Annotated in this window: 51 protein-coding genes and 1 tRNA gene (2 of these 52 running past the window's edge); 37 read left to right on the forward strand and 15 right to left on the reverse strand. The window is 64.3% G+C overall.

The genetic code is table 11. The features are described from left to right. The 5 genes from WH265_RS13460 to cobT all read left to right on the forward strand — a co-directional run. Positions 1-559, forward strand: the 3' portion of a protein-coding gene (locus WH265_RS13460) for a HipA family kinase (protein ID WP_339558741.1). It extends 227 nt beyond the left edge of the window; only the last 559 of its 786 coding nucleotides appear in the window; its start codon lies beyond the left edge, outside the window; the stop codon is at positions 557-559. Next, positions 546-950, forward strand: a complete 405-nt coding sequence (locus WH265_RS13465) for a DUF3037 domain-containing protein (RefSeq protein WP_312989815.1) — start codon at positions 546-548, stop codon at positions 948-950. Before WH265_RS13460 ends, WH265_RS13465 begins: the two co-directional genes overlap by 14 nt. Then, positions 947-2401, forward strand: a complete 1455-nt coding sequence (locus WH265_RS13470; protein WP_339558612.1) for a cobyric acid synthase — start codon at positions 947-949, stop codon at positions 2399-2401. Before WH265_RS13465 ends, WH265_RS13470 begins: the two co-directional genes overlap by 4 nt. A 132-nt stretch (positions 2402-2533) precedes the next feature. Beyond that, positions 2534-2971, forward strand: a complete 438-nt coding sequence (locus WH265_RS13475) for a hypothetical protein (RefSeq protein ID WP_339520575.1) — start codon at positions 2534-2536, stop codon at positions 2969-2971. A 149-nt stretch (positions 2972-3120) separates the two neighbouring features. Then, positions 3121-4203: a nicotinate-nucleotide--dimethylbenzimidazole phosphoribosyltransferase gene (gene cobT / locus WH265_RS13480; protein WP_339558613.1), complete on the forward strand. Its 1083-nt coding sequence runs from the start codon at positions 3121-3123 to the stop codon at positions 4201-4203. 15 nt (positions 4204-4218) lie between these two features. On the opposite strand, the gene nth is transcribed toward cobT, so the two are convergent. Continuing rightward, positions 4219-4872, reverse strand: coding sequence for an endonuclease III (gene nth, locus WH265_RS13485; RefSeq protein ID WP_021025179.1), 654 nt, complete (start codon positions 4870-4872; stop codon positions 4219-4221). Between the two features lie 60 nt (positions 4873-4932). Then, entirely contained in the window at positions 4933-5970 is a 1038-nt protein-coding gene (locus tag WH265_RS13490; protein ID WP_339558614.1) for a lipoprotein N-acyltransferase Lnb domain-containing protein, read from the reverse strand. 160 nt (positions 5971-6130) lie between these two features. On the opposite strand from WH265_RS13490, the gene WH265_RS13495 reads away from it, so the two are divergent. The 3 genes from WH265_RS13495 (at position 6131) to WH265_RS13505 (ending at position 8383) form a co-directional block, all read left to right on the forward strand. Beyond that, positions 6131-7327: an aminotransferase-like domain-containing protein gene (locus WH265_RS13495; protein ID WP_339558615.1), complete on the forward strand. Its 1197-nt coding sequence runs from the start codon at positions 6131-6133 to the stop codon at positions 7325-7327. Positions 7328-7419: 92 nt separating this feature from the next. Further along, positions 7420-7635 (forward strand): SlyX family protein, encoded by a 216-nt coding sequence (locus tag WH265_RS13500; RefSeq protein WP_312989810.1) that lies wholly within the window; start codon positions 7420-7422, stop codon positions 7633-7635. 172 nt (positions 7636-7807) lie between these two features. Next, on the forward strand, positions 7808-8383 hold the full coding sequence (locus WH265_RS13505) for a DUF2721 domain-containing protein (protein ID WP_339520586.1): 576 nt from the start codon (positions 7808-7810) through the stop codon (positions 8381-8383). A 15-nt stretch (positions 8384-8398) separates the two neighbouring features. Here WH265_RS13505 and WH265_RS13510 read toward each other — a convergent pair whose 3' ends face one another. Beyond that, positions 8399-9283 carry a LysR substrate-binding domain-containing protein gene (locus WH265_RS13510; protein WP_339558616.1) on the reverse strand — a complete coding sequence of 295 codons (885 nt, stop codon included), beginning with the start codon at positions 9281-9283 and terminating at the stop codon, positions 8399-8401. Positions 9284-9437: 154 nt separating this feature from the next. Between WH265_RS13510 and WH265_RS13515 the strand changes: the two genes are divergently transcribed. Beyond that, entirely contained in the window at positions 9438-9920 is a 483-nt protein-coding gene (locus WH265_RS13515; protein WP_339558617.1) for a CidA/LrgA family protein, read from the forward strand. Next, entirely contained in the window at positions 9920-10663 is a 744-nt protein-coding gene (locus tag WH265_RS13520; RefSeq protein WP_084635632.1) for an LrgB family protein, read from the forward strand. Before WH265_RS13515 ends, WH265_RS13520 begins: the two co-directional genes overlap by 1 nt. Here WH265_RS13520 and WH265_RS13525 read toward each other — a convergent pair. From WH265_RS13525 to WH265_RS13535, 3 genes are all read right to left on the reverse strand, one after another. After that, entirely contained in the window at positions 10660-12024 is a 1365-nt protein-coding gene (locus WH265_RS13525; RefSeq protein ID WP_339537447.1) for a hypothetical protein, read from the reverse strand. The genes WH265_RS13520 and WH265_RS13525 overlap by 4 nt on opposite strands. After that, positions 12021-13007 (reverse strand): ABC transporter ATP-binding protein, encoded by a 987-nt coding sequence (locus tag WH265_RS13530; protein ID WP_339558618.1) that lies wholly within the window; start codon positions 13005-13007, stop codon positions 12021-12023. The genes WH265_RS13525 and WH265_RS13530 overlap by 4 nt, the downstream gene beginning before the upstream one ends. 127 nt (positions 13008-13134) lie before the next feature. Continuing rightward, positions 13135-14037, reverse strand: coding sequence for an HTH-type transcriptional regulator ArgP (locus WH265_RS13535; protein ID WP_312989803.1), 903 nt, complete (start codon positions 14035-14037; stop codon positions 13135-13137). Between the two features lie 70 nt (positions 14038-14107). On the opposite strand from WH265_RS13535, the gene WH265_RS13540 reads away from it, so the two are divergent. Continuing rightward, entirely contained in the window at positions 14108-14770 is a 663-nt protein-coding gene (locus WH265_RS13540; protein WP_339558619.1) for a LysE/ArgO family amino acid transporter, read from the forward strand. A 230-nt stretch (positions 14771-15000) separates the two neighbouring features. Next, the gene (locus WH265_RS13545) at positions 15001-15456 is read left to right on the forward strand and encodes a hypothetical protein (protein ID WP_021025167.1); all 456 of its coding nucleotides are present in this window, start codon (positions 15001-15003) and stop codon (positions 15454-15456) included. Between the two features lie 55 nt (positions 15457-15511). On the opposite strand, the gene WH265_RS13550 is transcribed toward WH265_RS13545, so the two are convergent. After that, on the reverse strand, positions 15512-15778 hold the full coding sequence (locus WH265_RS13550; RefSeq protein WP_339558620.1) for a DUF3820 family protein: 267 nt from the start codon (positions 15776-15778) through the stop codon (positions 15512-15514). Between the two features lie 213 nt (positions 15779-15991). Here WH265_RS13550 and WH265_RS13555 point away from each other — a divergent pair, with 213 nt between their 5' ends. Both WH265_RS13555 and WH265_RS13560 read left to right on the forward strand, forming a co-directional pair. Continuing rightward, positions 15992-16780: a MetQ/NlpA family ABC transporter substrate-binding protein gene (locus WH265_RS13555; RefSeq protein ID WP_312989316.1), complete on the forward strand. Its 789-nt coding sequence runs from the start codon at positions 15992-15994 to the stop codon at positions 16778-16780. 180 nt (positions 16781-16960) lie between these two features. Continuing rightward, a complete protein-coding gene (locus tag WH265_RS13560; RefSeq protein WP_021025164.1) occupies positions 16961-18262 on the forward strand; it encodes a UDP-N-acetylglucosamine 1-carboxyvinyltransferase in 1302 nt (433 codons plus the stop codon). Positions 18263-18342: 80 nt separating this feature from the next. Here the strand turns inward: WH265_RS13560 and WH265_RS13565 are convergent, their stop codons facing one another. Next, positions 18343-19254: an EamA family transporter gene (locus WH265_RS13565; RefSeq protein WP_339558621.1), complete on the reverse strand. Its 912-nt coding sequence runs from the start codon at positions 19252-19254 to the stop codon at positions 18343-18345. A 101-nt stretch (positions 19255-19355) separates the two neighbouring features. Here WH265_RS13565 and WH265_RS13570 point away from each other — a divergent pair, with 101 nt between their 5' ends. Then, a complete protein-coding gene (locus WH265_RS13570) occupies positions 19356-19829 on the forward strand; it encodes an Lrp/AsnC family transcriptional regulator (RefSeq protein WP_339558622.1) in 474 nt (157 codons plus the stop codon). A 38-nt stretch (positions 19830-19867) separates the two neighbouring features. Here the strand turns inward: WH265_RS13570 and WH265_RS13575 are convergent, their stop codons facing one another. After that, on the reverse strand, positions 19868-20590 hold the full coding sequence (locus tag WH265_RS13575) for a hypothetical protein (protein ID WP_339520606.1): 723 nt from the start codon (positions 20588-20590) through the stop codon (positions 19868-19870). Between the two features lie 350 nt (positions 20591-20940). Between WH265_RS13575 and thrS the strand changes: the two genes are divergently transcribed. The 9 genes from thrS to WH265_RS13620 all read left to right on the forward strand — a co-directional run bounded on the left by thrS (position 20941) and on the right by WH265_RS13620 (position 29202). Then, positions 20941-22872 carry a threonine--tRNA ligase gene (gene thrS, locus WH265_RS13580; RefSeq protein WP_021025160.1) on the forward strand — a complete coding sequence of 644 codons (1932 nt, stop codon included), beginning with the start codon at positions 20941-20943 and terminating at the stop codon, positions 22870-22872. An 86-nt stretch (positions 22873-22958) separates the two neighbouring features. Beyond that, the gene (gene infC / locus WH265_RS13585) at positions 22959-23576 is read left to right on the forward strand and encodes a translation initiation factor IF-3 (RefSeq protein WP_021025159.1); all 618 of its coding nucleotides are present in this window, start codon (positions 22959-22961) and stop codon (positions 23574-23576) included. 245 nt (positions 23577-23821) lie between these two features. Further along, a complete protein-coding gene (gene rpmI / locus WH265_RS13590) occupies positions 23822-24025 on the forward strand; it encodes a 50S ribosomal protein L35 (protein WP_021025158.1) in 204 nt (67 codons plus the stop codon). A gap of 26 nt (positions 24026-24051) precedes the next feature. Next, positions 24052-24411 (forward strand): 50S ribosomal protein L20, encoded by a 360-nt coding sequence (rplT, locus tag WH265_RS13595; protein ID WP_021025157.1) that lies wholly within the window; start codon positions 24052-24054, stop codon positions 24409-24411. Between the two features lie 142 nt (positions 24412-24553). Next, positions 24554-25609 (forward strand): phenylalanine--tRNA ligase subunit alpha, encoded by a 1056-nt coding sequence (gene pheS / locus WH265_RS13600; protein WP_021025156.1) that lies wholly within the window; start codon positions 24554-24556, stop codon positions 25607-25609. Between the two features lie 150 nt (positions 25610-25759). After that, the gene (gene pheT, locus WH265_RS13605) at positions 25760-28213 is read left to right on the forward strand and encodes a phenylalanine--tRNA ligase subunit beta (protein WP_339558623.1); all 2454 of its coding nucleotides are present in this window, start codon (positions 25760-25762) and stop codon (positions 28211-28213) included. Positions 28214-28235: 22 nt separating this feature from the next. Then, the gene (locus tag WH265_RS13610) at positions 28236-28562 is read left to right on the forward strand and encodes an integration host factor subunit alpha (protein ID WP_021025154.1); all 327 of its coding nucleotides are present in this window, start codon (positions 28236-28238) and stop codon (positions 28560-28562) included. Between the two features lie 113 nt (positions 28563-28675). Then, positions 28676-29107: a MerR family transcriptional regulator gene (locus WH265_RS13615; protein WP_021025153.1), complete on the forward strand. Its 432-nt coding sequence runs from the start codon at positions 28676-28678 to the stop codon at positions 29105-29107. 18 nt (positions 29108-29125) lie between these two features. Then, positions 29126-29202, forward strand: a tRNA-Pro gene (locus tag WH265_RS13620). 308 nt (positions 29203-29510) lie between these two features. On the opposite strand, the gene WH265_RS13625 is transcribed toward WH265_RS13620, so the two are convergent. Both WH265_RS13625 and WH265_RS13630 read right to left on the reverse strand, forming a co-directional pair. After that, on the reverse strand, positions 29511-29945 hold the full coding sequence (locus WH265_RS13625) for a hypothetical protein (protein ID WP_339558624.1): 435 nt from the start codon (positions 29943-29945) through the stop codon (positions 29511-29513). Positions 29946-29966: 21 nt separating this feature from the next. Continuing rightward, the gene (locus tag WH265_RS13630) at positions 29967-30854 is read right to left on the reverse strand and encodes a M35 family metallo-endopeptidase (RefSeq protein ID WP_339558625.1); all 888 of its coding nucleotides are present in this window, start codon (positions 30852-30854) and stop codon (positions 29967-29969) included. Between the two features lie 93 nt (positions 30855-30947). Between WH265_RS13630 and WH265_RS13635 the strand changes: the two genes are divergently transcribed. Continuing rightward, positions 30948-33368 (forward strand): DNA polymerase II, encoded by a 2421-nt coding sequence (locus WH265_RS13635; protein WP_339558626.1) that lies wholly within the window; start codon positions 30948-30950, stop codon positions 33366-33368. An 82-nt stretch (positions 33369-33450) separates the two neighbouring features. Here WH265_RS13635 and WH265_RS13640 read toward each other — a convergent pair whose 3' ends face one another. Then, entirely contained in the window at positions 33451-35052 is a 1602-nt protein-coding gene (locus WH265_RS13640; protein ID WP_021025151.1) for a bifunctional aspartate transaminase/aspartate 4-decarboxylase, read from the reverse strand. A 104-nt stretch (positions 35053-35156) separates the two neighbouring features. Next, entirely contained in the window at positions 35157-36842 is a 1686-nt protein-coding gene (gene aspT / locus WH265_RS13645) for an aspartate-alanine antiporter (protein WP_339558627.1), read from the reverse strand. A gap of 494 nt (positions 36843-37336) precedes the next feature. On the opposite strand from aspT, the gene WH265_RS13650 reads away from it, so the two are divergent. The 6 genes from WH265_RS13650 (at position 37337) to WH265_RS13675 (ending at position 46022) form a co-directional block, all read left to right on the forward strand. Beyond that, a complete protein-coding gene (locus tag WH265_RS13650; protein ID WP_339537437.1) occupies positions 37337-37864 on the forward strand; it encodes a sigma-70 family RNA polymerase sigma factor in 528 nt (175 codons plus the stop codon). Beyond that, on the forward strand, positions 37861-38871 hold the full coding sequence (locus WH265_RS13655; RefSeq protein ID WP_339558628.1) for a FecR domain-containing protein: 1011 nt from the start codon (positions 37861-37863) through the stop codon (positions 38869-38871). The genes WH265_RS13650 and WH265_RS13655 overlap by 4 nt, the downstream gene beginning before the upstream one ends. A 112-nt stretch (positions 38872-38983) precedes the next feature. Next, positions 38984-41557: a TonB-dependent siderophore receptor gene (locus WH265_RS13660; protein WP_339558629.1), complete on the forward strand. Its 2574-nt coding sequence runs from the start codon at positions 38984-38986 to the stop codon at positions 41555-41557. 173 nt (positions 41558-41730) lie between these two features. Further along, positions 41731-42246 carry a sigma-70 family RNA polymerase sigma factor gene (locus WH265_RS13665; RefSeq protein ID WP_339537481.1) on the forward strand — a complete coding sequence of 172 codons (516 nt, stop codon included), beginning with the start codon at positions 41731-41733 and terminating at the stop codon, positions 42244-42246. Then, positions 42243-43265: a FecR family protein gene (locus WH265_RS13670; protein ID WP_339558630.1), complete on the forward strand. Its 1023-nt coding sequence runs from the start codon at positions 42243-42245 to the stop codon at positions 43263-43265. The genes WH265_RS13665 and WH265_RS13670 overlap by 4 nt, the downstream gene beginning before the upstream one ends. Before the next feature lie 117 nt (positions 43266-43382). Beyond that, positions 43383-46022, forward strand: a complete 2640-nt coding sequence (locus WH265_RS13675; protein WP_339558631.1) for a TonB-dependent siderophore receptor — start codon at positions 43383-43385, stop codon at positions 46020-46022. Between the two features lie 42 nt (positions 46023-46064). Here WH265_RS13675 and WH265_RS13680 read toward each other — a convergent pair whose 3' ends face one another. Next, positions 46065-47186: an NADH:flavin oxidoreductase/NADH oxidase gene (locus WH265_RS13680; protein WP_339558632.1), complete on the reverse strand. Its 1122-nt coding sequence runs from the start codon at positions 47184-47186 to the stop codon at positions 46065-46067. Positions 47187-47503: 317 nt separating this feature from the next. Between WH265_RS13680 and WH265_RS13685 the strand changes: the two genes are divergently transcribed. Next, positions 47504-49156, forward strand: coding sequence for a ParB-like protein (locus WH265_RS13685; protein ID WP_339558633.1), 1653 nt, complete (start codon positions 47504-47506; stop codon positions 49154-49156). 90 nt (positions 49157-49246) lie between these two features. On the opposite strand, the gene WH265_RS13690 is transcribed toward WH265_RS13685, so the two are convergent. After that, on the reverse strand, positions 49247-50143 hold the full coding sequence (locus tag WH265_RS13690; protein ID WP_339537430.1) for a LysR family transcriptional regulator: 897 nt from the start codon (positions 50141-50143) through the stop codon (positions 49247-49249). A gap of 205 nt (positions 50144-50348) precedes the next feature. On the opposite strand from WH265_RS13690, the gene WH265_RS13695 reads away from it, so the two are divergent. The 5 genes from WH265_RS13695 to WH265_RS13715 all read left to right on the forward strand — a co-directional run. Continuing rightward, positions 50349-50858 carry a sigma-70 family RNA polymerase sigma factor gene (locus WH265_RS13695; RefSeq protein ID WP_339558634.1) on the forward strand — a complete coding sequence of 170 codons (510 nt, stop codon included), beginning with the start codon at positions 50349-50351 and terminating at the stop codon, positions 50856-50858. Beyond that, positions 50855-51862: a FecR domain-containing protein gene (locus WH265_RS13700; RefSeq protein WP_339558635.1), complete on the forward strand. Its 1008-nt coding sequence runs from the start codon at positions 50855-50857 to the stop codon at positions 51860-51862. Before WH265_RS13695 ends, WH265_RS13700 begins: the two co-directional genes overlap by 4 nt. Positions 51863-51998: 136 nt before the next feature. Then, the gene (locus WH265_RS13705) at positions 51999-54422 is read left to right on the forward strand and encodes a TonB-dependent siderophore receptor (protein ID WP_445228529.1); all 2424 of its coding nucleotides are present in this window, start codon (positions 51999-52001) and stop codon (positions 54420-54422) included. A gap of 98 nt (positions 54423-54520) precedes the next feature. Further along, positions 54521-55882: a sigma-70 family RNA polymerase sigma factor gene (locus WH265_RS13710; RefSeq protein ID WP_339558636.1), complete on the forward strand. Its 1362-nt coding sequence runs from the start codon at positions 54521-54523 to the stop codon at positions 55880-55882. A gap of 136 nt (positions 55883-56018) precedes the next feature. Continuing rightward, positions 56019-56599: the 5' portion of a TonB-dependent siderophore receptor gene (locus WH265_RS13715; protein ID WP_339558637.1), read on the forward strand. The gene runs 1906 nt beyond the window's last position; only the first 581 of its 2487 coding nucleotides appear in the window; its start codon is at positions 56019-56021; its stop codon lies beyond the right edge, outside the window.

Genomic DNA, 56599 nt, shown 5'->3' on the forward strand with positions numbered 1-56599 from the left:
GACCGAGCCCGACCCCGAGATCCAGGACCTGATCCGGGCCAGTGATGGCCTCAATGTCGGCCTGGACTACCTGCCCGGCTCGGTCAATTTTGACCCGGCCGTCGATGCGGTCAGCGACGACTTCGCCTCGCGCCTGGTCTGGTTCGATGCGCTGGTCAGCAATGTGGACCGCACGGCCCGCAACACCAATATGCTGATGTGGCAGCGCAAGCCCTGGCTGATTGACCATGGCGCGACCCTGACCTTCCACCATGCCTGGGATGGCACGGTAGCCGACCCGGGCAAGCCCTTTGCGCCGATTGCCGACCATGTGCTGCTGGCCCAGGCCAGCCAGCTGGCCGAGGTGGACGAGGCCCTGGCCGCACAGCTGACCGAGCCGGTGCTGAGCGCGATTCTGGCCACGGTGCCCGATTGCTTTTTGGCCAAGGCGGCCGAGGACCGCAACAGCCCGCTGCTGGCCGATCCGCAGGCGCACCGCGCCGCCTATGTGAATTATTTTCTGGCCCGCCTGCAAGCGCGTGGCCGCTGGTTGCAAGGAGCCATCGATGCACGCGCATGATGTGTATGACTACGCTATCGTGCGCGTGGTGCCCCGGGTCGAGCGGGAGGAGTTCATCAACGCGGGCGTGATCCTGTCCTGCCAGCGCAGCGGCTATCTGCAGGCCGCGATCGCACTGGATGATGCGCGGCTGCTGGCGCTGGATCCCGAAGTCGATCTGCAAGCCGTCTACCGCCACTTGGGCAGCATCGTGGCCATTTGCGCCGGCGTGCCCGAGGCCGGGCCCATTGGCCAGCTGCCGTACCGCGCGCGCTTCCACTGGCTTACCGCCAAGCGCAGCAGCATGATCCAGACCTCGCCCGTGCACACGGGCCTGTGCACCGATGCGGGCTCGGCGCTCGAGCGCATCATGGCGCGCATGGTGCTGCCGCTGGGCAGCGTGCAGCGATGAGCGCGCGCTGCATCATGGTGCTGGGCACCAGCAGTGGTGCGGGCAAAAGCTGGGTGGCCACGGCGCTGTGCGCCTGGTACCGGGCCCAGGGCTACAAGGTGGCGCCCTTCAAGGCGCAGAACATGAGCAACAACGCCCGTGTGGTGGCTACGCCGGATGGCCAGTGGGGCGAGATCGGCACCGCCCAGTACCTGCAGGCGCTCGCCGCCGGGGCCGTGCCCGATGTGCGCATGAACCCGTTGTTGCTGAAACCCGAGGCCGATACCCGCAGCCAGGTGGTGCTGTTTGGCCAGGTGGACGAGGCGCTGTCCAACATGCCCTGGCGCGGCCGCAGCCTTAAAGTGTGGCCGCAGATCGCGCAGGCGCTCGATGCGCTGCGCGCCGAGAACGATGTGGTGGTGATCGAGGGGGCAGGGTCGCCCGCCGAGATCAACCTGCACAGCAGCGATGTGGTCAATATGCGCGTGGCGCGCCACTGCGATGCCCACTGCCTGCTGGTGGCCGATATCGACCGGGGCGGGGCCTTCGCCCACCTCTACGGCACCTGGGCACTGCTGCCGTCCGAGGAGCAAGGCCTGATCAAGGGCTTTGTGCTGAACAAGTTCCGGGGTGACGCAGCCTTGCTGGCGCCGGCGCCGCAGATGCTGCAAGACAAGACCGGTGTGCCGACGGTGGCCTGCATTCCGATGCAGTTCCAGCACGGCCTGCCCGAGGAAGACGGCGTGTTTGATGACCGGGGCAGTGGTGGTGCCGGGCAGCCGGTGCACACCTGCATCGCCATCGTCGCCTACCCGCGCATCAGCAACTTGGACGAGTTCCAGCCGCTGCTGCAGCTGCCTGGCGTGCGCGTGGTCTGGGCCCGCACGCCCGCGCAGCTGAGCGATGCGGACTGGGTGATTCTGCCCGGCAGCAAGGCCACCGCTGCCGATTTGGCCTGGATGCGCCAGCAGGGGCTGGATGCGGCCGTCGTCCGCCATGCCCAGGCCGGTAAACGGGTGCTGGGTATTTGCGGCGGCCTGCAGATGCTGGGCGAGGCGCTGGTCGATCTGCATGGCGTGGACGGCAATGCCGCCGGCTTAGGGCTGCTGCCCTTGGTGACCTTGTTTGCCCAGCAAAAGAATGTGCAACCCACGCGCCTGCTGCTGCCTGCCGTACAAGCGCCCTGGCAGGCCTTGAGCGGCCTGGTGGTGACGGGCTATGAAATCCACCACGGCCAGACCGAACTGCGCGCCGACATGCAGGCCGGCGCGGCCCAGCCCGCGCAAGAGCTGCTGCCGGGCCTGCTGTGGCAGGGCGGGGCGCCGCAGGTGCTGGGCACCTATGTGCATGGCCTGTTCGAGAATGCCGCTGTCATCCATGCGCTGTTTGGCCAAGATGCGCCCAGCCTGGACCAGGTGTTTGCGCGCATGGCCCAAGGGGTGGGCGAGTGGTTTGGAGACCGCTTACCCTGATGCCCTGGGTGGGCGGGGTCTTTGCCTGTAGGCCAAATATTGCAAGCACTGGCGGATTGGGCCGATAGGGGCGCGCTTGCAGCGCAGGCATGCTGTTTGTGTTGCTTCCCATCACCGATAAGGATGATCGCTATGAAAAACATGTTCCGCCAGTCTTTGCAAATGGCCGCGATGGCCCTCGCGCTGGGTACCGCCGGCTATGCCAGCGCCCAATCGGCACCGCCCCCTCCACCACCGCCTGCCAAGCACATGAAGCCCATGCCGCATGGCCCGCACGGTGCCCACCACAAGCGCGGTGAAGCGCGCGGCGATGCCCGCGCCAACGCCGATGTGGCCGAAGGCAGCTCCAACGCCCGTGAAGCAGCTGCTGCGCGCCAGGCCGCACGCCAGGGCCAGCTGACCGATCCAGGTTCGAGCTTCCGTGAGAACGCCACCGCACGCTGCGCCGTCTTCAAGACCGACGAAGACCGCCGTGCCTGCGTAGGCCGCGTGGCCCAGGGCCAGGACAGCGGCTCGGTGCAAGGCGGTGGCATTTTGCGCGAGTACACCTATACGGTGCCTGCCAAGTAAGCCGACTCATCTAGTCCATCAACGCTCTGCCCAGCTTTTGCTGCGCAGAGCGTTTTTGCATGGTTTGTGCGCGCCGGGCTGCAAACCGGGGCGGGCAGCGCGATACTGGCAGCTTGGCGTATCGCCGTGCCCCGTTCTCTAGCTTGACCATGTCCGAATCCTCGTTCTCCCCGCTCATCCCTTCCATTGCCTCGATCGAGGACGCCGCCTTTCGCCAGCAAGTGCAGCAGCTGCTGGACAACAAGACCAAGCCGCTGGGCTCGCTGGGCCTGTTGGAAGCGCTGGCTTTGCGCATCGCCTGCATCCTGGGCAGCACCCAGCCGCGCTTGGCCGATCCCCAGATGGTGGTGTTTGCGGCCGACCATGGCCTGGTGGCGCAGGGTGTGTCGGCCTACCCGGCCGATGTGACCTGGCAGATGGTGGGCAATTTTCTGGCCGGCGGGGCGGCGGTGAGTGTGCTCTCACGCCAGCATGGCGTGGCGCTGAATGTGGTCGATTGCGGCGTGGCCCGCGATTTTGCACCCCAGACCGATGCGCTGCCCACAGGCGCGCCCCGCCTGTGGCTGCGCAAGGTGGCTCCGGGCACGCAAGACAGCAGCCTGGGCCCGGCGATGGACATGGCGCAGTGCGACGCGGCCATTGCCAATGGCCGCGCTTTGCTACAGGCCTTGCCCGGCAATGCCTTGCTGCTGGGCGAGATGGGCATTGGCAATACCTCCAGCGCATCGCTGCTGTTGGCGCGGCTGTGCAACCTGGATGTGGAAACCGTCACTGGCGCAGGTACCGGGCTGAGCGGCGAGGGCGTGGCGCGCAAGGCCGCCGTGTTGCGCCGGGTACTGGCGCGCCATGCCGATGTGCACGAGCCCCTGGCCGTGCTGGCCGCGATGGGCGGGCTCGAAGTGGCCACCATGGTGGGCGCGGTGCTGCAGGCTGCGCTGGAGCGCCGCGTGATCGTGGTCGATGGCTTTATCACCAGCGCTGCCGTGCTGGTGGCCTCGCGCCTGCAGCCGGCGGTGCTGGAGCGCTGCGTCTATGCCCATCGCTCGGGCGAGCCCGGCCACAGCCATTTGCTGGCGGCCTTGCAGGCCCAGCCTTTGCTTGACTGGCAACTGCGCCTGGGCGAGGGCTCCGGTGCGGCGCTGGCCTGGCCGCTGCTGGAGTCGGCCTGCGCAATGCTGCGCGACATGGCCAGCTTTGCGTCGGCCGGGGTCAGCACCCAGAGCAGCTCTTGATGCCTGCCGCTGCGATCAGCGCAGCGCGCCTTGCGGTGGCGGCGTCTTGGGCGAGAAATCGCAGTAGCCGCTGACCAGGCATTCCCAGCAGCGCGGCTTGCGCGCCTGGCAGACATAGCGGCCCAGCAGGATCAGCCAGTGGTGCGAATCGACGGCGTAGTCATCGGGCACGCGCTGCATCAGCTGCTTTTCCACTTCCAGCGGGTTCTTGCCGGGTGCCAGACCGGTGCGGTTGCTGACGCGGAAGATATGGGTGTCCACCGCCATGGTGGGCTGGCCAAAGGCCACATTGAGCACCACATTGGCCGTCTTGCGGCCCACGCCGGGCAGGGCTTCGAGCGCCTCGCGCGTATCGGGCACCTGGCCGCCATGGCGTTCCACCAGAATGCGGCAGGTCTCCATCAGGTGCTTGGCCTTGCTGCGGTACAGGCCGATGGTCTTGATATAGCCCTCCAGGCCTTCCAACCCCAGCGCCAGCATGGCCTGGGGCGTGTTGGCGACCGGAAAGAGTTTGCGGGTGGCCTTGTTGACCCCCACATCGGTCGCCTGGGCCGACAGCAGCACGGCGGCGAGCAGCTCAAACACCGAGGTGTATTCCAGCTCGGTCTGGGGTGAAGGATTGGCCGCCTTCAAGGTGGCGAAGAAGGGTTGGATATCAGCGGTTTTCATCGTGTGGTTGTGCAGGCTCGGCTGCCATTATCTGGCAAGGTCCGAGCCTGGGTCCCTGCATCAGGGCTGCAGCGGCGCCTGCGGCACGCCCTGGCGGATGGCGGCCGAGAAATCCTCACCCGGGCGCACGGCCTTGGCGCGGGCGTTGATGTGGGCCGCCTCATGGATGGCCTCAAAGTCATTCGGGCGGGCGAGGGCGCCCAGGCTGTCCACATACTGGGGCAGGTAGCCGCTGGCCAGCAGGCGCCAGTCCATCGGCAGGCCCGGCACAATGCGCCGCACCATCTCGAACACGATGGTGGTGCAGTTGGCAAACAGCGTGTGGTAGAACTGCGGCTTCTCGACCAGCGCATTGGCCTTGTCCACATAGGCGATGAACAGCGAGCGCATCGCAGCGCGCGGCATGGCCACGCTGTAGAGGTAGACCTCTTCGCCGCGCATATTGCTGCGTACGCGCAGGATGTCGCGCTCATCGGCTGCGACCAGGCTTTGCTCGAACTGCTTGAAAAAGCCACCTACGGCCGAGAACTGCTCGCCGCGCTCCTTGCGGATCTCCACCGAGAAGGTCAGGTAGCGACGCGGGCCCTTGCCGTCGTCAAAGCCAAAGGACACCAGGGTGTGGGCAATGGCCGGGCCCATCCAGTACGAGGTGCTCATGTCCACCGAGACGAGCTGGCGCAGGTCGTAGTTGCGGTCTTCCCAGCGCGCCGTTGCCTTGCTCGCGGTCTGCCAGTCAAAATTGCGCACATTGTGCAGCTGCACCAGGTCACCCTGGACCGTGCCCGACAGCTGCTGGGCCACATCGGGCGCCCATTTGCGCGTGTTGGACGGCTGGATGCTGGCCCACCAGGCGAGGATGGCTGCCAACAGCAGCCCATAGATCAGCAGGCCCCGGGGCGCACGCTGCTGCCACAGCAGGTAGATGCAGTACAGGCCCACCCCCACCCAGACCCCCAGCAGCAAGCCCCGGGCCGAGCCCGACTTGACCGACTGCGCCAGCTGAAACCACAGCGCCCCGCAGGCCCAGACAACGCCCGCAAGCATGAGCAGCGAGGCCAGCAATTTGACCAAAACAATGAAGAAAGCGGCGATGCGCATGGTGACAAAATCCTTTGGACCGCAAGCATAGTCGATAGGAGGGGCCAATGGCGGGCTCAGGGATGCCAGAGCGACGCATGGGGCCGGTAAAAAGTAGCAAAATGCCAGGGCGGCCGGTCGCTCGACCTGGCTGCGCTTTTTTGATTTGAGAGAACACTCCATGACACTGCGCTTTGCCTCCCGCCTCGACAATGTCGAGACGTCCGCCATCCGTGAACTGTTCAAGCTGCTGGGCAAGCCCGGCATCATCAGTTTTGCCGGGGGCTTTCCGGATGCAGCCATGTTCGATGTGGAAGGGGTGCGCGAGGCCGCCAATGCGGCGCTGACCGAGGAGCCGGGTGCCGCGCTGCAGTACGGTGCGACCGAGGGCTACCAGCCGTTTCGCGAGCAGATCGTGGGCCTGATGGCCGCCAAGGGCGTGCAGTCGCTGGCGCCCGAGCAGCTGATCGTCACCACCGGCAGCCAGCAGGCGCTGGACCTGCTGGGCAAGACGATGATCTCGCCCGGCGACAAGGTGATCGTCGAGGGCCCGACCTTTTTGGCGACGATCCAGTGCTTCCGCCTCTATGGCGCCGAAGTCATCAGCGCCCCCACCGATGAGAACGGCGTCATCCCCGAGGCGCTGGAGCAGCTGATTGCCGAGCACCAGCCCAAGCTGGTCTACCTGATTCCCACCTTTGGCAACCCCAGCGGCGCGCTGCTGAGCCTGGAGCGCCGCCGCCAGATTCTGGAGATGGCCGTGCGCCACCAGACCCTGGTGGTCGAGGACGATCCCTATGGCGACCTGTACTTTGATGCGCCACCGCCGCCCAGCATGCTGGCGCTGTCGGACAGCGTGCCCGGCAGCCGTGACTACTTGGCCCACTGCGGCAGCATGAGCAAGGTGCTCAGCCCCGGCCTGCGCCTGGGCTGGCTGATTGCGCCGGCCGAGCTGCTGGGCAAGTGCGTCATGTGCAAGCAGTTCAGCGATGCCCATACCAGCACCTTCAGCCAGGCCACCGCCGCGCAGTACCTCAAAGCCGGCCGCATGCCCGCCACCCTGGACCGCGTGCGCACGACGTATGCAGCGCGCAGCAAGGCCATGGGCGAGGGCCTGCGCAGCCAGCTGGGCGATGCGGTGCGCTTTGTGCAGCCGCTGGGCGGCATGTTCATCTGGGTGCAGCTGACGGGCGCCCGTGGCCAGGAGAAGGACGGCAATGCGCTGGCCAAGCGCGCCATCGAGCAGGGCGTGGCCTTTGTGCCCGGCACGCCGTTCTTTGCGCAGAACCCCGATACCTCGACCCTGCGCCTGTCCTTTGCCACCGCTGATATTGCCCGCATCGAAGAGGGCATTGCCCGTCTGGCCAAGGCGCTGTAAGCGTTGTCGACATCCCCAACGCCGGCATGTGCGCTGTCACATGCCGGCGTTATTCTTTGCCTCGCCCGCCCCTTTTTTAGCCAGGAGCCGCCATGTCCACCCTCGAACCCCTGCAGCAGCGCCTTGAAGCCTTGGAGATCAAGGCGGCCTATGCCGATGACCTGCTCGAAGAGCTCAACCTGACGATCTACAAGCAACAGCAGCAGATCGACCGCCTGCTGCACCTGGTCAAGGACCTGCAGCAGCGCATGCCCGAGACTGGATCTGTTGCGCCAGGTGCACGCGACGAGCTGCCGCCGCACTACTGAGCACACAATTTGCTGCAAATCAGCCCAGAAACGGGGCAGAAAAGGTATTAGGGTTTGCACCTATTTGGTGCGAGAATGTTGGCTTGAATTTTGCAGTGTTCATCGCAGGCGCTGCAGCCCGCACAAGGCGTGTGCTGCCGCGCAGTTTGTCCACCCTCTCTGCCCTAACACCATGTCCATCGACGTCAGCAACATCACCCACAGCATCCAGCTGGCTGTGGCTCCCGTTTTCTTTCTCACCGGGGTGGCGGGCATGATTGGCGCCGTCGCCGGCCGGCTGGCGCGCATCATCGACCGGGGCCGTGTGCTGGAAGACCGCATGATGGCGTCCAAGGACGAGGACTATGTGCAGCGCTCCTTGCTGGAGCTGAACTTTCTGCGCCGGCGCGGGCGCCTGGCCAACCTCTGCATTGGTTTGCTGACCTTGTGCGGCGCCTTGATTGCGCTGACCATCATCCTGCTCTTCGTCGGCCAGACCACCAAGACCGAGATCGACGCCAACAGCTGGTCGCTGGCCGCCATGTTCAGCTTTGGCCTGGGCGTGGTCAGCTTTGTCTCGGCGCTGTGCTGCTTCATGGTCGAGACCATGATGGCCACGCAGCTGCTGAACTTCCACCCGCTGCGCCAGCCGGCCACGATTCCCTGCATGGCCGCGTCCAATGCGGCGGCTGGTGCGGCGGCCAGTGCGACCCCGCGCAAAGCGGCCACCGAGCCCAGCCGCCAGGATGCCTTCATGCCCCAGGTCTGAGGCTGTGTCCCAGGTTCAGGGCTGGGCCTGCGGATAGCGCGCCTGGCATAGCGCCAGCCAGGCGCTGGCCGCCTTGGACAGATCCCGAGGCCGCCAGGTGAGGCCAAAGTCGTGGCTCAGCGCGGGCTCGACCACGGGCAGGCAGCGCACCTGGGCCGGGTCAAAGCGGCTGGCCACATGGTCGAACATGATGGCAATGCCCGCATCGGCGGCGACCAGGTCGCCAATCAAATCCCAGTAGCGGCTTTGCAGCGCAATCTGCGGCACAAAGCCGGCCTGCGCACAGCAGCCCTGCACGCCCTCATACAGCGCAAAGTCGCTCTCGTACATCACAAAGGGCAGGGCCGCCAGGTCGCTCCAACGCACCTGGCTCAAGCCCTGGGGCGCGCGCGCATGGGCAAAAACGGCCACGGTATGGTGGGTCTGAATGCGCAGGCTGGCCAAGGGGCTGCCTGCACGCAGCAGGCCCATGGCCAGGTCAATCTCGCCATCCGTCACCGCTTGCTCCAGCGCCCGCGCGCCGCGCTCATGCAGCTGCAGCTGCACGCCCGGGTAGCGCTGGCGGTACTGCGCAAAGATGGGCGCCATGTAGTGGCCCGTGGTGGGTGACACGCCCACGCTGAGCGTGCCGCGCCCAATGCCATCGACCTCGGCCACTTCCTGGCGCAGGCGGCTGGCGTCCTGCAGCAGCGCCTGGCCCCGCTCAAACACCACGCGCCCGGCATCGGTCAGCCGCACATGGCGGCCTTCGCGCAGCAGCAAGGGCCCGCCCAGCTCGTCTTCGAGGCTCTTGACCATCTTGCTGATGGTCGGCTGGGTGACATACAGCGCCTCTGCCGCACGGGTGAAGCTGTTGCGCTGGACCACCTCGACAAAATAACGCAGCGCGCGCAGATCCATGGTGGATTCCTATTTGGAATTGAATTTATAAGAATAAGTCATTTTACGAATAGATCCGCCATTTTTACAATCCGTTTGTGCAGTGCAGCATGGTGAGGCAAGGGGCCGCACCGCGGCCACTGCCAGCTGGCCTCCGGGCCAGACCGAGGATTCCATGACAAGCGACAAGAGGGCGGCGGGCGAGGGCAGACCCGCGCGCATGCAGCTGCCCAAGCCTGCCCGCCAGGCGGCGCGCACCGCCTGGCAAGTGGCACTGCTGTGCGCCATCTGGCTGGCAGCTGAGGCTCTGCGCAGCCATATGGGCTGGCGCATACCGGCCGGCCTGATCGGCTTTGCCGCCTTGGCGCTGGGGCTGTTCAGCCGGGCCGTGCCCGGCCGCTGGCTGGCGCAGGGCACGCACTGGCTGCTGTCGGACATGCTGCTGTTCTTCATTCCCGCGATGCTGGTGGTCGTCAACTATGGCGAACTGGTGCGCAGCCAGGGCCTGCGCATTGTGCTGGTGATTGTGCTGAGCACGGCCTGCGTGATGGTGGCCACCGCGTTGGCGGTCGATGCGGTCTACCGGCTGGAGCTGCGCCTGGCCCAGCGCAAGCGCAGCCAGCAGCGCGGCGCCAAGGCGGCAGCGGAGGTGGCGTGATGACTGCGGCGCCTGTCCCCCCTACCTCGTGGTTGCCGCTGTGGCCGCTGAGCCATGGCAGCGCAGCGCTGCTGTCGCTGCTGCTGACCCTGCTGTGCTACTACCTCAACAAGCGGCTGTACCGGCGCTATCCGCATACGGTGCTGATGCCCATCATCGGCACGCCTGTGGTGCTGGTCGCCGCACTGCTGCTGCTGGGCATTGGCTACGAGGACTACCGCACCCATACCCACTGGCTGGTGTGGCTGCTGGGGCCGACGACGGTTGCCTTTGCGCTGCCGCTGTATGACTACCGCCAGATGGTGCGCAAGCACTGGATGTCCATCGTTGCCGGCGTGCTGGTGGCCAGCACGGTGTCCATCCTGACGTCGGTCTGGCTGGCGCGCTGGCTGGGCCTGTCGCCCTTGCTGCAAAAAGGGCTAGCGATGCGTTCGGTGACCACGCCCTTTGCGGTGGAGGCCGAGCGGGCCATCGGTGGCCCGCTGGACCTGGCGGCCTTGTTTGTGCTGCTCACCGGGGTGACCGGCATGCTGATTGGTGGCCTGGTGCTGCGCCTGCTGCCCCGGCTGCGCAGCCGGGTGGCGGCGGGGGCGATGCTGGGCGGCTCGGCCCATGGCTCGGGCGTGGCCAAGGCGCAGATGGCCGGCCCCCAGCAAGGCGTGGCCGCCTCGCTGGTGATGATGATTGCCGGCGCGCTCAATGTGCTGGCGGCACCCTGGATTGGCGCCTGGGTGTTTGGCTAGAGCGCAAACAGGTCCTTGCCGCCCGCCTGGGGTGTGATGGCCTTGAAGCGCCAGACCAGGATGAGGGCCAGCACCGCCAGCTGCAGCAGCATGCCCACCCAGGCGAGCCAGCCCAGCGCCGGCGCATGCTGGAAGTTGGACGACAGGCGCGGGTCAAAGGCGCCAAACAGTGGCTCGAACAGCGGCGCCAGCCCCAGCGACCAGAACATCGCCGGCAACAGGGCGCTGAGCACAAAGACCACCAGCAAGGTCATGCCCAGCGGCGAGCGGCTGCTTTTGCGCAGCGAGAACACCAGGTAGATGCCGCAGTCGCGCAGCACATGCAGCAGCACCATGAAGGCCAGCGGGCCCAACTGGGCGCGGTTGGACAGCGGGTCGGCATTCCACAACAGGTAGGCTGGCAGCAGCACCGCAAAGGCCATGCACCAGCTGATCGGCCACAGCGGCATGTTCTGCCAAAAGCGCCGCCACTGGCCGTGCTGCGCGCTATAGATCAGGGCGCGCCAGCGCTGCGCCACCTGGCTCTCCAGCGCAGCGGCGTAGTAGGTCACCAGCGCCAGCAGCAGCATGCCGGTGAGCGCCCGGCCGGTGCCGCTGGGCACCAGGCCCACGAGCAGCAGGCAGCCCGCCGCATTGCCCAGCGCCCAGGCCCAGGGCGTGGTGGGCACCGACAGCTGCATCGACATCGCCCGCCACAGCGCCAGCAGGCCCAGCAGCAGGCTGGCGGCGGCAAAAATCAGCAGCAGCGCGCCCGAGCCCAGGTGCAGGCCCCACCAGGCGCCGCCACCATCACCGCCCAGCAGGCTGTCGAGCCCCACCACCAGGCTGCTGACGAGTTGCAGCAGCAGGAACACCAGCACCACCAGCACCCAGACGTTGCGGCTGGTGGCCGGTTTGTTGGGGTCCATGCTGTAGAGGCGGCTGGCCATCATCGCGCAGTGCAGCGCGCAGGCGCCCACGATGGTGAGGACGAGCACCAGCACGGTCTCGGCCAGCTCGCCCAGCCAGAAGCCGCACAGCAGGGCCGCTGCGCTGCACAGCAGCGCGCCATACCAGGCGTAGCTGGGGCCGCCCAGCAGCTTGCCCCAGGCCATGCGCCAGGGGCCCATGGCGCTCATGCGCTGCTGGTCCCAGGTGCGTTCGTTCAGCTCGTCATTGATGCTGGACAGTGCGGTGAAGGTGCCCACGCAGGCGGCCAGCAGGCCCACCAGCGTCATCGCGCCCTTGTGCAAATAAACCAGCGGCTGCTTGCCCTCGATGACAAACACGCAGATCGCCAGCATCAGCAAGATGGCAGGCATCAGCACCAGGCGCGCAGGGCTCAGCTCCAGGCTGAGCTGGCGGCGAAATTCCGGATTCATGGCCACTCCTTGGCAAACAGCGCTTGGGGATCAACGGGCGCCTCCAGGCTTTGCTGGTAGCGCTCCTGCAGGCTGGTGCGCGCCTCCTGGTAGCCCAGCACCTGCGCGCCATGGGCCACGAGCTGCTGCAGCAGTTGCACGCGGGCCGCGCTGTCCTGCGCGGGCATGCCAATCCACAGAATGTGGCTGGCGCTGCCCTCTCGACCCGCACGCATATCCACCAGGCGGTAGCCGGCCAGCGTCAGCTCGGGCTGGGCGAGCGGCGCTGCCAGCTCCAGCTGCATCACCAGCTCGGAGGGCAGGGCGCCGCTGCCGCCCGCACCGGCGACCGCATTCAAGGGCCCGTGGCTGGTGATGCGGCCTTCGCGGATTGACAGGATATGGCTGCAGTACTCGTCGAGCTCGCTCAGGATGTGGCTGGAGACGACCAGGGTCATGCCCTGGGCCTGCAGCTGGCGGAACAGGCCCGAGAGGCTGCTGCGCGCTTCCGGATCCAGCCCGCTGGCCGGCTCATCGAGCAGCAGCACCTGGGGCTCATGGATGATGGCCTGGCCAATGGCCACGCGCTGGCGCTGGCCGCGCGAGAGATTGCGCGTGGCATGGCCCAGCTTGGCCGTCAGCGCCAATTGCTCGGCCACCGCATGCACGCGCAAGGTGGCTGCCTTGCGGCTCAGGCCCTGGCTTTCGGCGGCGTACTGCAGGCACTGGGCCACGCTCAGGGTCTCGTAGAGCCCGAAGAAATCCGACAGATAGCCCATGCACTGGTGGGCGCGGCGGGGCGCTTGCTGCACATCGATGCCCGCCACCCGGGTGCTGCCGCTGAGCGGCGCTTCCAGCCCGGTAATGCAGCGCAGCAAGGTGGATTTGCCCGCGCCATTGGGGCCCACCAAGGCGGTGACGGTGCCCGCCTCGATCTGCAGGCTGACACCATGCAGCGCGCGGTGGCCGGGGTAGTCGACGATGAGATCCTGCACCTCAATCATGCTGTGCTCTTTCTAATGAAAACCATGGAGTCCTCCCTCTGCGGCAGCGCCCAGGCTGGTGGTCTGGCGCTGCAGCTGCTCGCATCATAGGCGCACAGGCCTGCGCTGTGCTGACAATCCATGCCGCTCATGCGGCGGGCGCGAGCACGCGGCTGGCCGCGCGCATGACGCAGTCCGTCAACCGGGCCAGGCTGGTCTGCGCACTGCGCGGCAGCGCCCAGTACAGCGGCACATCCAGCGAGGTGCCGGGCACCAGCGGCACCAGGCTGCCGCGCGCGAGCTGCTCGGCAATCAGCACCGTGGGGTGCATGCCCCAGCCCATGCCGATCTCGCAGGCCCGCACATAGCCCTGGTTGGATGGCAGAAAATGCCGGGGCCCGCCGCCTCGGGAGGCCAGGCCCTGGGCTTGCAGCCACTGGTCCTGCAGCCGGTCCTTGCGGTCAAAGGTCATGATGGGCGCCTGGGCCAAGGTCTGGGTGCTCACCCCGTCTGCAAAGTAGCGCGCCATAAAGCCGGGGCTGGCCGCTGCCACATAGCGCATCGTGCCCAGCGGCCAGCTGTTGCAGCCGGGGATCTGGCCACTGGTGCCGGTCACCGCGCCCAGCACGGCCCCCTCGCGCAGCGCCTGGGCGGTGTGGTCCTGGTCGTCGATGCGCAGGTCCAGCAGCTCGTTGCCGCTGGCGGTGAACTCGGCCATCGCATCCATGAACCAGGTCGAGAGCGAGTCGGCATTGACGGCCAGCTTGATCGTCGGCGCGACCGGCGCGTCGGGCAGCAGGTCGGGGTTGCTGCGGCGCAGGGCGTTTTCCAGCAAGGCCACCTGCTCCAGGTGCAGGCACAGGCGCAGGCCGGCTTCGGTGCCGGTGCAGGGATTGCCGCGCTGCACCAGCACCTGGCCGCTGCGCTCTTCGAGCTGCTTGATGCGCTGCGACACCGCCGACGGGGTGACATGGAGTTTCTTGGCGGCGCGCTCGAAGCTGCCCTCGCGCACCACGGCCGCCAGCGCGGCCAGTCCCAGGTAGTCCAGCATTTAGTTTTGCTTCATTTGACTAAGATTGTTTAATTTTACTTATTTGTTGGTGCGCCGCACAATAGCCACCATGTGGACAACAAGCATGACTTCTACCTGGCTGGCCGGTTTCACGGTCTGCCTTTCCTTGATCGTCTCGATCGGCGCGCAAAACCTGTATGTACTGCGCCAGGCCGTGAGTGGCGAGCATGTGCGCGCCTGCGTCGCCTGGTGCGTGTTCAGCGATGCGCTGCTGATCGGCATCGGCGTGGCCGGCATGGCCCAGGTGCTGGGGGATTCGCCCACCCTGGCCTACTACCTGACCTTGGGCGGCGCACTGTTTTTGCTGGCCTACGGCCTGATGGCGCTGTGGCGCGCCGCGATGCCCGCTGGCGCAGCACCCGCTGCCGACGCGGACGGTTCGCCCGCCACGGCGGCCCGGCGCGGACTGTGGCGTGTGCTGGGCGCGCTGGTCGTCATCACCTTGTTCAACCCCCATGTCTACCTGGACACCGTGGTGCTGGTGGGCTCGATCGGTGCACGCCAGGACGGCAGCCTCAAATGGATCTTTGTGCTGGGTGCCGCCAGTGCCAGCCTGGCCTGGTTTGTGATGCTGGCCAGCGCCGGCCGGCGCCTGCAAACGCTGTTTGCCAAGCCCCAGGCCTGGCGCGTGATGGATGGCTTTACCGGTGTGATGATGCTGGCGCTGGCCTGGTGGGTGTACAGCGGGCTCGGCAGCATCGCGGCCGCCTGAGCCAGGCGATAGCTGGCGGCGCCCAAGGTCTTGCACAGGGCGCTGGGCCCAGCGCTTGCTCTACAATATTTGTAGCTGCGCGCTACGCATAACGAATAACCAAAGCCGAGCCATACCGCTGCAAGCCGTGCTGCCAAGCACTTGAATTTGCAGCGTTTCCCCTCATGTACCCAGGGTAGGCAAGCAGGCAACCGGCCTGTGGCCCCGGCCTTTTATTTGGAAATTTCGTAGTGAACCCCTCTTTTCGCACCTCTGCATCCGTTCTTGCTTTGACCATTGCCGGTCTGGTTCTGCCAGGCCTGGCCCACGCCAAGCGCATGGGTGGCGGTGTCAAGCGCCCCGCAGCCACGCAAAAGGCGGCTCCAGCGCCTGCAGCCAAGCCTGCGACGCCAGCAGCCGCTGCACCTGCGGCCGCTCCAGCAGCTGCTGCTGCCCCTGCTGCAGCGGCCCCTGCCGCAGGCGGCTCCGGCATGATGGGCACCATGGGCGCAGCCGCCGTGGGCGCCGTCGCTGGCACGATGGCCGGCAGTGCGATGGCAGGCGCCATGGGCGGTGACAAGGGCAAGGAAGAAGCCGCAGCCAAGGAAGCCGAAGCCAAGAAGGCAGAAGCCGAAGCCGCTGCGCTGCAAAAGCAGGCCGATGACGCCAAGGCCAAGGCCGACGCAGCCCGCTCTGCCGTCAAGTAATACGCGTCTTAACAACCTGAACCTACCCGCAGCTGCTGGCAGCCTGCGGGTTTTTTCATTTTCGCGGCGGTTGCCCAACGGCCTGCCCGCTCGCCTGCAGGCTGGCGCGCAGAGGGCGCAGCAACTCGCCCAGGCCGTTGTGGTCGATCTCGTGCATCAGTGCCAGCAGCCGGCCCAGATCGCCTTTGGGAAAGCCTTCACGCGCAAACCAGTTGAGGTAATTGCCTGGCAGGTCCGCAATGGCGCGGCCCTGGTACTTGCCAAAAGGCATGGGGGTGCTGAGCAGGCGCAGCAGTTGCTCGGGGTCAAACGGGCTAGACATGGCCCAGAGCATAGCGCGGCCGGCGCCCGGCGGCCGGCGGCTGCCCGGACTGTCGCTTTTGGCCATAAAGATCAATTTCTTTATAACCAAATCTCTTTATATTCTTTGATCGATATGCCAATCAAGGCTAGACTTGCACCATCTTGGTTCAGTCCCATCAAGAAAAAATCCATGTGTTGCCCGGGCTGGTCTTTCTCATCTGTTCAAAACACCATGTTCAAAAAAACGCTTTCCGTTCTTGCCATCGCGGCCCTGGCCGTGTCTGCCCACGCTGCCGATGTGGTGCTGAAAGTGGCGGCCTCGCCGGTGCCACATGCCGAAATCCTCAATTTCATCAAGCCCAAGCTCAAGGCCGAGGGTGTGGATCTGCAAGTGCGCGAGTTCAGCGACTACATCCAGCCCAATGCTGCGGTGGAAGACAAGCAGCTCGATGCCAACTTCTTCCAGCACCAGCCCTACCTGGACAGCTACAACAAGGACCGCAAGAGCTCGCTGGTGCAAGTGCCCAATGGCAAGGTGCATGTGGAGCCCTTTGGCGCCTACTCCAGCAAGATCAAGAACATCAAGGACCTGAAGGACGGCGCCACCGTGGCCATCCCCAATGACCCGTCCAACGGCGGCCGCGCCTTGCTGCTGCTGCAAAAGCACGGCCTGATTGAGCTCAAGGACGCCTCCAAGCTGACCTCCACCCCGCTGGACATCGCCAAGAACCCCAAGAAGCTCAAGTTCAAGGAACTCGAAGCGCCGCTGCTGCCGCGCGCGCTGGGTGATGTCGATCTGGCCCTGATCAACACCAACTACGCGATCGAAGCCAAGCTCAACCCGACCAAGGACGCGCTGTTCATCGAAGGTTCTGATTCGCCCTACACCAACATCATTGCTGCCCGCGCGGACCGCGCCAATGACGAGGCGATTGCCAAGCTGACCCGCGCGCTGCATGGCGACGATGTGAAGAAATTCATCCTGGAAAAGTACAAGGGCGCCGTGGTTCCCGCGTTCTGATAGGCAAGCAAGCTGCCCTGGCAGGGCATAGCAGCATCCCGCACATTTTGTTGACGGGTATTTACAAAAGGCACTCCAACCGAGTGCCTTTTGTTGTTTTGGACGCTGTACCATGCAGGGTCGGCCCGGATAGCGCACACTGCCACGGGCCACTCCAGAATTCGCGACCTCCCCCCATCCATGTCCAAACTCATCGTGCACGGCGGCACCCCTTTGCAGGGCCGCATCATTCCCTCGTCCAACAAGAATGCCGTTTTGCCTGTGCTGTGCGCGACGTTGTTGACGGCCCAGCCCCTGGTGCTCCATGGCGTGCCGGACATCACCGATGTGCGCAAGATCCTGGACATCTTCGGCAAGCTCGGCTCCAGCGTGCAGATGGACTACGCCAGCGGCGTGCTCCAACTGCACCACCGCGACACGCATTTTGATGCCTGCAAGCACCACTTGCCCGAGGAAATGCGCTCGTCCATCATGCTGGTGCCGCCGCTGCTGGCCCGTTTTGGCGTGGCGCGGCTGGAGGACAACGTCAAGGGCTGCACCCTGGGCGTGCGCGAGATCGATCCGCACATCGAGGTGTTCCGCCGCTTTGGCGGCCGGGTCGAGCATGGCGAGGGCTCGCTCATCGTGCGCTGCGATGGCCCGCTGCAGGCCACCCAGCACTGGCTGGACTATGCCTCGGTCACCACCACCGAAAACTTTGTGCTGTGCGCAGCCACGGCCAAGGGCAGCTCGGTGCTGACCAATGCCGCCTGCGAGCCGCATGTGCAGGAGTTCTGCCGCTTTATGGTGATGCTGGGCGCCAGGATCGAGGGCATTGGCACCTCGCGCCTGACGGTGCATGGCGTCGAGCAGCTGGGCGGCGGCGAGTTCCATTTCGAGGAAGACTTCCACGAGATCACCACCTTCCTGGCGCTGGGCGCGATCACCGGCGGCGATGTGCAGGTGCGCAACCGCACACCCGACAACTTCCCGCTGATCGACCGCACCTTTGCCAAGTTTGGCGTGCAGATCGAGCACAAGGACGGCTGGTCGCGCGCCATCCGCAAGGGCCCGCTCAAGGTCGAGACGCCTTTTACCCGCAATGTGCTGACCAAGGTCGAGGCCGCGCCCTGGCCGTACTTCCCGGTCGATCTGCTGCCGATCTTCATCGCGCTGGGCGTGCGCGCCGAAGGCAATGCGATGTTCTGGAACAAGGTCTATGACGGCGCTTTGGGCTGGACCGGTGAGCTGTCCAAGTTCGGTGCCCATGTGTTCTCGTCCGACCCGCACCGCATCGTCACGCTGGGCGGCAATCCGCTCAGCCCCGCCGTGGTGGAGAGCCCCTACATCATCCGCGTGGCCATTGCCTTGTTCATGGTGGCCGCCAGCATCGAAGGGCGCTCCGAGATCCGCAATGCCGCGCCGATCAAGCGCGCACACCCCCGCTTTGTCGAGAACCTGCAAAGCCTGGGCGCCAAGGTGGAGTGGGCGGGTGAGAACTAAGCGCTCTGCCACGCACCCATGAAAAAAGCGCCTGCCGCATTGTCGGCAAGCGCTTTTTTCATGGGCGGGTGGGTGTGTGCTCAGGCGACGGCCTGGCCTTCGGTCTTGGGCGCTGCCGCCTGCGGCGGGGCAGAGGGCTTGGCCGTCAGCGCGCTGCCCATCGCTGCAAACATGATCAGCCCAATGGCCGACCACTGGGTCGCGGTCAGCAGCTCGCCCAGCACCAGCATGCCGGCGATGGCGGCAATGGCCGGCTCGGTGGCGAGCATGGTGGAAAACGCGCCCGAGCTCAGGCGCTTGAGTGCAAACATCTCCAAGGTGTAGGGAATGGCGCTGGAGACAGCGGCCACTGCCAGGCCATAGAGCAGGATCGAGGGCTGCAGCAGCTTGGCGCCGGCCTCGGCAATGCCAAAGGGCACCACCACGATGGCCGCAGTCAGCAGCGCCAGCGACACCACCATGCCGCCATGCATGTGACCCGCGCGCTTGCCCAGCACGATGTAGCCGGCCCAGCAGGCCGAGGCCAGGATGGCATAGCACAGGCCCACCGGGTCGAGTGCGGCAGTCTGCACGCCAAACATCGGCAGCACCAGCAGCAAAAACAGGCCCAGTGCCGCCAGGCCCAGCCAGACCAGATCGAGCAGCCGGCGCGAGGTCCATACCGCCACTGACAGCGGGCCGACAAACTCGATGGCCACCGTCACGCCAAAGGGCAGGCGCTTGATGGCCATGTAGAACAGCAGGTTCATCAGCCCCAGCACCACGCCAAAGATCGCAATCTGCCCCAGGTGGGCCTTGCTAGGCCCAAAGCGCCAGGGGCGCCAGATGAGCAGCAGCAGCAATGCCGAAAAGCCCACGCGCAACGCGGTGGTGCCCTGGGCGCCGACAACGGGGAACAGGTGTTTGGCAAAGCTGGTGCCCAGGCACAGCGCGCTGACCGAGCCCAATACGGCCAAGGAGGGCAGCAGCCGCTGCCAGAGAAAATCTTGCATGGCCGAGATAATATTGCAGCTGGGCGAAGTAAATTGCTCGAAAAATCGGTGCCAAATGCAAGTTTCACTCTTGCTGCGCACTCCTCCTCCAGGCCCTTGCGATGAACGCTGAACTCGATCCCTTCGACCTGGCCATTTTGGCCATCCTGCAGCGCGACAACCTGCGCCCCCAGCGCGAGGTGGCCGAGCAGGTGAACCTGTCACCGGCGGCCGTGCAGCGCCGCATCCGCCGCCTGCAAGAAAGCGGCGTGATTGCGGCCAATACCGCGCAGCTCAGCCCCGAGGCCGTGGGCCGGCCGCTGACGATCTTTATCGAGGTGCAGCTGGTCAATGAGCTCGATGCGCTGACCCAGGGCTTTCGCGCCCGGGTGGCGGCGGAGACGGCGGTGCAGCAGTGCTATGCCGTCACCGGCCAGACGGACTACCTGCTGGTGGTGACCGCTCGCGACATGCAGGAGTACCAGGCGATCACCCAGCGGCTGTTTGACGGCGACCAGAATATCCAGCGCTTCAACACCTCGATTGCGCTGGCCACGCTCAAGCGCAGCCTGCATCTGCCGCTGCCTGTGCGATAAGCGAGTGGTTCTGGAAAGGGGCGGGTGAGGAGGGCGCGTTAATGCGCCACTGCCTGCACCGGCAGGAACTGCAGCAAGCTGCCGCCGGCCAGCCCCTGCACATAGCCAATCACCGCGCGCCGGTATTTCTCGGACACGACATCGGCCATCAGGTCATTGCGGGCAATCATCTTGCCAAATTCGCGCTCAAAGCTCAGGTTGCGCTCGCTGGCATTGAGCTCGTTGCTCAGCAGCATGGTCTGGCCATTGCCCAGCTTGCGGTGGGTAAGCATCCAGTTGGCAATCTCCAGGTTGCGCGAGGCGTTGTAGACCGCCTGGGCATCGAGCCCATGGATCAGGTAGAAGGTGGTGCGGCCGCCGTAGGCGGTGATCAGCATGTCGGCCGTGGCCCAGGTGAAGGCGGCCACCCGGTCGCCGGCAAATTCGGGCGCCAATGCCATGCTCATGCCGGCAATGTCGCGTTGATCCAACAGTTCGGGCCAGGGTTGCTGGTTTTCGATCGCCTCGCGCACGGCCTTCATCGCCGCTTCGCGGTTGTCAAAACCGCCCTTGCGCCACTCTTGCGGATTGCGGCGGTAGAGCTTGTCCATCAGCACATACAGGCTTTGCAGGTTGGCGCGCATGCTCAAGGTGGCCATGCGGTTCACATCGGACTGGCCCCACTCCTGGGCCTGCATATCGCGTTCGGGGACTTTGCCGCGGGTGGGCGGGGTGCTGGAGCAGCCCCCTTGCAGCAATAACGCAGCCAGGCAGGCGGACATTCCAACAGATCGGGCGTAGCGATAGGGCATATCTAATCGTCAAGGTCTGCTATCGTTTTGATTATGGCAAGCCCGTTGGCGCCCGGATTGCGGGAAGACCAGCAGATTGCATCAGAATGTGGGAAAATGACAGTCGTTTTAGATTCCATCCACTGGTAAGAGCGAGAAAGGCAACATCGGTTATGACACCGCGAACTACAACCACTTGGGGTTTGACTGGCCAGTAAGGCCGGTGGTTCGCGCCTGTACGACGATTTCGTCTCCTCACACCAAAGCGCGGACAAGCTCCGCGCTTTTTGCTTTTCTGGCAGCGCGGCTTGGCAAAAGCTCACGATTATTTAGGATTTCTCATGGTTCAAATTACGCTTCCCGATGGCTCCAAGCGCGACTACCCGGGCCCCGTGTCGGTGGCCGAGGTCGCGGCATCGATTGGCGCTGGCCTGGCCAAGGCCGCGCTGGCTGGCAAGGTAGGTCTGGGCGACAACGCCAAGGTGGTGGACACCAGCTTTGTCATCGACCGCGACATGCCGCTGTCCATCGTGACGGCCAAGGACGCCGATGGCCTGGAAGTGATCCGCCACTCCACCGCCCACTTGCTGGCCTACGCCGTCAAGGAGCTGTTCCCGGAAGCCCAGGTCACCATCGGTCCGGTGATCGACAACGGTTTCTACTACGACTTCGCCTACAAGCGCCCCTTCACGCCCGAAGACCTGGTGGCGATCGAAAAGCGCATGACCGAGCTGGCCAACAAGGACGAGCCCGTGGTGCGCCGCGTGCTGCCGCGTGACGAAGCCGTGGCCTACTTCAAGGGTCTGGGCGAGAACTACAAGGCCGAGATCATTGCCTCCATCCCCAGCAATGAAGATGTGAGCCTGTACCGCGAAGGCGCGTTTGAAGACCTGTGCCGTGGCCCCCACGTGCCCAGCACCGGCAAGCTCAAGCATTTCAAGCTGATGAAGGTGGCGGGCGCCTACTGGCGCGGCGACCACAACAACGAGATGCTGCAGCGCATCTACGGCACGGCCTGGGCCAGCAAGGACGATCTGCAGCAGTACCTGACGATGCTCGAAGAGGCTGAAAAGCGCGACCACCGCAAGCTCGGCCGTGAACTCGACCTGTTCCACATCGACGAGCACTCGCCAGGCACCGTGTTCTGGCACCCCAAGGGCTGGTCGATCTGGCAGGAAGTCGAGCAGTACATGCGCAAGGTGTACCGCGACAACGGCTACCAGGAAGTCAAGGGCCCGCAGATCCTGGACAAGACCCTGTGGGAGAAGACCGGCCACTGGGACAAGTACCGCGAGAACATGTTCACGACCGAATCGGAAAAGCGCGAGTACGCACTCAAGCCGATGAACTGCCCTGGCCACATCCTTATCTACAAGCAAGGCATCAAGAGCTACCGCGATCTGCCGCTGCGCTTTGGTGAGTTTGGCGCCTGCCACCGCAACGAGCCCACCGGCTCGCTGCACGGCATCATGCGCGTGCGCGCCTTCACGCAGGATGACGGCCACATCTTCTGCCTGCCCGAACAGATCCAGGCCGAGGTGACCGCGTTCACCGCGCTGCTGCAAAAGGTCTATGCAGACTTTGGCTTCAGCAACATCCTCTACCGTCTCTCGACCCGCCCTGAAAAGCGCATCGGCAGCGACGAGAGCTGGGATGCGGCCGAAGCGGCGCTGGCCGAAGGCCTGCGTGCCTCGGGCTGCGAGTTCGAGTACCTGCCCGGTGAGGGCGCGTTCTACGGCCCCAAGATCGAGTACACCTTGAAGGACGCGCTGGGCCGTGAATGGCAGTGCGGCACCATCCAGGTCGACCCGAACCTGCCCGAGCGCCTCGATGCCGAGTTTGTCGGCGAAGACGGCGAGCGCCACCGCCCCATCATGCTGCACCGCGCGATCGTGGGCTCGCTCGAGCGCTTCATCGGCATCCTGATCGAGCAGCACGCCGGCGCGCTGCCCGCCTGGCTGGCGCCCACGCAGGTGGCCGTGCTCAACATCACCGATGCGCAAGGTGCCTACGTGCAGGAAGTGGCCGACAAACTGCGTAAGGCCTTGCCGAGCCAAGGGCTGCGTGTGGTTACCGATCTGCGCAACGAGAAGATTACGTATAAAATACGGGAGCATTCGTTGCAAAAGCTGCCCTATATTCTTGTCGCCGGCGACAAGGAGAAGGCAGCTGGAGCCGTAGCAGTGCGCGCCCGGGGCGGTAAAGACCTCGGTGTGATGTCCATCGATGCATTCGTCGACTTGATTGCCAAGGACATTGCCGCTAAAGCCTAAACAGCCTCTTGCTGGTTCGTCAAAGCTTTGGACAGCGTGGACTGCGTTTTGAGCAGCTACGCTGTCGTAGTTTTTAAATTTTTAGGGTGAAAGCCATAGCTACTGAATTCCGTGATCGCCGCCACCGCGAAGAACGCAAACACCGTCTGAATCGTGAGATTCAGGCACCAGAAGTGCGTCTGTCCGGTCCTGATAATGAACCGCTGGGCATCGTGCCGCTGATGGAAGCGCTGCGCATGGCCGGAGAGCTGGACGTTGACCTGGTGGAGATTGTCGCCACGGCCACGCCTCCCGTTTGCCGCCTGATGGACTACGGCAAGTTCAAGTATCTGGAGCAAAAGAAGGCGGCTGAGGCCAAGGCCAAGCAAACCGTCATCGAAATCAAGGAAATCAAGTTCCGCCCCGGTACTGATGATGGCGACTACAACGTCAAGATGCGCAATATCCGCCGCTTCCTGGCCGAAGGCGACAAGGTCAAGGTGACCCTGCGCTTCCGTGGTCGTGAAATCACCCACCAGAACCTGGGTATGGACCTGCTCAACCGCATCCGCGACGAGCTGGCCGACCTGATCCAGGTCGAGCAGTTCCCCAAGCTCGAAGGCCGCCAGATGATCATGATGATCGCTCCGGCGCGCAAGAAGCCCGGTGGCGCTGCAGCTGGCAAGCCGGTCGAGGGAAATTCCTCGCCAGTAGCCACAGCTTAAAGAAGCGGTTAGAATACCGGATTACCGACAAGCGGCTTAGGCCGCTTTCGGTTTTTAGCAGGGTAGGGGCAGCAACTGCCTGGGTCTGGGGTTTCGGCCTTGGTGCTCAGGGTGGGCGCAGCCAATGCCTTGCGCATTGATAGAGTAGATGTAATCTAGGTCTGTCACAAAAGTGGCTCGGGGCCAAAACAAGTTTCATCATGGCGATGAAACGCCTCACGAGCACAAACATAAGGAGCATTCACATGCCCAAAATGAAGACCAAAAGCAGCGCGAAGAAGCGTTTTCGCGTTCGTCCAGGTGGCACCGTCAAGCGCGGTCAAGCCTTCAAGCGTCACATCTTGACCAAGAAGACCACCAAGAACAAGCGCCATCTGCGTGGTGCAACCGCTGTGCATGAGACCAACATGGGTCACATGGCACAAATGTTGCCCGGCATGGGCCTGTAATTCACTGACGAACTAGGAGAAAACACATGCCTCGCGTCAAACGTGGTGTAACGGCACGCGCCCGTCACAAAAAAGTTCTGGCCCTTGCTAAGGGTTTCCGCGGTCGCCGTGGTAACGTCTTCCGCGTTGCCAAGCAAGCGGTAATGAAGGCAGGCCAGTACGCCTACCGTGACCGTCGTACCAAGAAGCGCGTGTTCCGCCAACTGTGGATCGCCCGTATCAATGCCGCTTCCCGTGAACTGGGCCTGACCTACAGCCAGTTCGCCAACGGCCTGAAGAAGGCTGCCATTGAAATCGACCGCAAGATGCTGGCCGATATCGCCGTGCACGACAAGGCTGCTTTTGCAGCTATCGTCGACCAAGTCAAGGCCAAGCTGGCTGCCTAAGGTCACGATCGGTAGTTACTGTTGATTTAGTAGCTGCTGGTGCACACACAGCAAGGGCTAGGGCTTGAAAAGGCGCTAGCCCTTGTTTTTTTATCGCCAGGCTGCTTTTGGCGGCCCGGCATCTAAGTCGATAAGAGTCGATATGAACGAGTTGGATTCTCTGGTCGAAAGCGCGCAGCAACTGTTTGCGCAGGCCCATACCCCCGCTGATCTGGAAAACGCCAAGGCGCAGTTTCTGGGCAAGTCGGGCAAGATGACCGAGCTCATGAAGGGCATGGCGCAGCTTTCCGTCGAAGAGAAAAAATCGCGCGGTGCCGCCATCAACGTGGCCAAGCAGGCGATTGAGGCGGCCTTGACGGCACGCCGCAAGGCGCTGGCCGATGCCGAGCTGCAAGCCCACCTCAAGGCTGAAGTGCTGGATGTGAGCCTGCCCGGCCGCCGCCGCGGCAGCGGTGGTCTGCACCCCGTGTCCATCACGATGGAGCGCATCGAAGGCATCTTCGGCTCCATGGGCTTCGATGTGGCCGAAGGCCCCGAGATCGAATCCGACTGGTTCAACTTCACCGCGCTCAACACGCCCGAAGACCATCCTGCGCGCTCGATGCACGACACCTTCTATGTCGAAGGCGGCACCCAGCACGCGCCCAACCTGCTGCGCACGCACACCAGCCCGATGCAGGTGCGCCATGCGGTCCAGCACGTCAAGCGCTACCGCAACCTGATCGACGCCGGCCAGACCATGCCCGAGATCCGCGTGATCGCGCCGGGCCGCACCTACCGCGTGGACTCGGACGCCACCCACTCGCCGATGTTCCACCAGTGCGAAGGCCTGTGGATCGGCGAGAACGTGAGCTTCAAGGACCTCAAGGTCGTGTTCACCGACTTCTGCAAGACCTTCTTCGAGCAGGATGACCTGGTGCTGCGCTTTCGCCCCAGCTTCTTCCCGTTCACCGAGCCCTCGGCCGAGATCGACATCCAGTTCCAAAGCGGGCCACTGGCCGGCCGCTGGCTGGAAGTCTCGGGCGCCGGCCAGGTGCACCCCAATGTGGTGCGCAACATGGGGCTCGATCCCGAGAAATACATTGGCTTTGCCTTTGGCATGGGCCCTGACCGCCTGACCATGCTGCGTTATGGCGTCAATGACCTGCGCCTGTTCTTTGACGGCGACATCCGCTTCCTGTCGCAGTTCCAGTCATGAGCACGGAGCGGGCGGTGCTGCAGATCTGCAATGTGATCCCCAGCCGCCGGGCAGCATGCGCTGCCAGCCGCTCCCCATTGAAAAGCAAGAACGCCCGGCCTGCCGCTGCCCAAGACGGCGCAGCAGGCCTGAACGCCAAAGAGTCCGACTATGCAATTTCCTGAATCCTGGTTGCGCCAATACTGCAACCCGTCGCTGACCACCCAAGAGCTGGCCGATACCTTGACCATGGCAGGCCTCGAGGTCGAAGAACTCGACCCCGTAGCGCCCCCCTTCACCGGCATCGTTGTCGGTGAGATCAAGGAAGCGGTGCAACACCCCGAGGCCGACCGCCTGCGCGTCTGCCAGGTCGATGTGGGCGGCCCTGAGCTGCTCAACATTGTCTGCGGCGCGCCCAATGCGCGCGTGGGCATCCGCATCCCTTGCGCGACCGTGGGCGCCGAGCTGCCGCCCGGTGCGGACGGCAAGCCTTTCAAGATCAAGATCGGCAAGCTGCGCGGCGTGCAAAGCTTTGGCATGCTGTGCTCGGCCAAGGAGCTGGGCATTGCCGATGACCACGGCGGCCTGCTGGAGCTGCCCGCCGATGCGCCGCTGGGCCAGAACGTGCGCGAGTACCTGAACCTCGACGACACCTTGTTCACCCTCAAGCTCACGCCCAATCTGGCGCACTGCCTGTCGGTCTATGGTGTGGCGCGTGAGCTGTCGGCACTGACCGGCACGCCGCTCAAGGCGCTGTCCTTCCCGGCGGCGGCTGTGGCCTCGCAAGACAAGCTGCCCGTCAAGATCGAAGCGACCGACCTGTGCGGCCGTTTCTCCGGCCGCATCGTGCGCAACGTCAACACCCAGGTCAAGACCCCGCAGTGGATGGTCGACCGCCTGGCCCGTTGCGGCCAGCGCGCCGTCAGCCCCCTGGTCGACATCTCCAACTATGTGATGTTCGAACTGGGCCGTCCCAGCCACATCTTCGATCTGGACAAGATCAGCGGTGGCCTGAGCGTGCGCTGGGGCAAGCAGGGCGAAACGCTCAAGCTGCTCAACGGCAACACCATCACGATCGACGACTTCCTCAAGGTCGGCGTGATCGCGGACGCGCACGGTCTGGAGTCGCTGGCCGGCATCATGGGTGGCGATGCCACCGCCGTGTCCGACGACACCAAGAACATCTACATCGAAGCGGCCTTCTGGTTCCCCAAGGCGGTGGCCGGTCGCTCGCGCCACTTCAACTTCTCGACCGACGCGGGCCACCGCTTCGAGCGCGGTGTGGACCCCCAGTTCACCACCGAGCACATCGAGCGCATCACCCAGCTGGTGCTGGAGATCTGCGGCACGCCCGAGACCCAGGTGGCCGCCATGGACGACCAGCAGCCCAACATGCCTGCGCCCAAGACGGTGCAGCTGCGCGTGGCACGTGCGGCCAAGGTCATCGGCATGCCGGTGACCCAGCAGCAGTGCCTCGATGCGCTGAACGGCCTGGGTCTGCCCGCCACCGTGGCGCAAGAAGGCGTGATCAGCGTGACTGCGCCTACCTTCCGCTTCGACATCAACCTGGAAGAAGACCTGGTTGAAGAAATCGCGCGGATGATTGGCTACGAGAACCTGCCCACCAGCAAGCCGCTGGCGCCGATCTCGCCCAAGCTGCGTGCCGAGAACTCCCGCAGCCCCTACGCCGTGCGCCACGCACTGGCCGGCCTGGGCTACCAGGAGACCATCAACTTCAGCTTTGTTGAAGAAAAGTGGGAGCAGGAGCTGGCGGGCAACAGCCAGGCCATCAAGCTGCTCAACCCTATCGCCAGTCACCTGAGCGTGATGCGCTCGTCGTTGCTGGGCTCGTTGCTGCAGGTGCTCAAGTTCAATGTGGACCGCAAGGCTCAGCGCGTGCGCGTGTTCGAGCTGGGCCGCGTGTTCTTCAAGGACGACTCGGTCGCCGAGTCCGACACCACCGTCAAGGGCTTCCACCAGCCCATGCGCGTGGCGGGCCTGGCCTACGGCGCAGCCGACCAGCTGCAATGGGGCCGCGGCGAGACCAAGGTCGATTTCTACGACGTCAAGGGCGATGTCGAGGCACTGCTCGCACCGCTCAAGCCGGTGTTTGAAGCGGCCGAGCACCCCGCGCTGCACCCTGGCCGCTGCGCCCGCGTGCTGCTGGACGGCAAGGCCATCGGCTTTGTTGGCGAGCTGCACCCCCAGTGGCGCCAGGAATGGGAGCTGGCCCAGGCGCCGGTGATGTTCGAGCTGGCCCTCGATGCCGTGCTGGCACGCCAGGTGCCGGTGTTCGCACCGGTGGCCAAGCACCAGATGGTCGAGCGCGACATTGCCGTCGTGGTCAAGGAAGCCGTCACCCACGCCCAGATCATGCAGGCCATCACGGCTGCCAGCGCAGGTGCTATCCTGCGCAGTGCCGTGCTGTTTGACGTGTTCCGGCCCAAGAAGCTCAAGGCCGGCGAAGAGGCCGCCGCGGGCAGCCTGGCTCAGGATGAGAAGAGCCTGGCCGTGCGTCTGAGCCTGGGCCATGACGAGCGCGCGCTCGAAGACACCGAGATCGAAGCGGCCGTGCAGGCCGTGGTCGAACAACTCACACAAAGCCTGGGTGCGCGTCTGCGCTGATCCCACACGCGAGGATTGCTATATGGAATTCACCGTTGAGAGCCTGGAACAACCTGCGCTGACCAAGGCGCAGCTGGCCGATATGCTGTTTGACAACATCGGCCTGAACAAGCGCGAAGCCAAGGACATGGTCGATGCCTTTTTCGACCTGATCTCGGAGAGCTTGATCAAGGGCGAGGATGTGAAGCTGTCGAGCTTTGGCAATTTCCAGGTGCGCATGAAAAAGGCCCGCCCCGGCCGCAATCCGCGCACCGGCGAAGAGGTGCCGATCGAGGCGCGCCGCGTGGTCACCTTCCATGCCAGCGGCAAGCTCAAGGATTCGGTGCAGGCCCCCGCCGACATGGAGTGACGCAGGCCCTGGGCGCGCGGCCGCCTGCAGTGCGTTGGCACTGAAGGTCAAACCGTCGCCCGCTTTCGCCTATATGCAACACGGCCGCTTTCGCGGCTGTTTACAATTTGTCCATGGAAAAACAGCTGCCCCCCATCCCTGCCAAGCGCTACTTCACCATCGGTGAGGTATCGGTGCTGTGCGACGTCAAGCCGCATGTGCTGCGCTACTGGGAGCAGGAGTTCACGCAGCTGCGCCCGGTCAAGCGCCGGGGCAACCGCCGCTACTACCAGCACCATGAGGTGCTGATGATCCGCCGCATCCGTGAGCTGCTCTATGAGCGCGGCTTTACGATCAGCGGCGCGCGCAACCAGCTCCAGTCACTGCCGCGCGGCCAGGCCATGCTTGATGCGCTGGAAGACGACAGCATGTTCGCGCTGCAGGACGAAGGTGCCGATACGCTGGCTGCCGGCATGGCTGAAAGCGCCGAACCGCTGAGCTGGCAGCAGGCCGCGATCGAATTGCAAGAAATTCGTCGCATTCTTTCCGGAGACCCCGAAAACTAGGTATATAATTCAAGTCTTCGGAATGTAGCGCAGCCTGGTAGCGCACTTGCATGGGGTGCAAGGGGTCGCGAGTTCGAATCCCGCCATTCCGACCAAAAAGACAAGGACTTAGCTCGAAAGAGCTAAGTCCTTTTTCTTTTGTTGCGCGCAGGTTTTCAAGTGCGTTGCCAATGCTGTTTTCCTATCTTTCTGCACCCGCTAACGCGTAGGTCGCAGCTTCACTGGCCATCGCTTCGCAGCATCAGCATGCCAAGTATCCTTTTCACCTAGACTGGTTCTGCAGCGGCTATCGGTGTGCAACGACATGGGGGGATGAATGAACGTTCCTCCTTTGGAGGTAACTCTTTCTATAACGATCGCCCACAGGTATAGCGCTGACCGTATGGGCTGTGTCATTGCAAGATCACCTGCTATTTCCGCCACAGCAATTTCCAGTCCTTTTGCACTCAGGCTGGATCGATATTTGAATCTCGTTCAGATCATCATATTTTGATTTTTCTACTGAATAATTTCGAATTGATGTGCCATATTTGATTTTCATTTTTTCTTCTAGTAAAGGCGTTAGAAGCGATGTTATATTTTTAACCCTTTGATTGGAAACCTGGTTGAAATCGCGGTCTTCTTTGGTTATGTTTGAGAAGACGATGGCATATTTAATGCCCTCTTTTTCTCTCCAGTAGATGAACCATTTTGCAATCTTTGTTGCTTCTTCCTTTCCAAGCTCTGAGGTGTCTGGGCTGAATTTAATATAGTACTGCAAATCGGGAATGACGCACGAATAAGCAAGAGGTGAAAAAATATAGATCAATGAAGCTAATGTTGCTCTAAGAAATTTCATGATTTTTTGTGCTTGTAATAATTAAATATTGATTCCAAGAATATAGCCGGCTAGGCTATCTGCATTCATTCGTGCCTTTGGATGCTTCGCATGAAACAATGCGCTTTTGTTACTATAAAAATCATCGGTTGAACTGGCAACGTCATTGAAGTGGGTGACCTCATGAATTAAAGTCTGTAGCTGCGAGTCTTTCCCCGTAAAGATATTGGTGCCGAAAGTTACTCCCCGCTTAGGAATAGTGAAGAATTTCATATTGATGAGGATTCGATGCCTCTCGGTATCAATAGGGCAAACGGAGGCAATAGCACCTTCTTCGAACATACCCTGTCCGGGTAAACAGCCTGAGAGCTGCCTATTCTCTCCTGTGTCATAGTCAAAGTTATCAGGGGTTAGAGATTTCAAAACCCTCATTGTGGAGCCTAACCGTGGTAATAAATAGTCTCGAATTTCATCGTCTGAGCTGTTAAACCAAGTGAGCGTTCTTGCCTTTGCCTGCTCGTCCCACCGATGTAGTTCAGCTGTTCTAGTCTTTATATATGCCACAGCTTCATCACGATAATCCATCATGAGTTTGCCAAATGCTTCACTCCTCACGTTGTGGCAAATATCAGCGTAATCATTTTCGATTTGCTCTACAAGATCTGTTGTTTTTGTCATTTTTCTCATGACTGAGGGAGTCTGGGAAAATGAGCTTGGGAAAATATCTCCAGTCCAGCCCGTGGTTGGCGCTTGAAAATTTCCGAGGCTCGCTGAGAACTCGGGGCCTGGTGCTGAGTTGTTGGAAACATTGACGCCGATGGGTCCTGGTACTCTGAATAATGTCATTAAACTAATCTTCCTATCAATGTGAGAAATTTGATAGAGATAGACGATACATAAGAGTGGCGAAGAGCGCTCGGTGATTTGCACCCGTTTACATTTGATATCTCTCCGCGTGCACAATACCTAGCGGCCCTGATCGCAGGTTCTGCGGCGCTTTTTTCCTAATTCTTCTGCCCTTCCGTGCCCACCACCCCCCACCATGGTTTCATCCTGACCCGCCATTGGCGGGACACGGCTGCGGGCACCGAGATGGAGTACTGGCTGGCGACCGATGCCGGGCCGCTCAAAGTGCTGCTGACGCGGCAGGTCTCGGTGGCGTTTGTCGAGGCGCGGCACCGGGTGGTGGTGCAGACGCAGCTGCTGGCCATGCCCGGTATGGAGCTGCGCGAGCTGGCCCTTAAAAATTTCCAGCAAGAGCCGGTGCTGGGGGTCTATGCCAAGCATTACCGGCAGTTGGGCAAGCTCGCACGCGGCTTGAAGCAGCTCGATGTATCGCTTTTGGAAGCCGATGTGCGCCCCCATGAGCGCTATTTGATGGAGCGCTTTATCACTGCGGGCGTGCAGGTTGAAGGCGGACAACTGCAAGGCAGCACCGTGGTGGACTGCAAGCTGTTGCCCGCGCCAGCCTACCGGCCTGCGCTCAAAGTCGTGTCGCTCGATATCGAAACCAGCCAGCACCAGGAGCTGTATTCGATTGCGCTCGATGGCGTGGGCGAGCGTGTGGTGTTCATGCTGGGCGATGCTCCGGCACCCGATGCGCGGGCGCCCGACGCACCGGCGCCCGCTGCACAGGCAGAGCAGGCTGAACCCAGCAGCGATTTCGGGCTGGTGTATTGCGCGAGCCGCAAGGCGATGATCGAGCAGCTCAACGACTGGTTTGCGCGCCATGACCCGGATGTCATCGTCGGCTGGAATGTGATCCAGTTTGACCTGCGGGTGCTGCAAAAGACCGCAGACGATTGTGCGACCCCGCTGCTGCTGGGGCGCGAGGGCCGGCCCATTGCCTGGCGCGCGCACCCGGGCAAGCAGGACTACTGGTTTGCGCCGATGCCAGGCCGCGCGGTGATCGATGGCATCGAGGCCTTACGGGCGGCGGTGTGGAGCTTTCCGTCATTCAGCCTGGAGAACGTGGCCCAGGCCTTGCTGGGCGAGGGCAAGGACATTGGCGACGAGTACGACAAGATGGCCGAGATTGAGCGCCGCTACCAAGAGGACAAGCCTGCGCTGGCGGCCTACAACATCCGCGACTGCGAGCTGGTGCTGCGCATTTTTGACAAGGCCCAGCTGCTGCAATTTGCGATGGAGCGGGCGCATGCCACCGGCCTGCAGCTGGACCAGTTTGGCGGCTCGATAGCGGCGTTCAGCCACCACTACCTGCCGCGCATGCACCGCCAAGGTTATGTGGCGCCCAATGTGGGCGATGTGCGGGGCAAGTCCTCGCCCGGTGGCTATGTGCTCGATTCGCGGCCGGGCTTTTATGACTCGGTGGTGGTGCTCGATTACAAAAGCCTCTATCCGTCCATCATCCGCACCTACCTGGTCGACCCGGTGGGCCTGGCCGAAGGCCTGCATGCCAGCGATGGTGCCTCGCTGATCCATGGGCCGATGGACACGCGCTTTTCGCGCGACAAGCACTGCCTGCCCGAGATCGTCACCACGCTGTGGCGTGCGCGCGATGAGGCCAAGCGCACGAAGAACGAGCCGCTGTCGCAGGCGCTCAAGCTGGTGATGAACTCGTTTGCCGGGGTGCTGGGCGCGACCGAATGCCGCTTTTTCAACCCGGCGCTGATCTCGTCGATCACCTTGCGCGGCCATGAGATGGTCAAGCGCACCAAGGCGCTGGTGCAGCAGCGCGGCTACGAGGTCATCTACGGGGATACCGATTCGATCTTTATCTGGCTGGGGCGCGCCCACAGCAACCAGGAGGCCCATGCGGTGGCCGCATCGCTGGTCAGCGATATCAATGCCTGGTGGACGCAAGGCCTGCGCCAGGAACAGAACCTCGAGAGCTTTCTCGAGATCGAGTTCGACACGCATTACAAGAAGTTCTTCATGCCCACGATCCGGGGCTCGGATGTGGGCAGCAAAAAGCGCTATGCGGGCCTGAGTGTGGATGCCGAGGGCAAGGAGGCCATGGTCTACCGGGGCCTGGAGATGGCGCGCAGCGACTGGACCCTGTTGGCGCGCCAGTTCCAGGAAGGGCTGCTCTCACGGGTCTTTCAAGGCGAGCCCTACCGTGACTTTGTCATCGACTATGCGAAGGCGACCCTGGCTGGCCAAAAGGATGACTTGCTGGTCTACCGCAAGCGCCTGCGCCACCGGCTCGATGCCTATGTGGCCAACCTGCCGCCGCAGGTGCGCGCCGCCCGCATGGCCGATGACTACAACCGGCGCCTGGGCCGCCCGCTGCAGTACCAGGGCGGTGGCTGGATTCGCTATGTGATGGGCAAGAGCGGGCCCGAGCCCCTGGAGGTGCGCCAGTCGCCGATCGACTACGAGCACTACCTGAGCAAGCAGCTGCAGCCGATTGCCGATTCGATTTTGCAGCCGCTGGGGGAGGACTTCAACAGCCTCACCTCGCTGCAGCAGGAACTGTTCTAACGGCCTGCTGCAGTGGCTGCTGGGAGCTGGGGCGGGCAGCGCAGGGCGGGCCTGCACTGCCGCGTTTGCGTGCCTGAGCGGCTCAGGGCTTGGCGCCCGACTGCGCCTGGAACTGCGCGTACAGCTCGTCCACCAGCTTGCGCAAGGCGCGGCCAATGGCGGCGTACTCGTACTCGTTGAGGTTGGCGAGCGATGCGCGGCCCGATGGCCGGTTGGAGCCAAAGCCCCGGCCCGGCAGCAGCACAATGCCAGTCTCGTCGGCAATGCGGAACAGCATGTCGCCGGTAGACGATTGCTTGACCGCCCAGTCGGAAAACGCCTGGCCATAGAGCCGGCAGGTCACGCTCTGCAGGTCGATCAGGGTGTAGTAGTTGACGGAGTTGGGGTTGTGCAGCGGCGGCATGCCCAGCTCCCGGTACAAGGTGGCTTCGCGGCGGCGGATCAATTGCTTGAGCGCCTGCTTGTAGGCATCGGCTTCATCGATCAGCGCAAACAGCGAGAACAGCACCATCTGCACCTGCTGCGGGGTGGACAGGCCGGCCGTATGGTTCAGCGCCACCACGCGGCTGTCGGCCACCAGGCGGTCGATGAACTTGAGCGAGCGCACATCGGGCAGCAGCGAGCGGTAGCGGTGGTCCAGCTCGACCTTGGCGCTCTCGGGCAGCTGGGCCAGGGCCTTGTCGAAGACATTCTCTTTGTGCGCGGCAATCACGCCCAGACGCCAGCCGGTGGCACCAAAGTACTTGGAGAAGGAGTAGACCAGCAAAGTGTTGTGCGGGCAGACCGAGAACAGCGACTGGAAGTCGTCGGCAAAGGTGCCGTAGACATCGTCGGTCAGCACCATCAGATCGGGCCGGTGGTCGGCAATGATGGTCTTGATGCGCTCCAGACTGCGCTGGTCCATCTTGACCGAGGGCGGGTTGCTGGGGTTGACGCAGAAGAAGATCTTGACGGCCGGGTCGCGCAGCTTGTCCAGCTCCGCGTCAGAGTACTGCCAGCCATTGTCCGGATCGGCATGGATGGGCACCTCTTCCAGTGCGTACTGCGCCAGCTCGGGGATCTCGATATAGGGCGTGAACACCGGCATGCCGATGGCGACCTTGTCACCAGCCTTGAGCAGGCCGCTGATGCGCAGGCTCTCGAAGATATAGGCCATCGCGGCCGTGCCGCCTTCGACGGCAAACAGGTCGACCGACTCCACCGGCACGGCGCCGCCGGCCATCTCGCGCACGATGTACTGGCGCACGATCTTCTCGCTCACGCTCAGCATGCGCGGTGGCACCGGGTAGTTGCAGCCCAGGATGCCGTCCACCATCTCGTGCAGGAAGGCAGCCGGGTCCAGGCCCAGCTGGTCGCGCACATAGCTGAGCGACTTGGCCAGAAAGCGCACGCCTTCCTGGTCGCGGTGCTCGGCGGTGTAGCGCTCAAAGCGGTTTTCAATGCCCTCGATATTGGCCAGGCCGCCAATGCCTGCCGTCATGTACGAGTACGACAGCTCGGACTCGGCCGCCGCAAACAGCCCCAGGCGAAAGAACGCGCGGCGCGGCGTGGTCGCCAGAAAGTTCGGGTTGCCGCGTCCGGCATTGAGCATCAGCCGATTGGCCTTGCCCGATGCCACCTTGATCAATTCATCCTTGAGCTCGAAGGGGCTCAAATGGGCCAGACGCTGGTAGTCCTGAGACATGGTGCAACTCCTTGCAGTCGTTGATAAACGGGATAAATGAGAAGAGGGGGAGGCGGCGCAACGCCGCCTGGGTATCCATAGAAAAGAGGGAGCAGCAGCGCCAATCAGGCAAACGCGATGACCAGCGGGCCCAGCAGTGTCAGAAACACATTGGCCAGCGCATAGGTGATCGCAAACGGCACCGTGGGGATGGCGTTGCCCGCCTTGTCCAGCACCTCGCCAAAGGCGGGGTTGGCGCTGCGTGCGCCCGACAGCGCCCCGGCAAAGATGGCCACGTTCTCATAGCGCAGCACATACTTGCCAAACAGCATCGCAATCAACAGCGGCACGATGGTCACCACCATGCCCATCAGAAAGAGGCTCAGGCCTTGCTCCATCACCGTGCTCACCGCCTGCTGGCCCGACTGCAGGCCGACCATGGCCACAAAGCCGGCCAGGCCCAGGTCGCGCAACAGAGTGGATGCCGCAGTCGGCATATTGCCCAAGGTGTGCTTGCGGCTGCGCCACCAGCCAAACAGCAGGCCCGCCAGCAAGGCGCCGCCACCGCTGCCCAGGGTGATGGGGATGGAGCCGATGCGCAGCACCAGCAGGCCGATCAGCAGCCCAACGGTGATGCCCAGGCCGTGGAAGACAAAGTCCGTCTTGTCGCTGGGAATGAGGATGGGGCCCACCGACTGCGCGGCGTTCTGCACATCCTGGGGTGTGCCAAACAGGGTCACCACATCGCCGGGCACGATCAGGGTCGTGGGCGTGATCGGCAGCGGCGAGCCCGAGCGCGTCAGCGCCACCGCATAGACGCCATGCTTGAACTCGGGCGTGAGGCTGTCCAGAATGTCCTTGACGCTGCGGTCGAGGTACTGGCTGTTGGTGATGGACACATCGCGGCGCACCATGACCACGTCCATGTCTTCGGCGCTTTGCAGCTCATCACCGATGTTGGCGCCCAGCGCCACCACCGCAGCGCGCCGGCCCACCAGCAGCACAATGTCGCCCGCTTCCAGCACCAGCTGCGGGTCCACGCCGACCAGCGCATTCTTGCGGCGGATACGCTCGATGGTGACCGAGCCTTGCGGGGTGCTGGCCTCCAGCTCGGCCACCGTGCGGCCTGACTGCTTGACCTTGAAGATGCGGCCCACCAGATCGGGCGCCGCAGGCGATTCGCCCGCGCCATAGACATGCACGCCCTTGAGCATTTCCTGCTCGGCCTGGATGGCGTCGTCATGGATCTTGCGGCCGGTGAGCCACTGCAGCACATTCACGCACAGCAAGATGGCGCCGAAGGAGCCAAAGATATAGGTCACCGCATAGCCGATGGCCACATTGGCCTGCATGCGCTGCACCTCATCGGCGGCCAGGCCCAGCTTCTCAATGGCAGAGCCTGCCGTGCCGATGATGGCCGACTGCGTCATGCCGCCGGCGGCCAGCCCTGCAGCCAGCCCCTTGTCCAGGTGGAAGACCCGCGCCAGCACCACGACGGTGATGAGGCCCGAGATGGCGACCACGGCCGCCATCAATATCTCCTTGATCGACTGCCGTCCCAGGGAGCGAAAGAACTGGGGCCCGCTCTCAAAACCCACGGCATAGATGAACAGCGCAAACAGCACCGCCTTGATGCCTGAGTCGATGGTCACCCCCACCTGGCTGATCAACACGGCCGCCAGCAGTGAGCCCGCCACGCCCCCCAGCTGGAACGAGCCAAACCGCAGCTTGCCGACCCCATAGCCAAGTGCCAGCGATGCAAACAGCGCTATCTCGGGCGCCTGGTGCAAGATACCTCTGAGCCAATCCATACGAGCCTTTCCAATCAAAAGAAGGCTGCGCTACCGCATTAAACCCATGTCGCGCGGTGTACAGCTTGTTAAGAATTGTTGTCATTGGGGCGCTGACCACGTTAACCGAGGTGGCCGAAATCTGCATGTAGGACGGGGCTGGCAAAACAGCCGGACCGCCAGACATTGACTCATATCAAATTGTTGTTTTTTCAAAGGCTTAGCGCGCGGTATAGCGCTGTGCTGTCGATGTCTTTCGCTCCCAGCAGGCTGAGTGGGGCCGTAAGTGAGCGCCTCCCTCTGGCCCGGCGATGGCCGGTTTTCATCGCTGGGTTGCCGTGTTGAAGCCGGGTGACAGGCGCAGCATCCGGCCCGAGTGCTGATGCGTTCTCACCACAGCTCCATGGGTGTTTATAGATATGGCAGATGGCCCCAGACAAGATTTGGTTAAAATTAAATAAGAATGATTCTTGTTTGAATGCGGCTGCCCAGGGCCTGCACAGAACCGGCTCTCCATGCCTTCCACCGCCCCCACGCCACACGGCGACATTGCTGCGCTCTACCTTGACCACCATGGCTGGCTGCAGGGCTGGCTGCGCCGCAAGCTCGGTCATGCGGGTGATGCAGCCGATCTGGCGCAGGACACCTTTGTGCGCCTCCTCGATGCACCCGAGCACAGCCCCGAGAAACAAAGTGGCTGGCAGCTGCGCGAGCCGCGTGCCTACCTGACCCTGGTTGCCAAGCGCCTGGTCGCCAACCTGCACCGCCGCCGCTCGCTGGAGCAGGCCTACCTGGAAGCGTTGGCGCTGATGCCCGAGCTGCTGGCGCCATCGCCCGAGCACCAGGCCATCATTTTGGAAACCCTGCAACAGCTCGATGCCGTGCTCGATGGCCTGCCCGCGCCGGTGCGTGCCGCTTTCCTGCTGGCGCAGCTGGAAGGCATGGCCTATGCCGATATTGCCAGCCGCCTGCAATGCAGCGAGCGCACGGTCAAACGCTATATGGCCCAGGCGATGGCACGCTGCATCGTGCTGATGCCATGAGCACCTTGCATCCCGCCCCGGGCCAGGCAGCAGCGCCCGCAGCCAGCACCAGCCCGATCAGCGAGCAGGCCGCACTGCAGGCGGCCGAATGGTTTTTTCTGCTGCAGGCAGGCGATGCCAGCGCGCAGGACCGGGCACGCTGGCAGCAATGGCTGGCGGCTGATGCTGTGCATGCCGCGGCCTGGCACAAGGCCCAGCGCCTGGCCGGCCAGATGGCGCAATTGCCGCCGTCGCTGGCGATGGCCGCGCTGGACCGCCCCGCCGCCCGGCGCCGGCAAGCGATACGCGGCCTCGCTGCCTTGCTGGTGGCCGCCCCGCTGGGCTGGATGGCCTGGCGCCAGAGCGAGCAAGCGGGCTGGCTGGCCGATTACCACACCGCCACCGGCGAGCAGCGCGCGCTGGTGCTGGCCGATGGCAGCCAGCTCCAGCTCGATACCGCCACCGCCATCGATGTGCGCTTTGACAGCGCGCTGCGCCTGATCCGGGTGCAGCAGGGCGCCATCCATGTGCAGACCGCTGCCGACCCGGTGGTACCTGCGCGCCCGCTGGTCGTGGCCACGCCCCAGGGGCGGCTGCGGGCGCTGGGCACGCGCTTTACCGTGCGGGTGCAAGGCGATGCGACAGCGGTGGCGGTGCTCGAAGGCGCGGTGGAGATGCGGTCTACGCAAGCTGGCAGCAGCGCTGTGGTGCTGCAAGCGGGCCAGCAGGCGCAGCTGCATGCCGATGGCGCCTCCGCCATCGAAGCCCTGGCGCCACAGGCGGACAGCTGGACCCGGGGTGTGCTGCATGTGCGCAATATGCGGCTGGCCGATTTTGCTGCCGAGCTGGGCCGCTACCGCAGCGGCCTGCTGCGCTGCGATCCGGCAGTGGCCGAGCTGCGGCTGTCGGGCAGTTTTCAGCTGCGCGATACCACGCCGGTGCTGGACAGCCTGCCCGATCTGCTGCCGGTGCAGGTCGTCTACCGCAGCCGCTACTGGGTCACCTTGGTGCCTGCTGGCGCCTCCTGATCTCGCCCTTGTTTTTCTTTTTCAAATATTTCTGCTCCCAGCTGTCCCTTTTCCGGATTTGGCGTGTGAAGCCTTGAGAGACCTTCATTGACACTATCCGGAGTACGCCGACATGGGTTCCGCTTTTACCTGTTCCAACCAATCCGCCACGCCCGCCTTGCTGCGCCGGCCCCTCAGTGCAGCCGTGCGCAGCGCGCTGCTTGCCATGGCCTGCAGTGCCAGCCTGGGCCATGCCCAGCAGCCGCCATCTACCCCCGCCAGCCCCACCAGCGCAGCCAGCAGCCAGGCCGCTGACCTGCGCAGCTACCAGATTGCGGCGGGGCCGCTGGACGAAGCGCTGGCGCGCTTTGCCGAGCAAGCCGGTATCAGCATCAGCATCAGCATGCCGCCACAGCTGCTGGCGGGCAAGCAGTCGCCCGGCCTGCAAGGGCGCCATGCGGTGAATGCAGGCCTGGCCCGGCTCTTGGCCGGTACGGGCCTGGAGCCGGTAGCGGCGCGCGCTGCCGGTGTCTATACCTTGCGGGCTGCACCGGCCCCCGCCGCCACAGCCCGACCCGCCGATGGCACGGACAGAGCGCTGACCCTGCCCGAAGTCAAGGTCAGCGCGCCGCTCGACCGCAGTGGCGCCACCGAAGGCACGGGCAGCTACACCACGCAGCAGATGCGCACAGCCACGCCGCTGGCCCTGTCACCGCGCGAGACACCGCAGTCCGTGTCCGTCATCACCAGCCAGCAGATCGAGGACCGGGGCCTGGTGTCGCTGGCCGACATTGCACAGGCGGCGCCGGGCCTGACGGTGGTCAAGTGGGGCGGCGAGCGCTACCGCTTCTCGTCGCGCGGCTTTGAGATCAACAACCTGCTGGTCGATGGCTTGCCGATCGAGTACGAGGAGGCGGCGCTGTCCACCGGCGCGCTGTCCATGTATGACCGGGCCGAGATCATGCGCGGCGCCGCCGGCTTGACCGAGGGCGCAGGCACGCCGGGCGGCTCGATCAACCTGGTGCGCAAGCGCCCGGGCCGCAGCTTGGAGGGCAATGTCACCGCCAGCGCTGGCAGCTGGAACAACTACACGGCCTCGCTCGATGTGGGCGGCCCCTTGAACGAGGCAGGCACCTTGCGCGGCCGCACCGTGGTCAGCCGCCAGGACAAGGGCTCCTTCATCGACGACACCAAGAACAAACGCAGCCTGGTCTATGGCATTGTCGAGGCCGACCTGACGGCCTCCACCACCTTGACCGTGGGCGGCTCCTTCAGCGACGAAGACAACCCCGGCGTGGACTGGAACGGCCTGGGCACCAACCCCGACGGCAGCTTTTTGCCGCTGTCGCGCTCGACCCGCATGAGCCCCAGCTGGTCCTTCTGGGACAAGCGCAGCAAGACGGTGTTTGCCGATCTGGAGCACCGCCTGGAAAATGGCTGGAAGGCGCGCTTGGCCGCCTCGGCCATCAACAGCGAGATGCACATGCTGGGCACCTACCTGCGCACGCCGGTACTGGACAGCAATGGCCAGACCCAGTTCGGTCTGGGTGGTGGTGGCTATGACTACGACCGCACCCAGCGCAGCATCGATGCCCAGCTCTCGGGCCAGTTCAATGCCTGGGGCCGCGCGCATGACCTGGTCCTGGGCGCCAGCCACCGCCGCAGCCGCTGGAACGATGTGGGCGGCGGCGCCACGATCCATGGCAACTTCACGCTGGGCACGTTCAACCCGCTCAGCTGGGACCCGGGCAGCATTCCCAAACCCACGATTGGCGAGTTTGGCCTGTGGGCGCGCAAGGCCGAGATGGACCAGACCAGCCTCTACGGCATGAACCGCCTGGCGCTGGGCGATGCCACCAAGCTGATTCTGGGTGCACGTCTGGACTGGTTCGAGCGCGACCAGGCACAGTACGACGGCGATACGCCCTATGGCGTCACGCACGACAAGGCAACGCGCAAGTTCACGCCCTATGCGGGTCTGGTCTACACGCTCAATGACCAGTACTCGGTCTACGCCAGTGGCACACGCATCTTCAACCCGCAAAGCTACGAAAGCGCCGATGGCGGCAGCCTGCCGCCGCAGACCGGCACCAACTTCGAGCTGGGCATCAAGGGCGAATACCTGGACGGCAAGCTCAATGCCAGCGCTGCGATCTTCCAGATCGATCTGGACAACCTGCCCGATGCCTTGCCCGCATCAGCCTGTGGTGGCCGCGCCACCAGCTGTTATCAATCGGCAGGCAAAGTGCGCAGCCGTGGTGTGGAGCTGGAGCTGAGCGGCGAGCTGCAGCCCGGCTGGCAAGTGGCCGCCAGCTACACCTATGCCTCGGCCACGCGGCGCAGCCCGGCATCGGCCTATGACCCTGCTGGCACTTACACCATGGGCGAGCGCTATGCCTCCAATATTCCGCGAACCCTCGTCAAGCTGGCCACCAACTACCGCCTGCCAGGCGACTGGCAGCGCTGGAGCGTGGGCGGATCGCTGGAGGTGCAAAGCAAGACCGACAGCCCCTGGAGCGTGCACCAGGGCGGCTTTGCCATCGCCGGCCTGCGCCTGGGCTACACCGTCAACCGCCAGCTGGATCTGAACCTGAACATCAACAACCTGTTCGACCGCTACTACTACAGCTCCATCGGCGCAGACAACGGCCCCAACTTCTTTGGTGATCCGCGCAATGTGATGCTGACGGCGCGGTACCGGTTTTAAGAAGGTGGCCTCAACAGCGGGGCAAAGTGCAACAGCACGATTCGCGGGACCGACTGCGCGCCAGCTATTGACGCAGGCGTCCGCACGGCTTTGGGATCTGGGTACAATTTAATAAGAATGATTCTTGTTTGAGGTGAAGCCCGGCTTCACCTTTGTCCCTTTCGTCCCTGTCCATGCCGCCCCCAGCCTCTTGCCAGCACCCCGAAGTTGCCATGCTCTATGCCGACCACCATGGCTGGCTGCGGGCTTGGCTGCGGCGCCGTCTGGGCGATACGCACCAGGCCAGCGATCTGGCGCATGACACCTTTGTGCGCCTGATGCTGGGCGGCCAGGCCGCCGCGCTGCGGGAGCCGCGTGCCTACCTCACCACCTTGGCGCAGCGCGTGCTATATGAGTTCTGGCGCCGGCGTGAGCTGGAGCAGGCCTGGCTGGACGCGCTGGCCGCCCAGCCGCAGACGCTGGCCTTGTCGGCAGAGGACTATGCCCTGGTGCGTGAGGCGGTGGAGACGCTGGACCGCGCGCTGCAGGGCCTGCCGGCCAAGGCGCGGCAGGCCTTTTTGCTGCGCCAGCTCGATGGCCTCAAGCACAGCGAGATCGCCCAGACCATGGGTGTCTCCGTGGCATCGGTGGAGCGCTACGTGAAGCAGGCCTTTGTGCATCTCTACACGCTGGACGAGCCAGGCATATGAAAGCGCGCAGCATCGACAGCGCCACCGACCAGGCGATTGACTGGCTGGTCAAGCTCGGCTCTGGCCAGACCAGTGCCCATGACCACGAGGCCTTTGAGGCCTGGCTGCAGGCCGATGCCGCGCACCCGCCGGCCTGGGATGCCCTGCAATCCCGTTTGGGTGCCGGGGCCCTTGGCGCAGGCAGCATGGGCGGTGTAGCGGGCGCGCTGGCGCAGATGCGGGATGCTGGGCCGGCCGCACAGCTGGGGCGCCAGGCCTTGCTGGCACCCGTGCCCGGCGCCTCGCGCCGGCGCATGCTGCGTGGCAGCCTGGCCCTAGTGTTGGGCAGTGCCACCGCTGCTGTGCTGGCCTACCGGCAAAGCCCCTGGCAGGCGCTGGTGGCCGATGTCAGCACCAGCACTGCGGAGCGTCTGGCGCAGCGCCTGCCCGATGGCAGCGCGCTGCTGCTCGATGCGCGCTCGGCACTGGACATCCGCTACAGCGCCAACCTGCGCTTGCTGCATTTGCGCGCGGGCGCAGTGCTTGCCACGGTGGCGCCCTTGGGCACCGACCGGCCCTTTGTAGTGCAAAGCGCGCAGGGCAGGGTGCAGGCCTTGGGCACCCGCTTTATGGTGCGGCAGTTCGATGGGCTGGACCAGACTCTGGTGCAGGTGCTGGAGCACAGTGTGCGCATTACCACGCGCAGCGGGCGCGAGCTGGTGCTGCAGGCTGGCCAGAGCGCTCGCTTTGGCGATGACCGCATTGTGCTGGAGGCGCCAGGCCTGGCCGCCGATGCCTGGGCCCAGGGCGTGATCGATGTGCGCAACCAGCCCTTGGCACTGGTGGTGGATGCGCTGCGCCCCTATATGCCGGGTGTGCTGCGCATCAGCCCCGAGGCGGCGCAGTTGCCGATCTTTGGCGTGTTCTCGCTCGATGACCCGCAGCGGGTGTTGCAGGACCTGGTCGATACCCAGCCGGTCACCGTGCGGCATTGGGGCAGCTGGCTCACCCTGATCGGCTTGCGCGACAACGCGGATTGAGCGGCGGGCGCTCTTCGCAGAAAAAAATTTTGCGCAAGCTGAGGGATTTTGCGGGCCTCGTTGCACAAGAGGGATGAAGACATGTTTATCCCTTATCGACCGCTATCCATGACACCCTTGCCTTTCCCTTCCTGCCGTCCCCTGGTTCGCTCTCTCAGCCGGCCCCGTTTGCCGCTGCATCCGCTGGCCGCCACCTTGGGCGCATTGCTGTTGGGCGGCAGCCTGCTGCCCAGCGCCAGCTGGGCGCAGCCCGCCAGCGCAGCAGCAGCTTCGCCTGGCGCTGCCCAGCCTTCTGCGGCCGCCAGGGCCTGGTCGCTGCCGGCTGCGCCGCTCGCCGATACCTTGGCCCGCATTGCGCGCGAAGGCGGCCGCTCGATCAGTGCCGACCCGCGCCTGCTGGCCGGCCGCCAGGCACCCGCCATCCATGCCCAGCTGACGGTGGAAGACGCTGCCCAGCGCGCGCTACAGGGCAGCGGCCTGCGCCTGGCGCTAACACCCAACGGCACGCTGACGGTATTGGCCGAATCCAAAGCCGAGGCTGACAGCGATGCCGATACGACAGACGCAGCGCCTGCCGCTTCGCCTGGCGACTACACCTTGCGTGAAGTGCGGGTGCAGGCCAGGCGGCTGGGCGAGACCGAAGGCACGGGTTCCTACACCAGCGATGCCATCACCATCGGCAAGACAGCGCAGGCCATGCGGGAGATGCCGCAGTCGGTCACGGTGCTGACCAAGCAGCGGCTGGAGGACCAGAACCTGGTGGACCTGGGCGCCGCTGCGGCGCAGGTGGTGGGCATCACGGTGCAGGACCAGAACACCCGCCTGCCCGATATGTATGCGCGGGGCTTCAAGATCGAGAGCATCCAGCTCGATGGTGGTGCACCGATGTTCACTGGCCACTACGCCAATGTGGCTTATGACATGGCCGAGTACGACCGCATCGAAGTGCTGCGCGGGGCCGCAGGCCTGCTCAACGGCACCGGCAACCCCGGTGGCGCCGTCAACCTGGTGCGCAAGATGCCGACCGCCACGCCGCAGTACAGCATCAGCGCATCGGCCGGGCGTTGGAACAACTACCGCACCGAACTGGATGCCTCGGGCCCACTGGCCTTTGATGGCAAGCTGCGCGGCCGCGTCGTCATCGCCTACGAGAACCGCGATTACTTTGTCGATCGCCGGTCGCTGGAGCGGCCTTTCCTCTACGGCGTGCTGGAAGCCGACCTGGGACCGGCTGCCACCTTGGCCGTGGGCGCACGCGACCAGCACATCCATGAAAAAGGCACCACCTCCTGGCTGCCCCGTTACAGCAATGGCGCCGATCTGCACTTGCCGCGCAATACCGGGTTCACCACCGACTGGTCGTATTTGAATGGCACCTCCAAGGAGCTGTTCGCCAAGCTCACCTGGCGGCTGGCTGACCGCTGGACCTTGCGCGCCAATGCGACGCAGGCCCGCCAGCAAGGCAGTGCATTCGGAGCCTTCGGCTTTGGCGCGGTCGATCCGCTGACGGGTTTGGGGCACTACTGGGGTGGCACGCCGCAGTGGTACCAGAACGAGCAGAACCTGGTCGATGTGAACCTGAGCGGTGCTTTTGATCTGCTGGGCCGCACCCATGAGGTATTGCTGGGCGTGGATGCGCAGGACATCACCAGCCGCTGGAAAGGCAGCACCTATGCGACCAATGTGGTGGGCCAGCCCATTGATGTGTTCAACCTCGACACCAGCCTGTGGCAGGAGCCCACTGCCAATGGATGGACACGTGATTACAACCCCAACAAGCAGCGCCAGATCGGTGCCTATGGCACTTTGCGGTTGGAGATTGCCGACCGGACCAAGCTGGTGGTGGGTGCCCGTGTCAACCGCTTCAAATATGACCAGCAATACTGGAACCGGGTCAACAGCAGCGGCGCGCTCGACCCCACAGCGCCCTGGACCCTGGCCGCCGCTACGCGCTATGACGAGCCCACCAAGGTTACGCCGTTTGCGGGTCTGGTCTATGACCTGAACCCCTCGTGGACGGCCTATGCCAGCTATGCGGAAATCTACCGGCCCCAGGCCAACCTGAAGGCCGGGCCCGCACCGGGCACGGGGCTGGCACCGGTGCGCGGCTCCAATATGGAGTTGGGGGTTAAAGGGGAGATATTGGACGGCAAGCTGAACACGTCCTTTGCGCTGTACCGCATCCAGCAAGAGGGCGGTGGCATTGCCGACCCCAACTACCCGGCCGAGTCGATTCTGTATGCCGGCAGCTGCTGCTACCTGGCAACGGGCAAGGTGATCAGCCAGGGCTTTGATGCTGAGATCAATGGCCAGGTGGCGCCCGGTGTGAATCTCTATGCCGGCTACACCTACAACCACAACCGCGACAAAACCACCAATGCCGCCTTGAGCTCGATCACGCCCAAGCACACCGTCAAGCTCTGGGGTACCTGGCAATTGCCGGGTGATGCCAGCGCCTGGCGCTTGGGGGCCGGCACCACCGTGCAAAGCGCCCAGTATGTATCGGGCACGGTCAGCAGCTACAACCCTTCCACCGGCCAGTACAACGGGGCCTCGGTACCTTTCCGCTATACGCAGGGTGGTTATGCGGTCTGGAATGCCTCGGTGGCCTACAGCTTTGATCCGCGCTGGTCGCTGACGCTCAACGTCAACAACCTGCTGGACAAGTGGTACTACCGCACAGTGGGCAGTGCGGCTTCGGGCAACTACTACGGCGAGCCGCGCAACTGGATGCTGACCCTGCGTGGCAAGTTCTAAGCCGCAGAAAGATCTGCGCGCTCACCCGCGCAGATTTCCTATTTAGGCCACCACCGCCTGCTTGCCCGCACCACGGTAGCGCTCCAGCCAGTGCGCGTAAGGCGCAGGCAGCACCCAGTCCGGCCGGGCTGCCTTGAGCTGCTGGGCCAGCGTGTAGGGGTAGTGCGGGTTGGCCAGCATCGAGCGGCCCATCATCACCAGCGCCATCTGGCCTTCGGCGACGACGCGCTCGGCCAGCTCGGGGTCGTCAATGCCCCAGCTCGATGCGACGGGCAGGCCGGCTTCGCGGCTGACGCGCTGGGCAATCGGGGCCAGGAAGGCGGGCTCGCCCCAGGGGATCTGCACGCCGGGGATGACAAAGTTCACGCTGACATTGAGCAGATCCAGGCCCCCTTCGCGCATGCGGCGCACCAGCTCGATGGATTCGGCCAGGGTTTCTTCATCGCGGCCATCGTATTCAATGACGCCAAAGCGGGCGGTCAGCGGCAGGTTCTCGGGCCAGACTTCGCGCACGGCGGCCAGGGTTTCCAGCGCAAAGCGGGCGCGGTTGTCAAAGCTGCCGCCATAGGCGTCCTGGCGCTGGTTGGAGTGGGCCGAGAAAAAGCTCTGGGCCAGGTAGCCATGGGCAAAGTGCAGCTCCAGCCATTTGAAGCCGGCGGCCAGCGCGCGGCGGGCGGCGGCGACAAAGTCGGCTTTGACGCGTTCGATATCGGCCAGGGTCATCTCACGGGGCACGCGGCCCAGGTCGCCACCAAAGGCGATGGCCGATGGTGCAATGGTTTGCCAGGCGCGCGGGTCGCTCTCGGGGATATGGTCGTCGCCTTCCCAAGGGCTGTTGGCGCTGGCCTTGCGGCCGGCGTGCGCGATCTGGATGCCGGGCACAGCGCCTGCGGCCTCGATGCCGGCGGCAATGCGCGCCAGGCCGGGCACATGGGCGTCATCCCAGAGGCCCAGGCAGCCAGGGCTGATGCGGCCATCGGCCGACACGCCGGTGGCTTCAACAATCACCAGGCCCGCGCCGCCCCGGGCGATCGAGGGGTAGTGCACCTGGTGCCATTCGTTGGTAAAGCCATCAGTGGCGCTGTACTGGCACATCGGGGGCACGGCAATGCGGTTGCGCAGGGTGACGTCTTTGAGGGTAAAGGGGGTAAACAGGGCTGACATGGCAATGCTTGGGCTGAGGAAAAAAGAAGGGATGGAGCGGCCGCTGGACCTGCCGCCCGCAGATCGCTTTCACATCTGCAAGGCGGGAGGTCGCTGGCTCGCACAGGGCGGTATCCCGGCCGTCCATCGCCTGCAATTGAGGTGCTACAGCCATAAATCAAATGCTGGTTTTTTATGGCGGCCATATGCCTGGCTGATATCAGGCCTGCCCCTGGCATGCATCGCAAAACAGATGGCTATGGCCGGTCTTGTCACGATGTTGTCAAATAAACGCCTTAGGGTGGCGGCCTAGCATTTTGTTACCAGTCCCCCTGTTTATGCACCGCCTCTTTTTGCCGACTGCCACAGTGGCGCTTGTCGCAGCCACTGCTTCTCCCGTCTATGCCCAACCAACAACCGCCTCGCTGGTGGTGGAGTTTGTGGCCATCCTGGCCCCAGGCGCTGCTGCGGCCGTGCCCGTGCCGCTGGGGCCGCTGGCCGTGTTGTTGAGCGTGCTGGCCATTGGCGTGGTGCTGCTGCTGGGCAAGCGCAAAGGCGCAGGCCATTGGTTGAGCCTGCCTGTGCTGGCGATGCTTGCCGTGGTGGGCTTCAGCCAGGCAGACAGCACGCAGGCCGAAGCAGTGCAGCGCACGCTGGACTTGCAAACCAGCCCGGCAAAGATCAGTCTGGACCGGGACTTCAGCGAGCGGGTATTGGTACGCAACACCACCCAGCAGCCAGTGCGCCTGCAGGGTTTGAGCATCCAAAACGGCAACGCCAGCACGCGTCTGTTTTCTTCCAGCGATGACAGCCAGGTGCCCGCCTGCCGCAACGACCTGACCTTGGCGGCAGGCCAGTCTTGTTCGATTGACGTGGTGGTGTCCGACAACTTCAGCCGGCAAACGGGCGAGGTGATGGCCGTCCAACTGCGGGACCTGCATCCCACCCAGCCTTCGGTGGGCTACGACCAGATTTACTACCATCTGGCGCGCAAGCAACCCAACATGGCGCGCTTTGCGGCTGGATCCACCAACTTCAAAGACCAAACGGAAGCCACCGAGCTCAAGCGCGCCAAGGACTATTGCGAAGACACGGGCCGGGGCAGCGCCAGCGACTATCGGGTGGGCCAGGTCTCGCTGATCAAGGGCACAGGTTTCAAATGCACGGTAGCCGATAGCGATGTCAGCCCCGATGGCCTCAAAACCGTGGTGGTGGGCCCCAATGGCCAGCTCTACCTGACCGATGGCCACCACACCTTCACGACCCTGTGGGAACTGGCCGATGGCGGCCCAGACCTGACGGTGTATGTACGCGTCGCAGGCAATTTCAGCGATACGCCAGACCTCACGAGCTTCTGGCAAAAAATGCAGGCCAACAAGTTCGTCTGGCTGTTCGATAAGGCCGGTAAGGCCATCACGCCAGAACAATTGCCCAGCACCCTGGGCCTGAGCGCACTGGCGGACGACCCTTATCGCTCCTTGGTCTACCTCACCCGCGATATGGGCTACAGCAATGCCCAGGTGCAGGAGTTTGCCGAGTTCTACTGGGGCCTGTGGCTGCGCGAAGCAGCGTCTGGCCAAGCTGCGATCGACCTGAGCAAGTACAACCTGAAGGACCTCAACACTGCCGAAGTCAATGTCCAAAACGGCGTTGAAACAGCGGGCGCAGGCAGCGCCGACAGCTATGTCGCCGCTGTACGCGATGCGGCCTTCAAAATGCGCAGCGCCACGCCCGGCATTGAAATTTTCCCCGGCGTGACCAACATCGCCATGGGCCAGCTCACACCCAGCACAAGCCCCTTGAAGACAAAGGACTGGAACGACACGCTGGAAAAAGAAGTTTGGCGCAGTGACGCCAAAAAATCCGGCGACTACCGCAACGGCGGCAAGGCCTGGTATGCCGTAGGCTGGCGCAGCTGCCAAGGCGCTCCAGCGCAGCAGCCTGCATGCTGGGACCACTACATCCAGTCGCCACCCTGGGTAGCGCAATAAGCGTGGCCAGCACCTAAGCCCTTGGAGCGCCGCAACCTTGGGGTAGGGCGCTCAAGTGGCAATTCTGATGGGCCCTTACGGGGCCCTTTCCTATGCCTGGGTCGCAGAAAACAGCAGCTCGCGCAGCCAGCGCTGCGCCGGGTTGTGGTGGCTGCGCTCATGCCAGACGGCCAGCTTGCTAAAACCTGGCACCTCCACGGGCGGCTTGCAGACCGACAAGCCCTCCATGCCAGCCACCAGGCGGCTGGGCAACACGGCGACCAGGTCGCTGGAGCGCAGGATGTCGGGCAGCACCACAAAGCATTTGAGCGACAAGGTGACCTCGCGGCGCTGGCCCAGCTTCTCCAGCGCCTCGTCCACCACGCCGTGGAAACCGCCACCCTCGTACGACACCAGCGCATGGTCCAGCGCGCAGAACTGCTTGACGCTGAGCTTGCGGCCCGCAGCGGGGTGGCCTGCGCGCATCACGCAGACATAGTGCTCCTGGAACAGCTCGCGCGCATGCATGTCCTGGGGGGTGTTCTCGCCGGTCAAAAACGCCAGGTCGATATCGCCGCGCTCGAGCTGGCCCTGCACCAGGCGCGGCTCCAGCGGGATCAGCGATACGCGGATGCTGGGCGCCTGGCGCTTCAAGGCCGCCAGAAAGGGCACGGCAATGGCGCGCAGCGCATAGTCGGTGGCGGCAATGCGGAAGGTGAGCCGAGCGGTGCTGGGGTCAAATATTGGCGGCTGCAGCAGCGCATCGATCTCGCAGAGCATCTGCTTGACCGGCAGGGCCAGATCCAGCGCGCGCTGCGTGGGCACCATACCGCGCTGGACACGCGCAAACAAGGGGTCGGCAAAGCTCTCGCGCAGGCGCTGCAGCATGCCGCTCATCGCCGGCTGGGTCAGCCCCAGCCTGCCGGCCGCACGGGTCACACTGCGCTCATCGAGTAGTGCGTCCAGCGCCTTGAGCAGGTTGAGGTCCATCTTCTTGATATCTCGCATGCTTATCGAAGTTTACATATAGCTAAATTTGGCTGATATTGTCGTGGCCCTCGCTTTCCGGCGTGGCCATGCGGGTTTGGGCAATGGCCGCAGGGGGAAGAGGGCGGCCGTGGTGCGGAGACCAAAGGGGTCAAATACCGCTGGTTACAATGCGATTAATTCCTATTTGCATTGTCTATGGGCATGCCTGCATGCCCCCAGCCCTATGACCAGCGCCGAACCCCCTGTGCATTCAGAAGTTGCCACGCTCTATGCCGACCACCATGGCTGGCTGCAGGGCTGGTTGCGCCGCAAGCTGGGCGATGTGCACCAGGCGGCCGATCTGGCGCAGGACACCTTCATGCGCTTGCTCACGCGCGAGGAGCCGGTGCAGGCGCGCGAGCCCCGGGCGTTTTTGACGACGGTGGCCCAGCGCGTGCTGGCCAACCACTACCGCCGCCAGCAGCTCGAACGCGCCTACCTGGAGGCGCTGGCCCAGGTGCCGCAAGCCACGGCCATCTCGCCCGAAGAGCGGGCGCTGCTCTTGGAGGCGCTCGACGAGATCGACCGCCTGCTCGATGGCCTGCCGGTCCCCGTGCGCCGGGCGTTCTTGATGGCCCAGCTCGATGGCATGAAGCAGGCCGAGATTGCGCAGGCGTTGGGCGTGTCGATCACCACCGTCAAGCGCTACCTGCTGCAGGCGGGCATGCGCTGCTTTTTTGCGGTGGCGCCATGACGGGCCCCGGCGCCTTGGCCATACCGCCCGAGGTAGCGCGCAGCGCGGTGGAGTGGTGGCTGCAGCAGCAAGAGGGCGCGCTGAGCGAGGGCCAGCACCAGGCCTGGCTGGCCTGGCGCGATGCCGACCCCTTGCATGAAAAAGCCTGGCAACACCTGGCCCAGGTCAGCGGCAAACTCAGCGCACTGGCGGCGCCCGGTAGCAGCGGCGCGGCCGAGGTGGCGCGGGCGGCCTTGGCGCCCCGGGGCTCTGCCCGCCGCCGCCAGGTGGTGCAGACCTTGGCGCTGCTGGTGTTTGGTGCGGGCCTTGTCTGGCAGGCCGAGCAGCAGCTGCCTTGGCGGCGCTGGAGTGCCGATGTGCGCACGGCCCGTGCCGAGCGCAAGCGCATGCGCCTGGAAGACGGCACCCAAATCGTGCTGAACGGCGCAACGGCCTTGAACATCGACTACAGCGCAGGCCTGCGCCGCCTGCAGCTGCTGGAGGGCGAGGTGCTGATCACCACGGCAGCCGATCACCAACAACCTGCGCGCGACTTTGTCGTGCAGACACGCGAAGGCAGGGCGCAGGCACTGGGCACCCGTTTTTCGCTGCGCAGCCTGGCGGGTGGGGGCAGCCTGGTCAGCGTGTTTGATGGCGCCGTGCGGCTGACCCCCGCCCACAGTGCCGGGGCCGGTCCCGTGCTGCAAGCCGGCTTTAGCGCGGTATTACAAGCCGCGTCGGTATCGACACCGCAGGCGGTGGTCGAAGAAAGCCTGGCCTGGACGGACGGCATGCTGGTGGCGCGCGGCATGCCGCTGGCCGACATGCTGGCCGCGCTGCAGCCCTATAGTGTGGAGCGCCTGGTCTGTGATCCGGCCGTGGCAGGCCTGCGCATGTCGGGCAGCTACCCGCTGGCCGATGTGGCGCGGGTGCTGGCCACACTCGATGCCTTGCCAGGTTTGCGGGTGCGCAATCTGGTGCGCTGGTGGGGCCAGCGCGAGGTGGTGGTGGAGAAGGCGACCTAGCTGCACAAAAAAATTTCAAAAAATTTCGAGCCAGCCTGGTCTGTTTTTCGTTCTCGCGGGACATGTCAAAGGAAAGCGGCATGGCGCCGTCTTGCACGGCGCTCCTGCCACCCGTTCTCTTTTCTTTGTGATCACCATGGCCAAGTCTTCTGTCCACCCGCGTCCCTCTGCCGGGTTGTCTGCGTTGAGCGCTTCTTCCGCAACCCATGCCTGGGCCTGCCGCAGCCTGGTGCTGGCGCTGGCCTGTGCCGGCATGGCCAGCAGCCATGCCCAGCCAGCTGCTGCATCGCAGGCCGTGGGGGCCAGCCGCAGCTACCAGATACCGGCTGGCGCACTCGAAGATGCGCTCAACCGCTTTGGGCGCGAATCGGGCCTGCTGCTGTCCTTCACGCAAGACCAGGTCCAGGGCTTGCGCAGCGCGGGCCTGCAGGGCAGTTATGCGCCGGATGAAGCCCTGCAGCGCCTGCTGGCCGGCACCGGCCTGGCCCTGCAGCGCATGGCTGGCGGGGCTTATATTTTGCAAGCCGCGCCGCGCCCGGCCGTGGCACCGGGCCAGGCGGGCGACACCACCTTGCCGGCAGTCACGGTGACCTCGCAGCGCGGCCAGGCGCAGCAAGGCTATGCCAGCCCCGGCCCCGTGTCTGCCACCAAGCTGGGCACCAGTCTGATGGAGACGCCGCGCAGCATCTCGGTCGTGAGCCAGGCGCAGCTGCAGGCCCAGGCGCCCAAGAGCATTGAGCAGGCACTGTCCTATACACCCGGCGTGGCCACCGAGGTGACGGGCGCCGATGTGCGCATGACCGGCGCCATCATCCGGGGCTTCAGCGATGGCAGCTCCTACTACAAGGATGGGCTGCGCCAGTTTGCTGCGGGCACCTATGGCTCCTGGAACGATGAGATCGACGAGATCGAGAGCCTGGAGGTCATCAAGGGCCCCGCCTCCATGCTGTTTGGCCAGGGCCGGCCTGGCGGCGTCATCCATGTGCTGTCCAAGCGGCCTGAGGCGGACCATGTCAACAGCGTGGGCGCCTCCTATGGGCGTTACCACCGCGCCCAGCTCACGGCCGATCTGGGCGGTGCGCTGGATGCCGATGGCAAGCTGCTCTACCGTCTTAACCTCAAGGGCCGCGACAGCGATGGCCGAGCTATCGGATCGCGTGACGACCGCCTGGCCATTGCGCCATCCTTGCTATGGAATATTTCCAGCCAGACCCAGCTGACGGTGTTGGCTAACTACTCGCGTGAGCGCAGCACGCCAAAGCCCTGGTGGCCCAGCCTGTTTGCCTACCCACAGATCAAGCAGGTATCCCCCAAGCTGACGGCAGGCGACCCGGCCTTTGACCGCTTTGACCGCGACACCCGCTCGCTGGGCTATGCGTTCTCGCACCAGACCGACAATGGCTGGACCTTCACGCAAAACCTGCGCTACTCCACGATCGACATCGACTACCGCCACATTTATGCGATGGATGTGCTGGCCGATGGCGACAGCATCACCCGCGCCAGCCTGGCCCAGCGCACCAAGGGCAAGACCCTGGCGATGGACACCCGGGCGCAGAAGGACCTGCGCTGGGGCGATGTGGAGCACCGCATGGCCTGGGGCGTCGATATCACCCAGTACAAGGAGCGCGGCGGTCTGGGCTTTGGCTGGGATGTGCCCAACCTCAGCCTGAGCGCGCCCGTCTATGGCCAGTCGATTGCGGTGCCTGAGCTCGAAGACAGCAACAGCGACCTGCGCCAGACCGGCATCTACACGCTCAACCAGTTCAAGCGCGGGCCCTGGATTGCCAACCTCAGCCTGCGCCATGATGTGGCCCGCACCACGCAGAACAGCAGCACGCAGCCTCGCATGCGCGACAGCGCCACCAGCGGCAGCGTTGGCCTGCTCTACCAGATGGCCCATGGTCTGGCGCCGTATGCCAGCTACGCCACCTCGTTCGACCCGACCACCGGCCTGGCCTTTGATGGCAGCGCCTTTGCGCCGCGCAAGGGCAAGCAGTACGAGGTCGGTATCAAGTACCAGCCGCCCGGCAGCAAGAGCGTGGTCACCGCCTCGGTGTTTGACCTGCGCCAGACCAATGTGACCACCCAGGACCCAGACCACCCGCGCTTTAGCGTGCAGACCGGCGAGGTGCGCTCGACCGGCTTCGAGCTGGAAGCGCAGATGGCCCTCACGCCTGAGGTGCAGGGCATGCTCGGCTACACCTACCTGGACCCGCGCACCACCCAAAGCAACCGTCCGGCAGAGATTGGCCGGCAAACCTTGCAGACCTCCCGCCACATGGCCAGCCTCTGGCTGGACTACCGCCCGCGCAGCCTGCCGGGCGTGATGGTGGGGGCTGGCCTGCGCTACAAGGGCCGCTCGCCCTATAACCTGGCCTCGGGTGGCAGCCTGAACTACAACGATGCGGTGACCGTGGCCGATCTGGCGCTGGCCTATGAAACACCCCAGTACCGCGTGGCGCTCAACGTCAACAACCTCTTCAACAAGACCTACTACGCGGGCATCTTCCGCGGTGTGGACCGTGAGGCGACGCTAAGCTTCAAGTACTACTTCTAAGCCCTCGAAGGCAGAAAAGCGCGTTCCTGGGGCAGAGGACAGAAAATCAGTATGGCTATTGAGAATGATTCTCTTTACATGGCTTATGATCCAGCCCCATGGAATTGTCTGCCTCCTTCACCCGCGCGCTACTGACCGGCTTTGACCGGGCCTATGCCGATCTGGTGCGGGTGGCGACGCGCAGCACCGGCAGCCGCGACGAGGCGGGCGAGCTGGTGCATGAGGCCTGGCTCAAACTGGCCGAACATGCGCAGGCCAGTGGCCAGGCCGAGGCCGCTGGCGACCAGCCCGATGACACGACAGCCTACCTGGCGGTGATGACCCAGCACCTGGCGCTGGATGCGCACCGCCGCCGCCAGCGCCATGGCCGCTATGTGGAAGGCGCCGTATTGCAGGAGCAGCTGGCGCCCAGCCATGCGCCGGATGTGGCCGATTCCGTGATGTACCGCCAGGCGCTGGCGGTACTGGAGACGGCACTGGCCGGCCTGTCCGAGCGCAGCCGCGCCGCCTTTGTGGCCCACCGTATCCATGGCGACAAGCAGCCGCTGATTGCCGAGCGGCTGGGCGTATCGCTGAACACCATCGAGCGCGATCTGATCCAGGCCAGTGCCTGTGTCGAAGACGCCTTGCAGCGCTGGCGCGGCAACCACCTGGGCAGCGCCCAGCGTGCCGGCCGGCGCCGCAGCCTGGCCGCGCTGCTGAGTTTTGCCGGTGTGGGCCTGGGCGGCCATCTGGGCTGGCAGCAGTGGCAGCTTTACCGCCAGCAGCATGTGCAGTGGCAGGCCCGTTGGCACAGCCCACGCGGCCAGCAGGTGCGCCATGCGCTGCCCGATGGCTCCAGCCTGCTGCTCGATGCGCTCAGCCAGGCCCAGTTGCAGTATTTTGCGGCGCGCCGATCGGTGCAGCTGCTGCAGGGCGCCGCCTTTTTTGAGGTGGCGCGTGAGGAGAACCGGCCCTTTGAGGTGCAGGCGGCCGGCCTGCGCATCACCGTACTGGGCACGCGCTTTGGCGTGGAGATCACGCCGATGGGCCGGGGGCCCAGCCGGGTCAGCGTGCAGGTGGAATCCGGCCGGGTGCGCGTGGAGCCGATGGCTGATGGCGATGCCTCCCCAACGGCGCAAGATGATGGCTTTGTACATACGCTGGAGGCCGGCCAGGCGCTGCAGTGGGCGGCGGGCGACCGCAGCCCCGAGCTGTCGCCGGTGGAGTCGGCCGCCTCCTGGCGCCACGGTGAGCTGGTGTTCAGGCATGCCACCCTGGGCCAGGCGCTGGAACGGCTGGCGCGCTATGCGCCGTTTGCAATCGTGGCCACGCCCGATGCGGCGCGGCTGCCGCTCAGTGGCCGGGTGCGCATTGGCGAGGCCCAGGCCTGGATACAGGCACTGCCCCGGGCCTTGCCGGTGCAGGTGCAGCAGCAAAGCGATGGCAGCCTGCTGCTCAGCCGCCGCAGCCGGTCTTGAGGGAGCAGCGCACGCTATGGCACTGCACTATGCGGGCTGCGGCAGCCGCGATCAAATTATTTTTCAGGAACTTTCGGGCCCAGTCGTCCTTGTGGTGAGCGTTTGCTTTCACCCCCTCATCACAAGGACGATTTTCATGCCTTCATTGCTTTTCCGTGCCCGGCGCTCGCCGCTGGCCCATGCCGTGCTCTTGTTGGGCCTGGCGCTGCCGCTGCAGGGCGCGCTGGCACAAGCCAGCAGCCCCGCCCAGACCCTGCGCTTTGACATGGCCGCCCAGCCGTTGGCCGCTGCGCTGGACCAGTTTGCCCGCCAGGCGGGCCTGCAGCTGGTGTTTGCGCCCGAGCTGGCCGCCGGCCGCCAGGCCCCGGCCCTGCATGGCCAGCTGCCGCTGCGCGAGGCGCTGGACTTGCTGCTCAAGAACAGCGGTCTGCATGGCCGCATGCAGGATGGCACCTTGACGGTAGAGACGGCGCCCACGCGCGAGAGCATCTTGGCCGAGGTGCGGGTGCAGGCCCGCCGCGCGGTGGATGGCACCACCGAGGACACGGGCTCCTACACCAGCCGGGTCACCAGCATCGCCTCCAAATCCGACCTGGCTTTCCGCGAGATTCCGCAGTCGGTATCGGTGGTCACGCGTGCCCAGCTCGATGACCGCCGCCTGACCGAGGTGCGCGATGCGCTGGCCGCCACGCCGGGCATCACGACGTCGCTGACCAA

Source organism: Comamonas sp. MYb396, assembly GCF_037479555.1.
Classification (GTDB): Bacteria; Pseudomonadota; Gammaproteobacteria; order Burkholderiales; family Burkholderiaceae_C; genus Comamonas.

Excerpts from the sequence above, each read along its gene's own strand:
- WH265_RS13465 (WP_312989815.1), top strand. The coding sequence starts at position 546 with ATGCACGCGCATGATGTGTATGACTACGCTATCGTGCGCGTGGTGCCC.
- WH265_RS13470 (WP_339558612.1), top strand. The coding sequence starts at position 947 with ATGAGCGCGCGCTGCATCATGGTGCTGGGCACCAGCAGTGGTGCGGGC.
- WH265_RS13475 (WP_339520575.1), top strand. The coding sequence starts at position 2,534 with ATGAAAAACATGTTCCGCCAGTCTTTGCAAATGGCCGCGATGGCCCTC.
- cobT (WP_339558613.1), top strand. The coding sequence starts at position 3,121 with ATGTCCGAATCCTCGTTCTCCCCGCTCATCCCTTCCATTGCCTCGATC.
- nth (WP_021025179.1), bottom strand. The coding sequence starts at position 4,872 with ATGAAAACCGCTGATATCCAACCCTTCTTCGCCACCTTGAAGGCGGCC.
- WH265_RS13490 (WP_339558614.1), bottom strand. The coding sequence starts at position 5,970 with ATGCGCATCGCCGCTTTCTTCATTGTTTTGGTCAAATTGCTGGCCTCG.
- WH265_RS13495 (WP_339558615.1), top strand. The coding sequence starts at position 6,131 with ATGACACTGCGCTTTGCCTCCCGCCTCGACAATGTCGAGACGTCCGCC.
- WH265_RS13500 (WP_312989810.1), top strand. The coding sequence starts at position 7,420 with ATGTCCACCCTCGAACCCCTGCAGCAGCGCCTTGAAGCCTTGGAGATC.
- WH265_RS13505 (WP_339520586.1), top strand. The coding sequence starts at position 7,808 with ATGTCCATCGACGTCAGCAACATCACCCACAGCATCCAGCTGGCTGTG.
- WH265_RS13510 (WP_339558616.1), bottom strand. The coding sequence starts at position 9,283 with ATGGATCTGCGCGCGCTGCGTTATTTTGTCGAGGTGGTCCAGCGCAAC.
- WH265_RS13515 (WP_339558617.1), top strand. The coding sequence starts at position 9,438 with ATGACAAGCGACAAGAGGGCGGCGGGCGAGGGCAGACCCGCGCGCATG.
- WH265_RS13520 (WP_084635632.1), top strand. The coding sequence starts at position 9,920 with ATGACTGCGGCGCCTGTCCCCCCTACCTCGTGGTTGCCGCTGTGGCCG.
- WH265_RS13525 (WP_339537447.1), bottom strand. The coding sequence starts at position 12,024 with ATGAATCCGGAATTTCGCCGCCAGCTCAGCCTGGAGCTGAGCCCTGCG.
- WH265_RS13530 (WP_339558618.1), bottom strand. The coding sequence starts at position 13,007 with ATGATTGAGGTGCAGGATCTCATCGTCGACTACCCCGGCCACCGCGCG.
- WH265_RS13535 (WP_312989803.1), bottom strand. The coding sequence starts at position 14,037 with ATGCTGGACTACCTGGGACTGGCCGCGCTGGCGGCCGTGGTGCGCGAG.
- WH265_RS13540 (WP_339558619.1), top strand. The coding sequence starts at position 14,108 with ATGTGGACAACAAGCATGACTTCTACCTGGCTGGCCGGTTTCACGGTC.
- WH265_RS13550 (WP_339558620.1), bottom strand. The coding sequence starts at position 15,778 with ATGTCTAGCCCGTTTGACCCCGAGCAACTGCTGCGCCTGCTCAGCACC.
- WH265_RS13555 (WP_312989316.1), top strand. The coding sequence starts at position 15,992 with ATGTTCAAAAAAACGCTTTCCGTTCTTGCCATCGCGGCCCTGGCCGTG.
- WH265_RS13560 (WP_021025164.1), top strand. The coding sequence starts at position 16,961 with ATGTCCAAACTCATCGTGCACGGCGGCACCCCTTTGCAGGGCCGCATC.
- WH265_RS13565 (WP_339558621.1), bottom strand. The coding sequence starts at position 19,254 with ATGCAAGATTTTCTCTGGCAGCGGCTGCTGCCCTCCTTGGCCGTATTG.
- WH265_RS13570 (WP_339558622.1), top strand. The coding sequence starts at position 19,356 with ATGAACGCTGAACTCGATCCCTTCGACCTGGCCATTTTGGCCATCCTG.
- WH265_RS13575 (WP_339520606.1), bottom strand. The coding sequence starts at position 20,590 with ATGTCCGCCTGCCTGGCTGCGTTATTGCTGCAAGGGGGCTGCTCCAGC.
- thrS (WP_021025160.1), top strand. The coding sequence starts at position 20,941 with ATGGTTCAAATTACGCTTCCCGATGGCTCCAAGCGCGACTACCCGGGC.
- rpmI (WP_021025158.1), top strand. The coding sequence starts at position 23,822 with ATGCCCAAAATGAAGACCAAAAGCAGCGCGAAGAAGCGTTTTCGCGTT.
- rplT (WP_021025157.1), top strand. The coding sequence starts at position 24,052 with ATGCCTCGCGTCAAACGTGGTGTAACGGCACGCGCCCGTCACAAAAAA.
- pheS (WP_021025156.1), top strand. The coding sequence starts at position 24,554 with ATGAACGAGTTGGATTCTCTGGTCGAAAGCGCGCAGCAACTGTTTGCG.
- pheT (WP_339558623.1), top strand. The coding sequence starts at position 25,760 with ATGCAATTTCCTGAATCCTGGTTGCGCCAATACTGCAACCCGTCGCTG.
- WH265_RS13610 (WP_021025154.1), top strand. The coding sequence starts at position 28,236 with ATGGAATTCACCGTTGAGAGCCTGGAACAACCTGCGCTGACCAAGGCG.
- WH265_RS13615 (WP_021025153.1), top strand. The coding sequence starts at position 28,676 with ATGGAAAAACAGCTGCCCCCCATCCCTGCCAAGCGCTACTTCACCATC.
- WH265_RS13625 (WP_339558624.1), bottom strand. The coding sequence starts at position 29,945 with ATGAAATTTCTTAGAGCAACATTAGCTTCATTGATCTATATTTTTTCA.
- WH265_RS13640 (WP_021025151.1), bottom strand. The coding sequence starts at position 35,052 with ATGTCTCAGGACTACCAGCGTCTGGCCCATTTGAGCCCCTTCGAGCTC.
- aspT (WP_339558627.1), bottom strand. The coding sequence starts at position 36,842 with ATGGATTGGCTCAGAGGTATCTTGCACCAGGCGCCCGAGATAGCGCTG.
- WH265_RS13650 (WP_339537437.1), top strand. The coding sequence starts at position 37,337 with ATGCCTTCCACCGCCCCCACGCCACACGGCGACATTGCTGCGCTCTAC.
- WH265_RS13655 (WP_339558628.1), top strand. The coding sequence starts at position 37,861 with ATGAGCACCTTGCATCCCGCCCCGGGCCAGGCAGCAGCGCCCGCAGCC.
- WH265_RS13660 (WP_339558629.1), top strand. The coding sequence starts at position 38,984 with ATGGGTTCCGCTTTTACCTGTTCCAACCAATCCGCCACGCCCGCCTTG.
- WH265_RS13665 (WP_339537481.1), top strand. The coding sequence starts at position 41,731 with ATGCCGCCCCCAGCCTCTTGCCAGCACCCCGAAGTTGCCATGCTCTAT.
- WH265_RS13670 (WP_339558630.1), top strand. The coding sequence starts at position 42,243 with ATGAAAGCGCGCAGCATCGACAGCGCCACCGACCAGGCGATTGACTGG.
- WH265_RS13680 (WP_339558632.1), bottom strand. The coding sequence starts at position 47,186 with ATGTCAGCCCTGTTTACCCCCTTTACCCTCAAAGACGTCACCCTGCGC.
- WH265_RS13685 (WP_339558633.1), top strand. The coding sequence starts at position 47,504 with ATGCACCGCCTCTTTTTGCCGACTGCCACAGTGGCGCTTGTCGCAGCC.
- WH265_RS13690 (WP_339537430.1), bottom strand. The coding sequence starts at position 50,143 with ATGCGAGATATCAAGAAGATGGACCTCAACCTGCTCAAGGCGCTGGAC.
- WH265_RS13695 (WP_339558634.1), top strand. The coding sequence starts at position 50,349 with ATGACCAGCGCCGAACCCCCTGTGCATTCAGAAGTTGCCACGCTCTAT.
- WH265_RS13700 (WP_339558635.1), top strand. The coding sequence starts at position 50,855 with ATGACGGGCCCCGGCGCCTTGGCCATACCGCCCGAGGTAGCGCGCAGC.
- WH265_RS13705 (WP_445228529.1), top strand. The coding sequence starts at position 51,999 with ATGGCCAAGTCTTCTGTCCACCCGCGTCCCTCTGCCGGGTTGTCTGCG.
- WH265_RS13710 (WP_339558636.1), top strand. The coding sequence starts at position 54,521 with ATGGAATTGTCTGCCTCCTTCACCCGCGCGCTACTGACCGGCTTTGAC.